Below are 57,671 nucleotides of genomic sequence, written 5' to 3'. Positions count from 1 at the left end.
GGGGCCATGAATCGGTGGTCAGCGAAATCCAGAACAATCTGGGCATCGGCCTGGGTCAGACCACCACAGACGGTCGTTTCACCCTGCTGCCTGTCTGCTGCCTCGGCAACTGCGACAAGGCACCGGCGCTGATGATCGACGACGACACCTTTGGTGATGTGCAGCCTGCTGGCGTCGCCAAACTGCTCGAGGGCTACGTATGACCCTGACATCTTTCGGCCCGGCCAACCTGATCAAGCGTTCGGCCGAGACTCACCCGCTGACCTGGCGTCTGCGTGACGACGGCGAAGCCGTGTGGCTCGACGAATACCAGGCCAAGAACGGTTACGCCGCTGCGCGCAAAGCCTTCGCCGACATGGCTCAGGACGACATTGTCCAGACCGTGAAGGACGCCGGCCTGAAAGGTCGCGGCGGTGCAGGCTTCCCCACTGGCGTGAAGTGGGGCCTGATGCCCAAAGACGAATCCATCGACATCCGCTACCTGCTGTGCAACGCGGATGAAATGGAGCCGAACACCTGGAAAGACCGCATGCTGATGGAGCAACTGCCCCATCTGCTGATCGAAGGCATGCTGATCAGTGCCCGCGCGCTGAAAACCTACCGTGGCTACATCTTCCTGCGCGGCGAATACACCACCGCCGCCAAGCACCTCAACCGTGCCGTGGAAGAAGCCAAGGCAGCAGGCCTGCTGGGCAAGAACATTCTGGGTTCAGGCTTTGATTTCGAACTGTTCGTCCACACCGGTGCCGGGCGTTACATCTGCGGTGAAGAAACCGCACTGATCAACTCCCTCGAAGGCCGCCGCGCCAATCCGCGCTCCAAGCCGCCCTTCCCTGCTGCCGTTGGCGTGTGGGGCAAGCCGACGTGCGTGAATAACGTTGAAACCCTGTGCAACGTGCCGGCGATCATTGCCGACGGCGTTGATTGGTACAAATCGCTGGCCCGCGACGGCAGTGAAGACATGGGCACCAAGCTCATGGGCTTCTCCGGCAAAGTGAAGAACCCGGGGCTGTGGGAATTGCCATTCGGCGTGACCGGTCGCGAACTGTTTGAAGACTACGCTGGCGGCATGCGCGACGGCTTCAAGCTCAAGGCCTGGCAGCCAGGTGGCGCCGGTACCGGTTTCCTCTTGCCGGAACACCTCGACGCGCAGATGTATGCCGGCGGCATTGCCAAAGTGGGTACCCGGATGGGTACCGGCCTGGCGATGGCGGTGGACGACAGCGTCAACATGGTCTCGCTGCTGCGCAACATGGAGCAGTTCTTTGCCCGTGAGTCGTGCGGTTTCTGCACCCCTTGCCGCGATGGCTTGCCATGGAGCGTCAAGCTGCTGATGGCCATCGAAAACGGTGAAGGCCAGCCGGGCGACATCGAGACCTTGCTCGGTCTGGTCGGTTTCCTCGGCCCAGGCAAAACCTTCTGTGCTCACGCACCGGGTGCCGTGGAACCATTGGGCAGCGCGATCAAATACTTCCGTTCAGAGTTCGAAGCCGGTATTGCGCCGAAAAGCGCCACCGTCCCGCCTCTGGCACAGCCGATCGTAGTCGGCGCTTAACGCTTTAAAAAGACGAAGGGTCCGTGCCCTTCGTCTTTCGTCCGATGACGCCTCGCGGGGCTGTTTGGATTCGGACGGATAACAAGATTCCATTAGCCACGCCCGCTGACACCGGGCCAACGAAGACCTTTGAACCATGGCCACTATCCACGTAGACGGCAAAGCGCTCGAAGTCGACGGGGCAGACAACCTGTTACAGGCATGTCTGTCGCTGGGCCTCGACATTCCATATTTCTGCTGGCACCCCGCGCTAGGTAGCGTCGGGGCTTGCCGCCAGTGCGCGGTCAAGCAGTACACCGACGAAAACGACACCCGTGGTCGCATCGTCATGTCCTGCATGACCCCGGCCACCGACAACACCTGGATCTCCATCGAAGATGAAGAATCCAAGGCGTTCCGCGCCAGCGTTGTCGAATGGCTGATGACCAACCACCCGCACGACTGCCCTGTGTGCGAAGAAGGCGGTCACTGCCACCTGCAAGACATGACGGTAATGACCGGCCACAACGAGCGCCGTTACCGCTTCACCAAGCGCACCCACCAAAACCAGCAACTGGGCCCGTTCATTTCCCACGAAATGAACCGCTGCATCGCTTGCTACCGCTGCGTGCGTTTCTACAAGGACTACGCCGGCGGCACCGACCTCGGCGTATTCGGCGCCCACGACAACGTGTACTTCGGTCGCGTTGAAGACGGCACCCTCGAAAGCGAGTTCTCCGGCAACCTCACCGAGGTCTGCCCGACCGGTGTGTTCACCGACAAGACTCACTCCGAGCGCTACAACCGCAAATGGGACATGCAGTTCTCGCCAAGCATCTGCCATGGCTGCTCCAGCGGTTGCAACATTTCCCCGGGCGAGCGCTACGGCGAACTGCGCCGCATCGAAAACCGCTACAACGGTTCGGTGAACCAGTATTTCCTGTGCGACCGTGGCCGTTTCGGTTATGGCTACGTCAACCGCACCGACCGTCCGCGCCAGCCGCTGCTGGCCAACGGCACCAAGCTGAGCCTCGACGCTGCGCTGGACAACGCTGCCGAATTGCTGCGCGGTCGCAACATCGTCGGTATCGGTTCGCCGCGTGCCAGCCTCGAAAGCAACTATGCGTTGCGCGAACTGGTCGGTGCCGAGCACTTCTACAGCGGTATCGAAGCCTCCGAGCTGGAACGCATTCGCCTGGTGCTGCAAGTCCTCAAAGACAGCCCCCTGCCCGTGCCAAACATGCGCGACATCGAAGACCACGACGCCGTGTTCGTCCTCGGTGAAGACCTGACCCAGACCGCCGCCCGTATGGCGTTGTCCCTTCGTCAGTCGGTCAAGGGCAAGGCCGAAGAAATGGCCGATGCCATGCGCGTTCAGCCTTGGCTCGACGCCGCCGTGAAGAACATCGGCCAGCACGCGCTGAACCCGCTGTTCATCGCCAGCCTGGCAGAAACCAAGCTCGACGATATCGCCGAAGAATGCGTTCACGCCGCGCCCGACGATCTGGCGCGCATCGGTTTCGCCGTGGCTCACGCGCTGGATGCCAGTGCCCCGGCCGTTGAAGGTCTGGACACCGAGGCACTCGATCTGGCCAAGCGCATCGCCGACGCCCTGCTCGCCGCCAAACGCCCGCTGATCATCGCCGGTACTTCGCTGGGCTCCAAAGCCCTGATCGAAGCCGCTGCGAACATCGCCAAGGCACTGAAGCTGCGCGAGAAGAACGGTTCCATCAGCCTGATCGTGCCGGAAGCCAACAGCCTCGGCCTGGCCATGCTCGGTGGCGAATCGGTCGACGCCGCGCTGCAAGCCGTGATCGACGGCAAGGCTGACGCGATCGTCGTGCTGGAAAACGATCTGTACACCCGCACCGACAACGCCAAGGTCGATGCCGCGCTGAACGCCGCCAAAGTGCTGATTGTCGCCGACCATCAGAAGACCGCTACCACTGATCGCGCCGACCTGGTGCTGCCAGCGGCGAGCTTCGCCGAAGGCGACGGTACGCTGGTCAGCCAGGAAGGTCGCGCCCAGCGCTTCTTCCAGGTTTTCGATCCGCAATACCTGGACGCGAGCATCCTGGTTCACGAAGGCTGGCGCTGGCTGCACGCCCTGCGCGCGACTCTGCTGAATAAGCCTGTGGACTGGACGCAACTCGACCACGTCACCGCTGCCGTGGCGTCGAGCACCGCGCAACTGGCGCGCATCGTCGATGCCGCACCGTCCGCCGCGTTCCGCATCAAGGGCATGAAACTGGCCCGTGAACCGCTGCGTTACTCCGGTCGCACCGCGATGCGCGCCGACATCAGTGTTCACGAACCACGCACCCCGCAAGACAAAGACACCGCGTTCGCCTTCTCCATGGAAGGTTACTCGGGCTCCGTTGAACCGCATCAGCAAGTGCCGTTTGCCTGGTCGCCGGGCTGGAACTCGCCACAGGCGTGGAACAAGTTCCAGGACGAAGTCGGTGGTCACATCCGCGCTGGCGACCCGGGCACGCGCCTGATCGAAAGCAACGGTGATTCGCTGAACTGGTTCGCTGCTGCGCCGCGTGCGTTCAACCCGGCGCCGGGTACCTGGCAAGCCGTACCGTTCTTCCACCTGTTCGGCAGCGAAGAAAACTCTTCAAAAGCCGCTCCGGTTCAGGAACGCATTCCGGCCGCCTATGTTGCTCTGGCGAAGTCCGAAGCGGATCGCCTGGGCGTCAACGACGGCGCCCTGTTGAGCTTGAACGTGGCCGGTCAGACCCTGCGTCTGCCGCTGCGCATCAATGAAGAACTGGGCGCAGGTCTGGTGGCCTTGCCAGCAGGCATCGCCGGCATTCCACCGGCATTCGCCGGCGTATCCGTCGACGGTCTGCAGGAGGCAGCGCAATGACCTGGTTCACCCCTGAAGTGATCGATGTGATCCTGACGGTCATCAAAGCCATCGTCATCCTGCTGGCCGTCGTGGTCGCCGGTGCGTTGCTCAGCTTTGTCGAACGTCGTTTGCTGGGCTGGTGGCAGGATCGTTACGGTCCGAACCGCGTCGGTCCGTTCGGCATGTTCCAGATCGCCGCCGACATGCTCAAGATGTTCTTCAAGGAAGACTGGACGCCACCGTTTGCCGACAAGGTGATCTTCACCCTGGCACCGGTCGTGGCCATGTCCGCCTTGCTGATCGCCTTCGCGGTCATCCCGATCACCCCGACCTGGGGCGTGGCGGATCTGAACATCGGCCTGCTGTTCTTCTTCGCCATGGCCGGTCTGTCGGTCTACGCAGTGCTGTTCGCCGGCTGGTCGAGCAACAACAAGTTCGCCCTCCTCGGCAGCTTGCGTGCCTCGGCGCAGACCGTGTCCTACGAAGTGTTCATGGGCCTGGCCCTGATGGGCATCGTGGTGCAGGTCGGCTCGTTCAACATGCGCGACATAGTCGAGTACCAGGCGCAGAACCTGTGGTTCATCATTCCGCAGTTCTTCGGCTTCTGTACCTTCTTCATCGCTGGCGTCGCCGTGACTCACCGTCACCCGTTCGACCAGCCGGAAGCGGAACAGGAACTGGCCGACGGTTACCACATCGAATACGCCGGCATGAAATGGGGCATGTTCTTCGTCGGCGAATACATCGGTATCATCCTGATCTCGGCGCTGTTGGTCACGCTGTTCTTCGGCGGCTGGCACGGTCCGTTCGGCATCCTGCCGCAACTGTCCTTCGTCTGGTTCGCATTGAAGACCGCGTTCTTCATCATGCTGTTCATCCTGCTGCGCGCTTCCATTCCGCGTCCGCGTTATGACCAGGTGATGGATTTCAGCTGGAAATTCTGCCTGCCACTGACCCTGATCAATTTGCTGGTGACCGCTGCGGTTGTGTTGATGAACACGCCTGCGGTTGCGGTTCAGTGAGGATTTGACCCATGTTCAAATATATTGGCGACATCGTTAAGGGTACCGGTACCCAGTTGCGCAGCCTGGTCATGGTCTTCGGCCATGGCTTCCGCAAGCGCGACACCCTGCAATACCCGGAAGAGGCGGTCTACCTGCCGCCGCGCTACCGTGGCCGCATCGTTCTGACCCGCGATCCCGACGGCGAAGAGCGTTGCGTGGCTTGCAACCTGTGCGCCGTGGCCTGTCCGGTCGGTTGCATCTCGCTGCAAAAAGCTGAAACCGAGGACGGTCGCTGGTACCCGGACTTCTTCCGCATCAACTTCTCGCGCTGCATTTTCTGCGGTCTCTGCGAGGAAGCCTGCCCGACCACCGCAATCCAGCTCACGCCGGATTTCGAAATGGCCGAGTTCAAACGTCAAGATCTGGTGTACGAGAAAGAAGATCTGCTGATCTCCGGTCCCGGCAAAAATCCTGATTACAACTTCTATCGTGTTGCAGGGATGGCAATTGCCGGGAAGCCGAAAGGCACCGCGCAAAACGAAGCCGAACCGGTCAATGTGAAGAGCTTGCTGCCTTAAGGAAGAACGATGGAATTCGCTTTCTATTTCGCATCGGGTATCGCTGTTGTGTCGACGCTGCGCGTGGTCACCAACACCAACCCTGTGCATGCCCTGCTCTACCTGATCATCTCGTTGATCGCCGTGGCCATGACGTTCTTCTCGCTCGGTGCACCGTTTGCCGGAGTGCTGGAAGTGATCGCCTACGCCGGCGCCATCATGGTGCTGTTCGTGTTCGTGGTGATGATGCTGAACCTGGGCCCGGCCTCGGTGCAGCAGGAACGCACCTGGCTCAAGCCTGGAATCTGGGCCGGGCCGGTGATTCTTGCCGTGCTGCTGCTGGCCGAACTGCTGTATGTGCTGTTCGCTCACCAGAGCGGCCAGGCCATCGGTCACACCACCGTGGATGCGAAAGCCGTGGGCATCAGCCTGTTCGGCCCGTATCTGCTGGTGGTCGAACTCGCCTCGATGCTGCTGCTCGCCGCAGCCGTCACGGCGTTCCACTTGGGCCGCAACGAGGCGAAGGAGTAATTTATGCCTGCTATCCCTCTCGAGCATGGTCTGGCGGTTGCCGGCATCCTGTTCTGCCTCGGCCTTGTCGGCCTGATGGTTCGCCGTAACATTTTGTTCGTGTTGATGAGTCTGGAAGTGATGATGAACGCCTCTGCCCTGGCCTTCGTCGTTGCGGGCGCCCGCTGGGCGCAACCGGATGGACAGATCATGTTCATCCTGGTGATCAGCCTTGCTGCCGCCGAGGCCAGTATTGGTCTGGCGATCCTGCTGCAACTGTATCGCCGCTTCCACACGCTCGATATCGACGCTGCCAGTGAGATGCGCGGATGAACCTAATCTTTCTGACTTTCGTATTCCCTCTGATCGGTTTCCTGCTGCTGTCGTTCTCCCGTGGACGCTGGTCGGAAAACCTCTCGGCGCTGATCGGCGTAGGTTCCATTGGCTTGTCGGCGATTGTCACCGCCTACGTCATCTGGCAATTCAACGTCGCGCCTCCCGAAGGCGGTCATTACACCTTGGTGCTTTGGCAGTGGATGGCGGTGGAAGGCTTCAAGCCTGATTTCGCCCTCTACGTCGACGGCCTGTCGATCACCATGCTCGGCGTGGTGGTGGGCGTAGGTTTCCTGATCCACCTGTTCGCGTCCTGGTACATGCGCGGCGAAGCCGGTTACTCGCGCTTCTTCTCGTACACCAACCTGTTTATCGCCAGCATGCTGTTCCTGGTGCTCGGCGATAACCTGTTGTTCCTGTACTTCGGCTGGGAAGGCGTGGGCCTGTGCTCGTACCTGTTGATCGGTTTCTACTACAGCAACCGCAACAACGGTAACGCCGCACTCAAAGCCTTCATCGTGACCCGGATCGGCGATGTGTTCATGGCCATCGGCCTGTTCATCCTGTTCCAGCAAGTGGGCACGCTGAACATTCAGGAACTGCTGGTGCTGGCGCCGCAGAAATTCCAGGTCGGCGATTTCTGGATTACGCTGGCAACCCTGATGCTGCTGGGTGGTGCGGTCGGAAAATCGGCACAACTGCCGCTGCAAACCTGGCTCGCGGACGCGATGGCCGGCCCGACTCCGGTTTCGGCACTGATCCACGCCGCGACCATGGTGACCGCCGGTGTCTACCTGATCGCCCGTACCCACGGTCTGTTCACCCTGGCGCCGGAAATCCTGCACTTGGTGGGCATCGTTGGCGGTGTGACCCTGGTGCTGGCCGGTTTTGCCGCACTGGTACAAACTGACATCAAACGTATCCTCGCGTACTCGACCATGAGCCAGATCGGCTACATGTTCCTGGCGTTGGGGGTGGGTGCATGGGATGGCGCGATTTTCCACCTGATGACCCACGCCTTCTTCAAGGCCCTGCTGTTCCTTGCATCCGGTGCGGTGATCGTTGCCTGCCACCACGAGCAGAACATCTTCAAGATGGGCGGCCTGTGGAAAAAACTGCCACTGGCCTACGCCAGCTTCATCGTCGGCGGCGCGGCATTGTCTGCCCTGCCACTGGTGACCGCGGGCTTCTACTCCAAGGACGAAATCCTCTGGGAAGCGTTCGCCAGCGGCAACGAAGGTCTGCTGTATGCAGGTCTGGTCGGTGCGTTCATGACGTCGCTGTACACCTTCCGCCTGATCTTCATCGCGTTCCACGGTGAAGCCAAGACCGAAGCCCACGCCGGTCACGGTATCGCTCACTGGCTGCCACTGTCGGTACTCATCGTGCTGTCGACTTTCATCGGCGCCATGATCGTTCCACCGCTGCACGGCGTGCTGCCGCAAAGCGTTGGCCATGCCGGTGGCGAAGCCAAGCACAGTCTGGAAATCGCCTCGGGCGCCATCGCCCTGGCCGGTATCCTGCTGGCGGCCCTGCTGTTCCTCGGCAAGCGTCGCTTCGTCACCGCCATCGCCAACAGCGGCATCGGCCGTTTCCTTTCGGCCTGGTGGTTCGCTGCCTGGGGCTTCGACTGGATCTACGACAAACTGTTCGTCAAGCCGTACCTTGCGATCAGCCACATGCTGCGCAAAGACCCGCTCGACCAGACCATCGGTCTGATCCCGCGTATGGCCAAGGGCGGTCACACTGCCCTGAGCCGCACCGAGACCGGTCAACTGCGTTGGTACGCTGCTTCGATGGCGGCCGGCGCCGTGCTGGTGATCGGCGCCATCGTGCTGGTAGCGGTCTGATATGAACCTTGCGAATTTGCGAAAGGAAACGAGCCCGTCATGATTCTGCCTTGGCTAATCCTGATCCCCTTCATCGGCGGCCTGCTGTGCTGGATGGGTGAGCGCTTCGGCGCTACCCTCCCGCGCTGGATTGCGCTGTTGACCATGACCCTGGAACTCGCACTCGGCCTCTGGCTGTGGGCCCACGGTGACTATTCATTTGCTCCGGCGCCTGGCGCCGATCCGACTTGGGCGCTTGAGTTCAAGCACGTCTGGATCCAGCGCTTCGGCATCAACGTGCACCTGGCCCTCGACGGCCTGTCGCTGTTGATGATCCTGCTGACCGGCCTGCTGGGTATCCTCTCGGTACTCTGCTCGTGGAAAGAAATTCAACGTCACGTTGGCTTCTTCCACTTGAACCTGATGTGGATCCTGGGCGGTGTCGTCGGCGTGTTCCTCGCCCTCGACCTGTTCATGTTCTTCTTCTTCTGGGAAATGATGCTGGTGCCGATGTATTTCCTCATCGCGCTCTGGGGTCACAGCTCTTCGGACGGCAAGAAAACCCGGATCTACGCCGCAACCAAGTTCTTCATCTTCACTCAGGCTTCCGGCCTGATCATGCTGGTGGCGATCCTCGGTCTGGTGCTGGTCAACTTCAACAACACCGGTGTGATTACCTTCAACTACGCCGATCTGTTGAAAACCAAGATGTCGATGACCACCGAGTACATCCTGATGCTCGGTTTCTTCATCGCCTTCGCGGTCAAGCTGCCCGTCGTACCGTTCCATTCCTGGCTGCCTGATGCTCACGCCCAGGCGCCGACCGCAGGTTCTGTCGACCTCGCCGGTATCTTGCTGAAAACTGCTGCGTACGGTCTGCTGCGTTTCGCCCTGCCGCTGTTCCCGAATGCGTCGGCCGAGTTCGCGCCGATCGCCATGACCCTCGGTCTGATCGGGATCTTCTACGGCGCGTTCCTCGCGTTCGCACAAACCGACATCAAGCGTCTGATTGCCTTCTCGTCCGTTTCCCACATGGGCTTCGTACTGATCGGCATCTACTCCGGCAGCCAACTGGCCCTGCAAGGTGCAGTGATCCAGATGCTCGCGCACGGTCTGTCGGCGGCGGCTCTGTTTATCCTCAGCGGTCAGTTGTATGAGCGTCTGCACACGCGGGACATGCGTGAGATGGGCGGTCTGTGGTCGCGCATCGCTTACCTGCCGGCGATCAGCCTGTTTTTCGCAGCCGCTTCGTTGGGCTTGCCAGGCACCGGTAACTTCGTCGGCGAGTTCCTGATCCTGATCGGCACGTTTGCCAGCGCGCCATGGATCACTGCGATTGCCACCTCCGGTCTGGTGTTCGGTTCGGTCTACTCGCTGATCATGATCCACCGCGCTTACTTCGGTCCGGCCAAATCGGACTCGATCCTGCACGGCATGGACGGTCGCGAACTGATCATGGTGCTGGGCCTTGCGGTTCTGCTGATTTACCTCGGCGTTTACCCGCAACCGTTCCTCGACACTTCCGCCGCCACGATGCATGGCGTGCAGCAGTGGCTCGGCACCGCCTTCACTCAACTCGCTTCGGCCCGGTAAGAGCGCTATGGAATTCACGATTCAACACTTTATTGCGCTTGCGCCACTGTTGATCACCAGCCTCACCATTATCGTGGTGATGCTGGCAATCGCCTGGCGCCGCAACCACTCGCAGACCTTCCTGATTTCGGTGGCGGGTCTGAACCTCGCGTTGCTGTCGATCCTCCCGGCTTTGAAAGTCGCACCTCTGGCCGTGACCCCATTGCTGCAGATCGACACTTTTGCCTGCCTTTATATGGCATTGATCCTGGTCGCTACCCTTGCCTGTGTCACCCTCGCCCACGCCTACCTCGGCGACGGCGGTTCGGGTTACCCGGGCAACCGTGAAGAACTGTACCTGCTGATCCTGATGGCCGCCGCCGGTGGTCTGGTTCTGGTCAGCGCGCAGCACCTGGCCGGGTTGTTCATCGGCCTGGAACTGTTATCGGTGCCGGTGTACGGTCTGGTGGCTTATGCCTTCTTCAACAAGCGTTCGCTGGAAGCCGGCATCAAGTACATGGTGTTGTCCGCCGCCGGTTCCGCGTTCCTGTTGTTCGGCATGGCGCTGCTCTACGCTGACGCCGGCACCCTGAGCTTCGTCGGTATCGGTCAGGCTATCGCGGCGACCGGCCTGCCAAGCTCGCTGGCGCAACTGGGCCTGGGCATGATGTTAATCGGTCTGGCGTTCAAGCTGTCGCTGGTGCCGTTCCACTTGTGGACGCCGGACGTGTACGAAGGTGCTCCAGCACCGGTGGCCGCGTTCCTGGCGACCGCTTCGAAAGTCGCCGTGTTTGCAGTGATGGTGCGTCTGTTCCAGATCTCCCCTGCCGCGAGCAGTGGCGTGCTGAGCGACGTACTGTCCGTCATCGCGGTCGCATCGATCCTGTTCGGTAACCTGCTGGCGTTGACTCAGAGCAACCTCAAGCGTCTGCTCGGTTACTCGTCCATCGCCCACTTCGGCTACCTGCTGATCGCGCTGGTAGCGAGCAAGGGCCTGGCCGTGGAAGCCATCGGCGTTTATCTGGTCACCTACGTGATCACCAGCCTTGGTGCGTTCGGCGTGATCACCTTGATGTCCTCGCCTTACAACGGTCGTGACGCAGACGCGCTGTACGAATACCGCGGCCTGTTCTGGCGCCGTCCGTACCTGACCGCCGTCCTGACCGTGATGATGCTGTCTTTGGCCGGTATCCCGCTGACCGCAGGCTTCATCGGCAAGTTCTACATCATCGCCGCCGGTGTCGAATCACACCAATGGTGGCTGGTCGGTTCGCTGGTACTGGGCAGCGCCATCGGCGTCTTCTACTACCTGCGCGTGATGGTCACCCTGTACCTGATTGAACCGAACCTGCGTCGCCACGATGCCCAACTGCACTGGGAACAGAAAGCCGGCGGCGTCATGCTGTTGGCGATCGCCCTGGTTGCGTTCTTCCTGGGTGTTTACCCGCAGCCGTTGCTGACACTGGTTCAGCAGGCAGGTCTGGCGGGCTGATTGCTCGATTTCATCTGGCTACAAATAGAAACGGCACCTTCGGGTGCCGTTTTTGTTTTTGAGTAATCAACAGCAAAAGATCGCAGCCTGCGGCAACTCCTGCACCAATTTTTGTAGGAGCTGCCGCAGGCTGCGATCTTTTGCTTTTCAACGCCCTCCTCTCTTTCGGAATTGTCCTTCAACTCATTTCCCGCGCAGTCCTACAGCTTTTCTGCCAATGGGTTCTACTTTGAAGAGTGAAACAAAAAGGATGCGCTCGATGCCTTGACTGATTCGAATATCGGGATAAAACTATACGCAGGCAACGTACAGAACATGGATGCTCTTTTTATCGAATTACCGATGTTTCAAAAATACCGGGACGATTATCTGGACGATGATCTGTTTCGAAGCTTTCAACTGGAACTGCTGAAAAACCCTGAATCGGGCAATCTCATCGAGGAAACTGGTGGATTGCGCAAAATACGTTTCTGCGACCAACGACGGGGAAAGGGCAAACGCAGCGGCTTACGAGTGATTTATTACTGGTGGTCCGGCTTCAATCAGTTCTGGCTATTCACCGTGTATGGCAAAGACGAGCAAACATATCTGTCAGCCGCTCAGAAAAACCTTTTCAAACAAACCCTGAATAAAGAAATAAACACGAGATCCCACGATGAAACGTGACATATTTTCTGAATTAATGGACGGCCTCGAAGCGCTGGCAGACGAGCGTCAAGGCAAAATTACGCTGCGAACCCATAAGGTTCAGTTACCAAAGCTAATGCCGATCACCGCCGAAGAAGTAGTAGCCATCCGCCAACAACTCAACCTCTCCCGCTCGGTGTTCGCGATGTATCTGCGCACTAATACGCGAACCCTCGAAAACTGGGAACAGGGCCGGGCAACACCCAACGCCCAGGCCACGACACTGATTCGTCTGGTTGAGCGATTTCCACAGACGATCGAGCAACTGGCGGTTCTGAGCTGAGCCGGTTGGCGGGTAACCGCTGTTCAGGATCAAAAGATCGCAGCCTGCGACAGCTCCTACAGTTGCATGCGCTTGTTTGGGATGTTTTGGATGTCTTGGGATCAGTCAATGAAAAACGGCACCTTACGGTGCCGTTGAACCATTAAAAACAATGCCGTTATTTACGCGCCGCCTCCCACGATTTGAGCAATTCGTTGTAACTCACGGTTTCGCCTTTAGGCTTCTCGTTGGCCAGTTTCGGCTTCGGGGCGCCCGGTTGATCGAACCAGTATTGCGCATCGCGTTCCGGGTTCATTTTCGGGGCGCACGTGGCTTGAGCCTTGGAACGTTCGAGACGACTCATGATGGCGTCCTGATCCTTGGCCAGACCATCGAGCGCTTGTTGCGGAGTTTTTTCGCCACTGGCGGCTTCGGCGATGTGCGTCCACCACAGCTGAGCCAGACGCGGATAGTCCGGCACGTTGGTGCCGGTTGGCGTCCATTGCACACGGGCCGGGCTGCGATAGAACTCGACCAGACCACCCAGTTTTGGCGCCAGGTCGGTCATCGCTTGCGAGTTGATGTCCGACTCGCGGATCGGCGTCAGGCCGACGATGGTTTTCTTCAGCGACACGGTTTTCGAGGTCACGAACTGCGCGTAAAGCCACGCTGCCAGTTTCTGTTTCTCAGGCGTGGACTTCATGAACGTCCAGGAACCCACGTCCTGATAACCCAGCTTCATGCCCTCTTCCCAGTAGGGGCCGCGCGGCGAAGGTGCCATGCGCCATTTCGGCGTGCCATCGGCATTCACCACCGGCAAGCCCGGTTTGGTCATGTCGGCGGTGAACGCGGTGTACCAGAAGATTTGCTGGGCGATGTTGCCTTGGGATGGCACCGGGCCGGATTCGGAGAAGGTCATGCCCGCCGCTTCCGGTGGCGCATACGCCTTGAGCCAGTCGACGTATTTCTGCGTGGCAAAAACTGCCGCCGGACCGTTGGTGTCGCCGCCACGCGTCACGCTGGAGCCGACCGGATGGCAGTCTTCAACACGAATGCCCCACTCGTCCACTGGCAGCCCGTTGGGAATGCCTTTGTCGCCACCACCGGCCATGGAGAACCAGGCATCGGTGAAGCGCCAGCCCAGCGACGGGTCCTTCTTGCCGTAATCCATGTGCCCGTAAACGCGTTTGCCGTCGATTTCCTTGACGTCTTCGCTGAAGAATTTGGCGATGTCTTCATAGGCCGACCAGTTCACCGGCACGCCCAATTCGTAGCCGTATTTTTCCTTGAACTTGGCTTTCAGATCGGCGCGCTCGAACCAGTCGGCGCGGAACCAGTAGAGGTTGGCGAACTGCTGGTCAGGCAATTGATAGATCTTGCCGTCGGGTGCCGTGGTAAACGAAATGCCGATGAAATCCTTGATGTCGAGGGTCGGCGAGGTGAAATTCTTGCCTTCATTGGCCATCAGGTCGGTGATCGACTCGGTCTTGCCATAGCGAAAGTGAGTCCCGATCAGGTCGGAGTCGTTGACCCAGCCGTCATAGATACTCTTGTCCGACTGCATCACGGTTTGCAGTTTTTCCACGACATCGCCTTCCTGCAGCAGGTCGTGGGTCAACTTGATCCCGGTGATTTCGCTGAACGCCTTGGCCAGCACCTTGGATTCATATTCATGGGTGGTCAGGGTTTCCGAGACGACCTTGATGTTCATCCCGCGAAACGGCTCGGCGGCCTTGATGAACCACTTCAATTCTTCAAGTTGCTGTTCAGCCGTCAGGGTGGACGGTTTGAATTCGCTGCCGATCCACTTCTTCGCGGCATCTTCGTAGGCATCGGCCCAGGCAGATGCGCTCAAACCGCTGAGTGCCAGCACGGCTGCCAATGAAATGCTATGTCGCAGCTTATTGTTTTTGTCGAACATAGAGACCTCCTGTTTAGGTTGCGGAGCACGATTGCCGAGTGATTCGACTAGCCCCAACGCATGACAGCCAACAGCCACACCAGGGACAACGCGGACGCGACCCAGATGCTCCAGTCGGTGGCGCCGATTACCAGCAAATGCAGGTAGGCGCTGCCGAGAAGACCGATGAACAAGCGATCGCCACGAGTGGTGGCGATCGGCAGAAAACCGCGCCGAAGAATGCTCGGCGAACGCAGCTCCCAGGTGGTCATGCCCACCAGGATCAAGGCTATAACGCTGAAAAATACGGCCGTCGGGACGGTCCAACTCATCCATTCCATCATCAGTTCCTCATACCCGGCCCAGGGCAAAACCCTTGGCCACGTGGTTGCGAACAAACCAGATCACCAGCATGCCCGGCAGGATCGTCAGCACCCCCGCCGCCGCCAGCACGCCCCAATCGATGCCGGAGGCCGACACCGTACGGGTCATGACCGCTGCGATCGGTTTGGCGTTCACCGAGGTCAACGTGCGGGCGAGCAACAGTTCGACCCAGGAAAACATGAAGCAGAAAAAAGCCGTCACACCGATGCCGGAACCGATCAACGGGATGAAGATCTTCACGAAGAACTTGGGGAAACTGTAGCCGTCGATGTAGGCGGTCTCGTCGATTTCCTTCGGCACGCCAGACATGAAGCCTTCCAGAATCCACACCGCCAACGGAACGTTGAACAGGCAATGCGCCAAGGCCACGGCGATATGCGTATCAAACAGACCAATCGATGAATACAGCTGAAAGAACGGCAGCAGGAACACGGCCGGTGGCGCCATGCGGTTGGTCAGCAGCCAGAAGAACAAATGTTTGTCGCCGAGAAAACGGTAACGCGAAAACGCATACGCCGCCGGCAACGCAACACTCAACGAAATGATCGTGTTCAGGCTCACGTAATACAGCGAATTGATGTAACCGGTGTACCAACTCGGATCGGTGAAGATCACCTTGTAGTTCGCCAGTGTGAAATCCTGTGGAAAAAGCGTCAGGCCGCCGAGGATTTCGGTGTTGCTTTTGAAGGACATGTTCAGCAGCCAATAGATCGGCACCAGCAGGAACAGGATGTAGAGCAGCAGCGGAATCAGCTTTCTTTTGCTCATGGCCGGGCCTCAGCGGTTGGCGTCGGAATGCGTCATGGCGGTATAGAACAGCCAGGACACCAACAGGATGATCAGGAAATACACCAGCGAAAACGCGGCCGCTGGCCCCAGGTCGAATTGCCCTACAGCCATCTGCGTCAACGTCTGACTCAGGAACGTCGTCGCATTGCCCGGCCCGCCGCCCGTGAGCACGAACGGTTCGGTGTAAATCATGAAACTGTCCATGAAGCGCAGCATCACCGCGATCAGCAGCACGCTTTTCAGCTTCGGTAATTGGATGTGACGAAACACCGCCCAGGCTGACGCCCGGTCAATTCGCGCGGCCTGGTAATACACGTCCGGAATTGCGCGCAACCCGGAGAAGCACAGCAGCGCTACCAACGAAGTCCAGTGCCAGACGTCCATGATCAGCACGGTGACCCAGGCGTCCATGGTATTGGCCGCATAGTTGTAGTTGATGCCCAGCGCATTGAGGCTCGAACCGAGCAGGCCGATGTCGGCGCGGCCGAAAATCTGCCAGATCGTGCCGACCACGTTCCACGGAATCAGCAGCGGAATCGCCAGCACGATCAGCACCACCGACGACCACCGCCCCTTGGTCGGCATGGTCAGGGCAATGCCGATACCCAGCGGGATTTCGATCAGCAGCACACAGGCCGAATAAATGAACTGACGCAGCAGCGAATCGTGCAGACGCGGATCAAGCAACACCTGTCTGTACCAGTCGGCACCGACGAAATAGCGGCTGGACTGGTCGAATATGTCCTGCACCGAGTAATTGACCACGGTCATCATCGGGATCACCGCACTGAACGCCACCAGCAAAAATACCGGCAACACCAGCCACCAGGCTTTGTTGTTCTGCACCTTGTTCATGGCTGCACCTGTTCATTGTCGGTGGATGTATCGAGCAGAAACTCGTCGGCATAGACCATCAGCCATTGCGACGGAAAACTGATGTAGGCCGTTCCCTGCGGCACCGGTTTGTCCTCGGCCAGGCGCACTTTCAGCGGCGCGCCATCAAGGTCGAGGGTCATGATCTTGTAGGTGCCGAGGTCTTCGACGTGTACGACCCGAGCCTGCATCGCGTCGTCGAACGGCTCGTCCCACACATGAATGAACTCCGGACGGATGCCGACCTTAAGATTTTTCCACTGGCCGTGTTCGATATGGCGCTGCAGGCCGTCGGACAACGGGATGTGCGTTGAAGCGAAACCGACGCCACCCGGCTGCGGCTGCACGTCGATCAGGTTCATCCCCGGACTACCGATGAAATAGCCGACAAAAGTGTGGCTCGGCCGCTCGAACAATTCCCGTGGCGTGCCGAACTGGACGATCTGGCCGCCGTACATCACCGCAATCTTGTCGGCGAAGGTCGAGGCTTCGAGTTGATCGTGGGTGACGTAAACCATGGTGATGTTGAACTGCTCGTGGATCTGCTTGAGCTTGCGCCGCAGTTTCCACTTTAAGTGCGGATCGATCACCGTCAGCGGCTCATCAAACAGAATCGCCGAGACGTCATCGCGCACCAGGCCTCGGCCCATGGAGACTTTCTGTTTTTCGTCGGCAGTGAGGTTGCGGGCTTTTTTGCCCAGCAGGTTTTGCAGGTCGAGTACCTCGGCGATTTCCTGCACCTTGCTGTGCACTTTCGCTTCGGCCATGCCCTGATTTCGCAGGGGAAACGCCAGGTTATCGAACACGGTCATGGTGTCGTACACCACCGGAAACTGAAAAACCTGAGCGATGTTGCGCTTCTCTGGTGTCAGCTCGTTGACCTCTTTGCCGTCGAACAGCACCTTGCCCTGGGACGGGCTGAGCAAGCCGGAAATGATGTTGAGCAAAGTGGATTTGCCGCAACCGGACGGGCCGAGCAACGCAAAGGCACCGCCCTGCTCCCAGATGTGATCCATTTCGCGGATCGCGTAATCCTCCGGGCCGCTCGGCGTGCTGGTGTAACTGTGGGCGAGGTGCTGCAAGCGAATTTCAGCCATCAGGCAACCCTCGCGACACGCTGGCCGGGCGCTTGCACCAAGCGGCCCTGCGCATCGAACACAAACAGTTTATGGGTGGGGATGTAGATGCGAATCGGCGCATCGACGTCGTATTCGTGGACACCGGGCAAGTGCAACACCAGCAGGAAATGCTCGTTGCGCACATGCAGGAAGGTTTCCGAACCGCTGATCTCGGCCACCTCGACCGTCACCGCCAGCTCAAGGTCGTCGTCATTGCTTGGCACCAGGGAAATATGGCTGGGACGCACACCGAAACGGAATTCGCCTTCGCCTACCGGGCGCAGGTCCACGTTCAACGGGAAGTGAACGAAATTGGCGAAGCTGACTTCGTTGCCGGCAATTCGCCCGGGCATCAGATTGATCGGCGGCTCGGAAAACAATTCCGCAGCCAATACGGTCTGTGGCTGGTGATAGACCGAGGTCGACGTGCCGCTTTGAATCACCCGGCCTTCGTGAAGAATCGTCGTGGTGCCGCCCAGCGCCAGGGCTTCGTTGGGTTCCGTGGTGGCATAGATGGCGATGGTGTGGCGCGCCTTGAACAGTTCGCGCATTTCCTGACGCAGTTCTTCGCGCAGTTTGTAGTCGAGGTTGACCAGCGGCTCGTCGAACAGGATCAGCTCGGCGTCCTTGACCAGCGCTCGTGCCATCGCCGTGCGCTGCTGTTGGCCGCCGGACAATTCCAGCGGATAGCGCTGCAAGAATTTCTCGATGCGCAGCATCCGCGCGGTTTCCTGCACCTTGCTGTGGATGATGTCTTTGGACACGCCGGCCTGACGCAGCGGCGAGGCGATGTTCTCGAACACCGTCATGGTCGGGTAGTTGATGAACTGCTGATACACCATCGACACGTTGCGCAAACGCACCGGGCGCTGGGTGACATCGACGCCATTCATCAGAATGCGGCCGGTGTCGGGCTTGTCCAGACCGGCCATCAGGCGCATGAGGCTGGTTTTGCCGGACAGCGTGCGGCCGAGCAAAACGTTGAACGATCCAGCTTCGAACTTCAGGCACGCATCGTCGATCCAGGTCTGGCCCTCGACGGTGCGGCTGACATGCTCCAGGGTGAGTGACATGGCTCGGCCTTTTTTATTGTTGGAGTCAAGCGACCGGAGCACTAGAGCGACATTCGTGCCAGAAAACACAAGCTGTTGATTTGTCGCGAAAATCGCTGAAAACACCGAGAAACGACTTTCAAAGCTGAACACATTTGAACAGTTCAACCGATTGACAATGAACAATAGTGAACAACACTCTACGAACCTGTGAACACGACTCCCCGTGTAGGAGCTGCCGCAGGCTGCGATCTTTTGACGTTGTTTTTAAGCGCAACATCAAAGGATCGCAGCCTGCGGCAGCTCCTACAGGTGGGGTCGCATAAGAATAATAAGAACGTTGTGTGAGAGGCTCACTGCCATGTCCGCACCTGCCCTGCCGCTTTCCCACGAAACCATCGTCCAGAATTCCTGGTCACGTTGCCGAGCGTTCGGTCTTGATCATCAGAGCGCTCCGGCGTTTGATCAGTTGCCGGCGGCGGGCATCACGCAGTTGCTCGACAGCCATCATTCACTGGTGCAGACCACTCACCAGGAAGTGCTGCCGTATTACGAGAACATCCTCAGCAATTCCAACTGCCTGATCATGCTCGCCGACAATCAGGGCCAAGTACTGACATCGTGGGGCACGCAGCGCTTTATCGAACCCGCCCTTGCCCGGGGTTTCCAGCCCGGGGCGAGCTGGATGGAGCGTTCCAGCGGCACCAACGCCATCGGTACGGCCCTGGCCTGCGAGCAAGCGGTACACATCGAGCACGATGAACACTTTCTCAAGGCCAACCGCTTCATGACCGGTTCCGCCGCGCCGATCTTCGATGCCGAACGCAAGGTCATCGCCGTGCTCGATGTGTCCAGCGACAGCTATCTGCCGCCGTCCCACACCCTGGGCATGGTGAAGATGATGAGTCAGACCGTGGAAAACCGACTGATCCTCAACCTGTTCCACGGCCAGCATTTTCAACTGACCTTCAACACCGGGCTGAACAACCTCGACAGCCAATGGGCCGGGTTGTTGATTTTTGATGAGAGCGGCCAAGTGCTGTCAGCCAATCGTCGTGCCGACAATTTGCTCGGCGTGCGCTTGTCACGGGTCAGCATTGAAAGCCTGTTCAAGGTGTCGCTGCTGGAATTGCTCAACCAACCGGAGGGCTTGCCGTTTGCCTTGCAGGCTTCGGGCCGCAATCGTTTTCAGTGCCTGCTGAAGCAACCGAAGCACGTGACGATTCAGCCTCGGGTGTTTACTGAAACGAAACAAACCGACAGTAGAATCATCAGCCTCAATACCCTGCACTTCGGCGATAGCCGCGTAGAAAAAGCCGTACGTCAGGCCGAGCGACTACTGGAGAAAGACATTCCACTGCTGATCCACGGCGAAACCGGGGTTGGCAAAGAGGTCTTCGTCAAAGCCCTGCATCAGGCCAGCTCACGGAGCAAACAGGCGTTCATTGCGGTTAACTGTGCGGCGATCCCCGCTGAACTGGTCGAATCTGAGCTGTTTGGCTACGAGAAAGGCGCATTCACCGGTGCCAATCAGAAAGGCAGTATCGGTCTGATCCGCAAGGCCGACAAAGGCACGCTGTTCCTTGATGAAATCGGCGACATGCCGCTGCCCACTCAAGCGCGGTTGCTGCGCGTCCTACAGGAACGGTGCGTGCAACCGGTGGGCAGCAGCGAATTGTTTGCGGTGGATTTAAGGATTATTTCAGCGACCAATCGCTCGTTGCGCGAGCAGGTGCAGTTGGGACGGTTTCGCGAGGATTTGTACTACCGCATTGGCGGCCTGACCCTGGAGCTGCCGCCGCTGCGTGAACGGACGGATAAAGAGGCGCTGTTTAAACGTCTGTGGGAACAGCATCGCGAGCCTTCGCAATGGGCGGGCCTGAGTCGCGAGGTGCTGGAGTTGTTCAGCCGTCACCCGTGGCCGGGGAATTTGCGTCAGGTGAGTAGCGTAATGCAGGTGGCGCTGGCCATGGCAGAAGAGCAGCCAGTGCGGCCGGAGCATTTGCCGGATGATTTTTTTGTGGATCTGGAAATGGAGCCGGTGGAGACGGCAGCACCGTTGGCACTGGACTTGAATGATATCGAGGCGTTGAACCGCGAATTGAAGGCGGCCGGGGGCAACATTTCGCACCTGGCGCGGCGGTTGGGGGTGAGCCGCAATACGCTTTACAAGCGGTTGCGGCAGATGGGCGGTTGAGTACCCCCCTTTGCCCCTCACCCCAGCCCTCTCCCTCTGGGAGAGGGCTGGGGTGAGGGGCTTTTGGCTTTTGGCCTCAGTCAGCCAGGCGCCAGGTCGTCCCGCCCTTCCCATCTTCCAGCACGACGCCCATGGCGGCGAGCTGGTCGCGGATGCGGTCGGATTCGGCCCAGTCCTTGCCGGCGCGAGCCGCCAGACGCGCCGCAATCAGCGCGTCAACTTCAGCCGCATCGACACGCCCTTCGGCGCCCGCTTGCAGAAAGTCGTCGGCTTCGAGCTGCAACACACCCAACACGCTCGCCAGTTCTTTCAGACGTGCCGCCAGACCCGCCGCCGCATCGAGATCGCTCTCACGCAAACGGTTGATCTCGCGCACCATCTCGAACAACACCGCGCAAGCTTCCGGCGTACCGAAGTCGTCGTTCATCACTGCGGTGAACCGCTCGACAAACGCTTCGCCGCCAGCAGGAGCCACAGTCGGCAGGCCTTTCAACGCATGGTAGAAACGCTCAAGCGCGCCTTTGGCGTCCTTGAGGTTGTCTTCCGAATAGTTGATCGCGCTGCGGTAGTGGCTCGACACCAGCAGGTAACGCACGACTTCCGGGTGGTACTTGTCGAGCACGTCGCGGATGGTAAAGAAGTTGTTCAAGGACTTGGACATCTTCTCGCCATTGATGCGAATCATGCCGCAATGCATCCACGCGTTGGCGTAAGTCTTGCCGGTTGCCGCTTCGCTCTGGGCGATTTCGTTTTCATGGTGCGGGAACTCGAGATCGCTGCCGCCGCCATGAATGTCGAAGGTCTCACCCAGGCAGCAGGTGGACATCACCGAGCATTCGATATGCCAGCCCGGACGACCGTCGCCCCAGGGCGATGCCCAGCTCGGCTCGCCCGGTTTGGCGGCTTTCCACAGCACGAAGTCGAGCGGATCCTGCTTGGATTCGTCGACTTCGATGCGTGCGCCAATGCGCAAGTCTTCGATTTTCTTGCGCGACAGTTTGCCGTAGCCCATGAACTTGCCGACGCGGTAGTACACGTCGCCGTTGCCCGGGGCGTAGGCGTAACCCTTGTCGATCAGGGTCTGGATCATCGCGTGCATGCCCGGAATGTGATCGGTGGCACGCGGTTCCATGTCCGGTTTCTTGATGTTCAGGCGCGCTTCGTCTTCGTGCATCGCCGCGATCATGCGCTCGGTCAAGGCTTCGAACGATTCACCGTTCTCGTTGGCCCGATTGATGATCTTGTCGTCAATGTCGGTGATGTTGCGCACGTAGGTCAGGTCGTAACCGCTGAACCGCAACCAGCGGGTCACCAGGTCGAACGCGACCATGCTGCGGCCGTGGCCGAGGTGGCAGTAGTCGTACACGGTCATTCCGCAGACGTACATGCGCACCTTGTTGCCATCCAGCGGCTTGAAGACTTCTTTGCTCTTGCTGAGCGTGTTGTAGATCGTTAGCACGTTAGTTCCTTGACTCACTCACTGGCCCCACGAATCACGCAGGGTCACGGTACGGTTGAATACCGGCTGACCGGGTTTCGAGTCCTTCAGATCCGCGACGAAGTAGCCTTCGCGCTCGAACTGGAAACGGTCTTCCGGCTGTGCATTGCCGAGCGATGGCTCGGCGCGACAACCGGTCAGCACTTGCAGTGAGTCAGGGTTGATGTTGTCGAGGAAACTGGCGCTGTCTTCCGCCTTCTCCGGGTTAGGCGAGCGGAACAGGCGATCGTACAGACGCACCTCGCACTCGACGCTGGCGGCGGCCGGCACCCAGTGGATCACGCCTTTGACCTTACGGCCTTCAGGGTTCTTGCCCAGGGTGTCAGGGTCGTAGGAACAACGCAGCTCGACGATATTGCCGTCGGCGTCCTTGATCGCTTCGTCGGCACGGATCACGTAGCTGCCGCGCAGACGCACTTCACCGGCCGGTTCCAGGCGCTTGTAGCCTTTTGGCGGCTCCTCCATGAAGTCGTCACGGTCGATGTAGATCTCCCGGGCGAACGGCAGCGCGCGCACGCCCATGTCTTCTTTCGGGTGGCGTGGCAGTTCGAGGTTCTCGACCTGGCCTTCCGGGTAGTTGGTGATCACCACTTTCAGAGGACGCAATACACACATGGCGCGCGGCGCAGTGTGGTCGAGGTCGTCACGGATGCTGAATTCGAGCATGCCGAAGTCAACGACGCCGTCGGAACGGTTGGTACCGACCATTTCGCAGAAGTTGCGGATCGATTTCGGCGTGTAGCCACGGCGACGGAAGCCCGACAGCGTGGACATGCGCGGGTCGTCCCAGCCATTGACGTGCTTTTCGTCAACCAGTTGCTTGAGCTTGCGCTTGCTGGTGATGGTGTAGTTCAGGTTCAGACGGCTGAACTCGTACTGACGCGGGTTCGCCGGCACCGGCAGGTTCTCCAGGAACCACTCGTACAGCGGGCGATGGCTTTCGAACTCAAGGGTGCAGATCGAATGGGTGATGCCTTCGATGGCGTCCGACTGACCGTGGGTGAAGTCGTAGTTCGGGTAGATGCACCACTTGTCGCCGGTCTGGTGGTGATGAGCGTGGCGGATGCGATACATGATCGGGTCGCGCAGGTTCATGTTCGGCGAAGCCATGTCGATCTTCGCCCGCAGCACACGGGCGCCGTCCGGGAATTCACCGGCGCGCATGCGGGCGAACCAGTCGAGGTTCTCTTCAACCGAACGGTCGCGGAACGGGCTGTTCTTGCCCGGCTCGGTCAGGCTGCCACGGTATTCCTTGGCTTGTTCCGGGGTCAGGTCGTCGACGTAGGCCTTGCCGGCCTTGATCAGCTCGACGGCCCAGTCGTGCAACTGGTCGAAATACTGCGAGGCGTAGCGCACTTCGCCAGACCATTCGAAACCCAGCCATTTGACGTCGCTTTCGATGGCGTCGATGTATTCCTGATCTTCCTTGGCCGGGTTGGTGTCGTCGAAACGCAGGTGCGTGACGCCACCGAACTCCTGGGCCAGGCCGAAGTTGACGCAGATCGACTTGGCGTGGCCGATGTGCAGGTAGCCGTTGGGCTCCGGCGGGAAGCGAGTCACGATCTGGGTGTGCTTGCCCGAGTCCAGGTCTGCCTGGATGATCGGCCGCAGGAAGTTGACCGGCACGGCAGGGCCGGACTTGGCATTCGAGGTAGGGTCGACAGTGGGCTTGCTCATAGGATCCTTGACGTACAGGTGCGCGGCCGCAAAGAGGGGCCAGACAAAACAAAGCCGCTATCATAGCTGATGCTGTCAAGGGCCTGACAGAGCAGCCCCGATAAAGGCATGCATTTAATCGCCGGGAAATGAAAAACCGCCTCGAAATTCGCGCCTGTCACGCTAAACTGCGCACCTTGGCCGAAGCAGGCTGAACCGGTTTTCGGGCCAGATGTCCGAAAACCACGAATTCCCTATGAAGAGTACTGACCATGACTCAAGTCAAACTGACCACCAACCATGGCGACATCGTCATCGAACTGAACGCTGAAAAGGCGCCGATCACCGTTGCCAACTTCATCGAGTACGTCAACGCCGGTCACTACACCAACACCGTATTCCACCGCGTCATCGGCAACTTCATGATCCAGGGCGGCGGTTTCGAGCCTGGCATGAAAGAAAAGAAAGACAAGCGTCCAAGCATCCAGAACGAAGCGGACAACGGTCTCTCCAACGACAAATACACCGTTGCCATGGCCCGCACCATGGAGCCGCATTCGGCTTCGGCACAGTTCTTCATCAACGTCGCCGACAACACCTTCCTCAACCACAGCGGCAAGAACGTGCAAGGCTGGGGCTACGCGGTATTCGGTAAAGTGACCGTCGGTACCGACGTTGTCGACAAGATCAAAGGCGTGTCGACCACTTCCAAGGCCGGCCACCAGGACGTACCCGCAGACGACGTGATCATCGAGAAAGCCGAGATCATCGAAGCGTGATATTGCTGATTTCAGACTTGCATCTGGAAGAGGAGCGCCCGGACATCACCCGGGCGTTTCTGGATTTACTTGCTGGACGCGCGCGTTCGGCGAGTGCTCTGTACATCCTCGGCGACTTCTTCGAGGCATGGATCGGCGACGATGCCATGACGCCCTTCCAGCGTTCCATCTGCCAGGCCCTGCGCGTTCTGAGCGACAGCGGCACGGCCATATTCCTGATGCACGGCAATCGCGACTTTCTGCTTGGCCAGGCCTTTTGCAAACAGGCCGGCTGCACACTGCTGAAAGATCCGAGTGTCGTGGAGTTTTACGGCGAGCCGGTGCTGCTGATGCACGGCGACAGCCTTTGCACCCGAGACATCGGGTACATGAAATTGCGCCGTTATCTGCGTAACCCGATCACCCTGTTCATCCTGCGCAACCTGCCCTTGAGCACCCGCCATAAACTGGCGCGCAAACTGCGCAGCGAAAGCCGTGCGCAAACCCGGATGAAAGCCAATGACATCGTTGACGTCACGGCCGAAGAGATTCCGCAGATCATGCAGGCATACGGCGTGAAAACCCTGATTCACGGCCACACCCACCGCCCGGCCATTCACAAATTGCAGATTGGCGATCTGTCGGCCAAGCGGATTGTCTTGGGGGATTGGGATCGTCAGGGCTGGGCGTTGCAGGTGGATGAAAACGGGTTTGCCTTGGCGCCGTTTGATTTTGCCCCGCCGCCACAGCTCCCCGCCCCCAGCGTTTGATCGTTCCCACGCTGGAGGCATTCCCACGCGGAGCGTGGGAATGAGCGTCTAATGACCGCTCGCCGCTGGCCCCGCCTTCGCCGCAAACGGCGGTTTCGCCAGCCACACAATCAGAATCAACCCCATGAACCCCCAGCCCAACAGCGTGAAGTAATCCACGGTGGACAGCATGTATGCCTGACTCGTCAGCACATGATCCAGTTGCGCATACGCCGAATCGCTCGCGCCGCCCAGATTGTTCAGCGCTTCCCGGGTTGCCGGTTCATAGCTGCTGATGCTCTCGCTCATGTACGCATGATGTTGATCCGCCCGGCGAATCCAGATCCATGTGGTCAGCGACGCCGCAAAGCTGCCGCCCAGTGTCCGCAGAAAAGTCGCCAGACCCGCGCCGTCGGCGATCTGGCTGGGTGGCAAATCCGACATCAGGATGCTCAGCGTCGGCATGAAGAACAGCGCCACGCCGATGCCCATGAACAACTGCACCAGCGCGATGTGCTGGAAGTCCACCTCACTGGTGAAGCCGGCCCGCATGAAGCAGCTCAGGCCAATCGCGAGGAACGCCAGACCGGCCAGCAGACGCAGGTCGAACTTGTGCGCGTACTTGCCGACAAACGGCGACAGCAGCACCGGCAGAATGCCGATGGGTGCAACAGCCAGCCCCGCCCAGGTCGCGGTGTAACCCATCTGGGTTTGCAGCCATTGCGGCAGGATCAGGTTGATCCCGAAGAATCCGGCGTAACCCAACACCAGCACCATCGTGCCGATGCGGAAGTTGCGATGGGCGAACAATCGCAGGTTGACCACCGGATGCTTGTCGGTCATTTCCCAAATGATGAACGCCGCCAGCGCGATCACCGAGATCGCCGCGCCGATGATGATGAAGTTCGACTCAAACCAGTCCAGGTCGTTGCCCTTGTCGAGGATCACCTGCAACGCACCAACGCCAATAATCAAGGTGATCAGCCCGACGTAATCCATCGGCTGACGGCTGGTGACCACCGGACGCTTGGCCAATTGCGAGCGCACCACCATCACCGCGAAAATCCCGATGGGCACGTTGATGAAGAAAATCCACGGCCAACTGTAACTGTCGGTGATCCAGCCGCCGAGAATCGGCCCGGCAATCGGCGCGACCACCGTGACCATCGCCAGTAACGCCAAGGCCATGCCCCGTTTGGCCGGCGGATAGACGGCAATCAACAGGGTTTGCGTCATTGGATACAGCGGCCCGGCCACCAGACCTTGCAGCACGCGGAAGCCGATCAGTTCTGGCATCGACGTCGAGATCCCGCAGAGGAACGAGGCCACTACAAACAGGATCGTTGCCCAGAGAAACAGCTTCACTTCGCCGAAGCGGCGGCTGAGCCAACCGGTCAGCGGCAGCGCAATGGCGTTGCTCACGGCAAACGAGGTAATCACCCAAGTGCCCTGCTCCGAACTCACGCCGAGGTTGCCGGAAATAGTCGGCAACGCCACGTTGGCGATGGTGGTGTCGAGCACTTGCATGAAGGTCGCCAGCGACAGGCCGATGGTGCTGAGCAACAGGCTGGGCGGCGTGAAAGAAGCGTTATTGCTCATGGTGAATCCTATGGAATCTAATGGACACCGCAGTCCTGTAGGAGTGAGCCTGCTCGCTCCTACAGGGTGGGTGTCAGCGTTGCGCGGTTTTACTGGCCGCAGCGCTGTTGTCGTGGATCAACTGAGCAATCATCGCGTCGGCTTCGGCCAACTGACGGTCGTAGATGTTGGTGCTGAACGAGGCTTTTTGTGGCGACTGTTGCGCCAGCACCGGACCGCTCTGGTCGTGAAGATTGACCTCGACGTTGGTCGACAGGCCCACACGCAATGGATGTCTGGCCAGTTCCTCGGCGTTGATGTGAATCCGCACCGGCACACGCTGCACGATCTTGATCCAGTTACCGGTGGCGTTCTGCGCGGGTAACAAGGCAAACGCGCTGCCGGTGCCGGCGCCGAGGCTGTCGACGGTGCCGCTGTATTTCACGTCGCTGCCGTAGAGGTCGGCTTCGATGTCCACCGGCTGGCCAATGCGCATGTCACGCAGCTGGGTTTCCTTGAAGTTGGCGTCGATCCACAGTTGATCCAGCGGAATCACCGCCATCAGCGCGGTGCCCGGTTGCACGCGCTGACCCAGTTGCACGGAGCGCTTGGCGACGTAACCGGTGACCGGCGCGATCAGGGTGCTGCGGGCGTTGGTCAGGTAGGCCTGACGCAATTGCGCGGCAGCGGCCATGACGTCCGGGTGTGACGACACCACAGTGTCATCGACCAGCGCGCTGGTGGTTTTCAGTTGCTGCTTGGCGTTGGTCAGAGCGTTTTGCGCCGAGGTCAGGTCATCGCGGGCGTGGGACAGTTCTTCCAGGGAAATCGCGCCACCGGACGCCAGGTTCTTGCGGCGGTTGTAGTTGTCCTGGGCTTTCTGCACTTCGGCCTGCTGGGCGTTGACCTGGGCTTTCATGCCATCGACGTTGCTGTACAAGCCGCGCACCTGACGCACCGTGCGGGCCAGGGTCGCTTGGGCACTTTGCAGACCGACTTCGGCGTCGTTCGGGTCGAAGTTGATCAGCACCTGGCCTTCATGCACAAGGTCGCCATCATCGGCGCCGATGCTGACCACGGTGCCGGTCACCAGCGGCGTGATTTCCACGACGTTGCCGTTGACGTAGGCATCGTCGGTGCTCTCGTTCCAGCGTCCGACGAACTCGTGATAGGCCCAGACGCCGGCACCGGCGAGGACGACCACGACGGCCAGCACCAGCAGCATCACTTTGCGCTTGCGTGGATTGCCGCCGTCTTGCGCGTTTTCCTGAGGATTGCCTTGAGGTTGAGTGTTTTCGGCAGTGGCCATGACAAATACCTTGAATTAATTGTGCGGCGTGGCTGAAGTGGCGTTGGTTGCGGTCAGGGTTTCACCCTGGAAACCGCCACCCAGCGCTTGCATCAGTTGGATCGACAGGTCGATCTGCTCGGCATTCAGGTTGGCCAACTGGCGCTGGGCCTGGAGCAATTGCTGCTCGATGCTGAGCACGTCCAGGTAGTTGCCGATGCCGGAACCGTAACGCTGGACGACGGTGTTGTAAGAGTCCTGAGCAATGTCGGTGGCGTGCTGCTGCGCACCGATCTGCCGACCGATATCGCGCAACTGATTGATTGTGTCGCTGACATCGCCCAAGGCTTTCACCAGGCTTTTGTTGTACTGCGCCACCGCCAGGTCGTAGTCGGCGTCGCGGGAATCAAGGTTGGCGCGCAGGCGTCCGCCATCGAAAACCGGCACCGAAATCGTCGGCGCGATATTGAAGAAACGACTGGCCGAGCCAAACATCGCGTCACCCAACAACGACTCGGCACCGGCGGCAGCGCTAAGGTTCAGGTTCGGATAGAACTGGGTCTTGGCCGACGAGATGTCTTTGCTCGCGGCCTCGACACGCCAGCGTGCCGCGACCAGATCCGGGCGACGACCGAGCAATTCGGCTGGCAATACCGACGGCAACGCCACCGCGCTGGATTGCAGCACTTTCGGACGGGCGATTTCATTGCCGCGATCCGGGCCTTTGCCAAGCAACACGGCGAGGGATATTTTCGCGCTTTGCAGGCGCTTTTCAGCGTCGATCAGGCTGGCTTGAGAGCTGGCTTCGAGGCTTTCGGTCTGCTGAAACTGGTACTGACTGTCGATCCCGGAACTCAGGCGACGCTGGCTCAGATCGAGCATCTGCCGGGTGCGCTTGAGGTCTTCGCTGGCAAGGTCGTAAACGATGTGCGCCTGGCCGAGATCGCTGTAGGCCCGGGCCACATCAGCGGCGAGGGTCAATTGCGCGGCCTGCTGGTCGACTTCCGCTGCGCGGGCCTGACCGAGGGCTGCTTCCCAGGCGTCACGCTGACCGCCCCACAGGTCGAAGTTGTAATTGAACGTGGCGCTGAGGTTGCGCACGGTCGAATAAGCACCGCCCTGCCCCAGCGGATCCTGATCCCGGGCCAGTCGCGAACGGCTGACGCCGGCGCTGGCATCGAGGGTCGGGAAACGTGCAGCGTCGGCGGCATAAGCGGCGGCGCTGGCCTGATGGGCGCGGGCTTCGGCGATTTGCATGTCCGGGCTGTCGCGCAGGGCCTCGCGGATCAAACCGTCAAGTTGCGGATCGCCGAGGCTCGTCCACCAATCGCTTTTCGGCCAGGCGGCGGGCGACAGAGTGACGCCATTGAGGGACTGCCCGGCCTTGAGGGTTTTCGCATCGAGGCTGACGCCTTCTGTGTCGAGGCCTTTGTAACTGGCACAACCGGCGAGGATCATCGCCGACAGCAACAGCGTCAGGCTGCTGCGCAAGGTTTTACTGCTCATTTGTCACCGACCCGCAGCAACGTGATCGAGTCACCGGCTGCCAGTAAAATTTTCTTGAGGATGTGTTCCAGGGTTTTCAACTCGTCCGGTGTGATCGCGCCGGCCAGTTCATTCATTGCGTCGGCGCCGATCTGCGGGAGGCGGTCGGTCAATTGCTGGCCTTGTTCGGTCAGGGTCAGTTGCACCTGACGGCGATCGCCTTCGCTGCGTTGGCGAGCGAGGAAGCCTTTCTGTTCCAGACGGTCGAGCATGCGGGTCATCGAGCCGCTGTCGAGTGACAGGTGCCGGCATAGTTCGGCCGGGGTATCGACGCCGAACTGGGCCATGATGATCAACACTTTGAACTGCGCGGCGGTGATGCCGTGGGGTTCCATGTGGGTGTCGATGATCCGGTCTTTCAATAACGCGGCACGCCCCAAAAGCAGGCCGAGGTGGCAGTTTTTGAATTCGTCTGGAGTGAAATGCATCGTTTACTCACCTAATAACTGCCTAGGCAGTGAATGTGTGACGAGATGTTACTGCCTAGGCAGCGAATGTCAAACAAAATAGTTAGGATGCTTGGTAATTGACTGACAAATGGCCTGCGATCTTTTGATCTGATCGTTCCCACGCTCTGCGCGGGAGTGCAGCCCGGGACGCTCTGCGTTGCGATTCGAGAGCTGGAACGCGGAGCGTCCCCAGAGGCGTTCCCACGCGGAGCATGGGAACGATCACGGTGGGCGGAGGTTAGAAATCCCGCTTGTAGAAGATGTCCAGCGAACTGGCCAAACCGCTGGCCACTTCGACGTAGACCTTTTTGCTCAGCTTGTAGCGCAAGGCAATAGTGCTGGCCGGTTCGAACACGCCAACGCCATAGCGCAGGCTGAGTTTTTCGGAAATGTTACCGCTGGCTACCACGCTGGTGGCGTCGCCGCTGCCTTCCGTGTCGAGCTGGAAGTCTTGAATGCCCAAGTCTTTGGCCAAACCGCTGGTCACCCCGGAACTTCCCATCAACCCCAGGCCCAACGCCGCTTGGGCGAGCATGTTGTTGTCCTCGCCGTTGGTGCTCAGCGGTCGGCCGAGCACCAGATAGGACAACGCCTGCTCCTGGCTCATCGCCGGCTCGGAGAAGATCTGCGTGGTCGGTTGCTCGGCGCTGCCGCTAAGGCGAATACCGGCGATCACGTCGTCGGTCTGGCGAATCGCTTCGATGTCGAGATACGGCTGATCCAGCGGCCCGGCAAACAACAGTCGCGCCCGACGCACCGTCAAACGCTGGCCGTAAGCACGATAGCGGCCGTCGTTGAGCCACAACTCGCCACGGGTGTCCATGTTGTCGCCGATGTGCACCTGGCCTTGCACGTTGGCGGTCAGGCCGAACCCGGCGAAGCTCAATTTGTCCTGGCCGACAATCACATCGATGTCCATTTTCATCGCGATCGGTGGTTTGCCCTCTTCGGTCTGCTGACCGACGATGATTGTGTCATCGGAGACTTTTACCGTTGACGGCGGCAGTTCACGGACGGTGATTTCGCCTTTGGGCACCAGCACTTTACCGGCCACTGCCAGCTCATCACCCGCCATGGAGATTTTCAGATCCGGCGCCATTTCAAGCTTGGCATAAGGCTCGACGCTGACCGGCAACTGCGAGCCCTTTAGCGCCAGATCCACCACCAGCGCCTGCCCCCAGGCCACATTGCCGCTCAGGCTGCCCTTGCCATTCGGGCCGCTTGTCCAGCCGCCGTTCAGTTGCACCGCTTCACCGGCAATCACCGCTTGCAGTTGCAGGTTTTGCAACTCCATCGGCAGCTCCGGCCCGGACACTTCACCGTCGCTGAGTTGCACCGTGCCGTTAACCAATGGCGCCAGCAGCCCACCGGAAATCGTGCCGCTGCCGTTCAGGCGCCCGGTGAGTGTTTCGACCATCGGCACAAACGGCCGCGCCACGGACAGGTCCAGACCGCTGAGGCGGAACGAACCACTGACCGGTTTGCTTGCCGGCAACGGATTGATCTGCGTCTGCACCATCAGCTCGCCGAGTTTGCCGCCGACAAAATTGAGGTCGGTGTCGATGCGTTTGGGCGTGAGTTTGCTGTTCAGGCGCAGGGTCTGATACGGGAAGTCCAGCCACTTATCTTTGTCGCGTATACGCAAAGTGCCGCCACTGGCGTCGATACTGACCTGGCCGTTGGGGCCGCTGGCCGGCATATCCAGTTGCAGATCGGCGTTAAGCCGTCCCCGCCAGGCGAAATCCTTGGGCAGCCATTGCGCGAGGCTTTCGATGGGGAACTGTTTGAGGTGATAACGCAGCTTCGGCTCCGGCATCAGTCGTTGATCTTCGCCACACAAGCTTGCGCCGCCGGACAGCCAGCAATGGGCGCCGAAGTTGATCTTGCCGTCGGCGAGACGTTCAAGCTTCGCCGGACTTTGCAGTTTCCAGTCCTGGCCACCCGCAGAAATCGTGCCGCTGGCCAGGCGCCCGCGCCAGTTGCCCTTGTCCAGATTGCCGTCCAGGCCCAACGCCAGTTTCAGTTTCGGCCCGAGCAGGTCGAGGCTGAGTTTCTGACGCTTGATGTCACCCTGGCCACTGACGGTCAAACTGCCCAGCGCAGTGTCGCCCGCTTGAATATTGCTGCCCTTGAGATCGATTTTTGCCCGTTGCGCGCTGTCGAGGGTGGCGTCGAGGTTCAGGCTTTGCAGGCGATTGTCCTGGAACGCCAGTTGCGAACCTTGCAGGCCGAGCTTGCCTTGCGGCGCCTTCAACGTGCCAGCGACATCGACCCGGCCGTTGAGCTGGCCGCGCAGTTGCGGCCAGAGCTGAGCCAGACGCGGCATTTTGATGTCGATCTGGCCGGCGAGCTTCTGCTGCAAGCTGCCCTTGCCACTGATGCTGTTGTCGCCGAGGCGGATTTGCAGGGCATTGAGGTTCCATTGTTCCCCGACGCCATCGGCCTTGGCTTGCAACACCGCCGGTTGCCCGCGCAGTTTTCCTTTCAGATCGAGGTCGACGTTGAGACTGAGGCGCTCGTTCTTCAGTTCGCCTTTACTGCTCAATGGCCCGGCCAGCGTACCCGGCAGTTCCGCCATCCAGTACGCAGGGTTGAGCGCCGACAATTGCAACGCGGTGTCCCAGGCAATGCCGTCGGCAAACTGCACGTTCACATGACCTTCGGCCTTGCCCTGCCCGGCCTCCAATTTGAATTGCGGCAGAAAGATCTGTTTGAGGTTGCCGCTGAACGGACTGCTCAGGCTGAACGCCCCCGCCGGACCGTCCAGTGCGGCGGCGAAGTTGCCGATGTATTGACCGTCGGTGTAGGAAACTTCGCCGTTGAAGGTGCGCAATGCAACCTGCGGTTCGTCGATGATCGGATAGAGCCGGTGCCACGGAAAATCCTGCCAATGGACATTGGCTTGCGCGGTCAGGCCTTTGCTCCAGTCGACATTACCGGTGAGTTTCAGGCTTTGCTTGTCGTTGGCATTCAGATCGAGACCCGCGATTTGCGCGCCGTTGGCGTCGACCTTGCCTTGCAGCAACAACGCGACCGGGCCTTGTTCAGCAGGCAGCGAAGCGTTGCCAAGCAATTGGTAACCGTTTTTCAGGTCGCCTTCGGCCGTCAGTTGCAGTTGATTGAGTTGCAGGGTGTCCGGCAGATCGGCGCTCGGCTTGAACGCATCCGAGGTGATGCGCACTTTGGCCGGCAGGTTGTCCACCAGCGGTTGCAGTTCGCCGCTCAACTGGCCGTTGAGGTAGCCACGGCTGTCGGCGTGCAGGTTGAGGGTTTTCAACAGGTCGCCATCGACTTTGAGCGCCAGCGTCCACGGGTCGGTTCCCGGTGCTGGCAGGGTCAGTTGACCTTCGATGTTCAACGGCCAGTTGCCGGTCGGTTGCAGCAGCCCGGAGAGGTTCAGGCTCAAGTCATCACGCTGCAATTTAATGCTGTCGATCTGCATACCCTTGGCGGTCCAGTACGCCGCCAGTTGCAGACCCTTGAGTTGTTCGCTGCCATTGAACAGCAGGCTGCCAACCTGCACGTCACCCAGTTCGATGCCCACAGGCAATTGCAGATCCGGCAGTGTGATCGGGCCGCTTTCGGTCACCTCGTCACTCGGCGGAAATTGCAGGATGACCTGATCGGCCTTGAGTTGGTCGATGCACAGCGTCATGCGGGTCAGGCACAGCGGTGACCATTGGAAAACCGGCTTGTTCAGCTCGACCTGGCTGCTGCCCTGCTGCCACAACAAATGATCGGCGCTCCATTGTCCGCCGAGCCGGCCCTGGAAATTTTCCACGGTCAAACCCGGTACAAGTCCAAGCGCCCATCGGCTGCCTGCCTGAGTGCCGAGCACTGCCGCGAGGCTTAAAACAATCAGCAGCACCAGCGCCAACAGCGCCAGAGCCGTTATCTTCAAACCACGCTTCACAGCTCAGGCCCCATGGAAAAGTGCAGCCGGATGCCGCCGTCGTCGTCGAGCGCATGGGCCAGGTCGAGGCGGATCGGCCCCACCGGAGACACCCAGCGCACACCGATACCGACCCCGGTCTTGAGGTTCGGCAGTTCGAGGTTGTTGAAGGAGTTGCCCTGGTCGACGAACGTCGCCACCCGCCATTTTTCGGCGATTGAATATTGATACTCGACGCTGCCAGCGACCATGTAGCGGCCACCGATGCGGTCGCCATCGGAGTTCTCCGGCGACAGGCTCTGATAGTCGTAGCCACGCACGCTCTGATCGCCACCGGCGAAAAACCGCAGCGACGGCGGCACCGACTTGTAACCGTTGGTGGCGCTGCCGCCAACCTGTACGCGACCGAGCAAACGGTGTTTGTCGAACACCGTGGTCAGGCCTTTGACCAGCGCGGTGCCATATAAAAGGTTTGTGTCGGAACCCAGCCCTTCCTTTGCCACTTTGCTTTCGAAGCTCAGGCGATAGCCGTTGTGCGGGTCGATACGGTTGTCGCTTTTCAAGTAGGAATAACTGATACCGGGCATCAACAAGGTGCTGAGGCCGGAGTCATCGCCGAGTTCGTATTCTTCGTGCTGCCATTTCAGCGAGATCACCCGCTGCCAGCCGCTGGGCAACTTGCTATGCCACTCAGGGCCGAAGGTCAGCAGTTTGCTCGACGTGTCGGAGCCATCGATGTCTTCGAATTGATAACCGCCGGCCCAACGCAGTTTGTCGGTCAGCGGCGGATCGAGCGGGATGTCGTAAAACAGCCCGACGTTCTGCCGAGGCGCCGACAATTCGGCTTCCCAGCCATAACTGTGGCCTTGCGGATTGACCCAGTGGCGGGTCCAGTTGGCCTTGACGCGCGGGCCGACGTCGGTGGAGTAACCCAAGCCCAGGCCCATGGTGCGCGGCTTGCGGGTCTCGAGTTTGACCGCGACCGGAATGGTCTGTTCTTTTGCCGCAGTCGGCGCGGCGTCCACACGCACGCCTTCGAAGTATCCGCTCGATTGCAAAGCCTGGTTGAGTTCGGCGATCAGTTCCGAGTCATACGGCTCGCCGGTCTTGAACGGCACCATGCGTTGCAGCAGGTCTTCGTCAAACGGTGTGTCGCCCTCGAAATTGACTTTGCCTAACGCGTAGCGCGGGCCACTTTCGTAAACCAACTCGACGTCGGCGATACCGGCACGTGGGTCGAGCAACAACTTCTGGCTGGTGAAATGCCCACTGAAATAGCCGTAGCGTGAAGCCTGATTCTGGATCAGTCGTTTGGCGTCTTCATAACGACCGTGATTAAGCACCGCGCCGGATTTGAGCACGTCAGCTTTAGGGACACGAAAGGTTTTCTGCGAGGCCGCCGGGCCGTCGACGCGGATGGTCACGTTGCGCAAGCGGATCGGCTCGCCAGGGTCGATCTTCAGCACCAGACGCGGATCCTTGCCGCCTTTCACTTCGGTTTCGATCTGCGGCTGGTAATAACCCAAGGCCTGCGCGGCCTTGCGCGCCTGCTCTTCGGCACCGCGACTGAAGCGCTCAAGGGCTTCTTCGTCACGATCGCCGAGACTGCCGATATAGCCTTCTATATTGGCCTTGAGTTCATCGTTGGACGGTTTGATCCGCACATCCAATTCACTTTGCGCCAGTGCCGCGCAGCTGGTTAACAGCAGGAGCGCGCCACTGGTAAATCTTCCTGGAAACTTCATAGGCGCGGATGCTAACACGAGCTTGGGAGCGTGATAGAGCCTGACCTGCCGGGAAAGTTCGACCGCTATGCCATGGCTGTTTGTAACACCTGCGGGTTGGCGTGAAAAAACACATGCTCGCGCACCGGCCCGACGGCAACCTCGCCGACCTCTTCGTAACCCTGACGCTTGTAGAACTCCAGATAACGCGGGTTGCCGGTGTCGAGCATCACCCCTTGGGAGTTTTCGTCGACCGCGCACCAGTTGTGCACCGCTTGCAACAATTGCTCACCGAAATGCTTGCCCTGAAATTGCGGGTGAACCCCCAGCAGCGGCAAAACATGCACCGCATCGGAGGGTGCGCAGGCAGCCACCGCCGCATGATAGTCGAGGTAGCGGCGGGTGCAGCGAAACCCGGTGCTAAGCACCATGCGCAGCCGCCAGGCCCAGCTCTCGGTGATGCCCAGGCGCCGTTGCGGCGGCGCGATCAGCGCGATGCCGATCAAACGGTCATTGACCAACAGGCCGATGGCCGGCAGATCCTGGAGAAAGTGTTGCTTGACCAATTCCCGCACAGTCGCGCGAACGCGCTGTTCATAACCGGGACGCTCGGACTCGAACAGATAGCTGAAGGTCGGTTCGTGGCGGTAGGCCTGATACAGCAAGGATCTGGCTTCGCGGGAATAGCCGCGATCGAGCATATGAATGTCGGCGATGGCGGTCGAGGTTTCAGGCATGACAGTGATTCTCCCCGGGGCACGGCTCAAATGGCTGCGCTCTTGTTGGTACGAACCTTTGAGTGATGGCGCAGTTCCCCGACAGGTATAGACCAATCTCGAATCTTCATCGACCGGGCGGGCCTCATCGCTGGCAAGCCAGCTCCCACAAGTTTTTGCAGTGGTCACAGATCTGATGCACGACACGATCATTGTGGGAGCTGGCTTGCCAGCGATGGGGCACACAAGACTCACCCGAAATCTGACAGGACAAGGCGAATCGGCTCACCCCACACTGGCCCCGATCCTACATGTCAGCTAGCATCGCCCTTTTGCCAGGACTGCCGACCATGAAGATCGTTTCCTTCAACATCAACGGACTGCGCGCCCGTCCGCATCAGCTGGCAGCGCTGATCGAAAAACATCAGCCGGACGTCATTGGCTTGCAGGAAACCAAGGTACACGACGATCAATTCCCGCTCGAAGAAGTTCGGGCCTTGGGCTATCACGTTTATTTCCACGGCCAGAAGGGCCATTACGGTGTCGCCCTGCTCTCCCGTCAGGAACCGATTGCCCTGCACAAAGGTTTCGCCACCGACGAAGAAGACGCCCAGCGTCGTTTCATCTGGGGCACTTACGCCGACGCCAACGGTGTGCCGGTGACAATCATGAACGGCTACTTCCCACAGGGCGAAAGCCGTGACCATCCGACCAAATTCCCGGCCAAGCAGCGCTTCTACAGCGACCTGCAAACGTTGCTGGAAAGCCAGTTCCACAACGAGCAACCGATCGTGGTGATGGGCGATGTGAACATTTCCCCGGAAGACTGCGACATCGGCATCGGCCCGGACAACATGAAGCGCTGGCTGAAAACCGGCAAATGCAGTTTCCTGCCGGAAGAGCGTGAGTGGATGGCCCGCCTGAAAAACTGGGGGCTGACCGACAGCTATCGCCACCTGAATCCGGACGTGACTGACATCTTCAGTTGGTTCGACTACCGCAGCCGTGGGTTCGAGGACAACCCCAAGCGTGGTTTGCGTATCGACGTGATTCTTGCCTCCCACGGTCTGTTGCCACGAGTCAAGGCAGCGGGCGTTGATTACGAACTGCGCGGCATGGAAAAACCCTCGGATCATGCGCCGATCTGGCTTGAACTGAGCTGAATTCACCTTGTAGGAGTGAACCTGCTCGCGATACCGGTGTGTCAATTTGCGCATCTGTTTCTGGCACACCGCTATCGCGAGCAGGCTCATGCCTACAGTTCGGTCGCTGTCATCTTTCGGTCATGCGTCTGACTTAATCTCCCCGGCAATCCCCTTGGCTGCGATCGGTGCCGGCATGCGCGTGCGTGTTTTGTTCTTTTTTCTTTTCAGCGCATGGCTGCCCTGGGCGGTATCGGCCGACGCTGTGCTGCGCATTCAGGGCTCCAACACCATTGGCGCAGCGCTCGGCCCGGCGCTGGTCGAAGGGCTGATGCAGGAACGGGGCCTGCTGAAAATTCATCGCGAAGCACCCGACAACGCCAACGAACAACGCGTCGTCGGGCAAACCGCAGACGGTCAGCGGATCGCAGTGGACATCGCCGCTCACGGCTCAAGCACCGGTTTCACCGCGCTGAAATCCGCCGAAGCCGATCTCGCTGCCTCTTCCCGGCCGATCAAGGACAGCGAATTGCTCGCCCTGCAATCCCTCGGCGACCTGAAAAGTCCCACCGCCGAACAGGTCATCGCCATCGACGGCCTGGCGATCATTCTTCATCCCGACAACCCCCTGCAACAACTCGACACCGAGCAACTCGCGCGGATTTTCAGCGGCGAGGCCAAGACCTGGGAAAACGTCGGTGGCAGCGGTGGGACGATTCATTTGTATGCGCGGGATGATCAGTCCGGCACATACGACACATTTAAGGAGCTTGTCCTCGCCCAGCGTGGGAAGGTTCTGAGTAGCGCGGCGAAACGCTTTGAATCCAGCGAGCAATTATCCGACGCCGTGAGCAGCGATCCACAAGCCATCGGGTTCATCGGTTTGCCCTACGTTCGCCAGGCTAAGGCAGTGGCAATTGCCGACGGGCAATCCCAAGCGATGTTGCCGCTGAACAGCTTGATCGCCACCGAAGATTATCCGCTGTCGCGGCGGTTGTTCTTTTATCTACCGCCCGACAGCAAGAACCTTTGGGCGAAGGCGTTGGTGGCGTTTGCACAAAGTCCTCAAGGCCAGACGATTGTTGCAAGCAACGGGTTTATCGCCCAGACCATCCAGGCCATCGCGGTGACGCCGAATGCGCTGATGCCGGAGGGTTATCAGTCCCTCAGCCGTCATGCCCAACGTCTGACGGTGAATTTCCGATTCGAAGAAGGCAGCGCCATCCTCGACAACAAGGCCCGCCAGGATTTGGCGCGAGTGCTCGACTATATAAAGCGCCACAACAAGACTGATCGCGAGGTAACGCTGGTGGGGTTCGGCGATGCCAAGGACGATCCGGCACGGGCTGACCTGCTGTCGAAGCTGCGGGCCATGGCGGTGCGACGGGAATTGGTGAAGAACGGCGTGGTGTTGCGCGAAGTGCGCGGCTTCGGCGCACTGATGCCGGTGGCGGCGAACAGCGCCGATGAGGGACGGATCAAAAATCGACGGGTTGAGGTGTGGGTACATTGATTCACCTCAGGATCGTTCCCATGCTCTGCGTGGGAACGATCCCATTGGGTAATCAGCGTTCGCTGCGCAGCATTTCCTTCGGCACATATTTGCCGATTTCGAATTTGCCGATGGCTGCGCGGTGCACTTCGTCCGGACCATCGGCCAGGCGCAGTGTGCGTTGCATGGCGTACATATAAGCCAGCGGGAAATCGTTAGACACCCCTGCCCCGCCATGCATCTGAATCGCCCGGTCGATTACGCGCAACGCCACATTCGGTGCAACAACCTTGATCTGGGCGATTTCGCTTTTCGCCACTTTGTTACCGACGGTATCCATCATGTATGCCGCTTTGAGCGTCAGCAGGCGAGCCATGTCGATTTCCATGCGCGAGTCGGCAATTTTGTCGACGTTACCGCCCAGGCGCGCCAACGGTTTGCCGAATGCGCTGCGGCTTACCGAACGTTTGCACATCAGTTCCAGCGCCCGCTCGGCCATGCCGATCGAACGCATGCAGTGGTGAATCCGGCCCGGGCCGAGGCGACCTTGGGCGATTTCGAATCCGCGTCCTTCGCCCAGCAGTACGTTTTCGTACGGCACTCGCACATTGTCGAACAGCACTTCGGCGTGACCGTGGGGGGCATCGTCGTAACCGAACACCGGCAGTGGACGGACGATCTTCACACCAGGCGTATCCACCGGCACCAGAATCATCGAGTGCTGGGCGTGGCGCGGCGCATCCGGATTGCTCAAGCCCATGAAGATGAGAATTTTGCAACGCGGATCGCAAGCGCCGGACGTCCACCATTTCTTACCGTTGATGACCCATTCGTCGCCATCGCGCTCAGCACGGGCGGCCATGTTGGTGGCATCGGAGGACGCGACGTCCGGCTCGGTCATGGCGAAGGCCGAGCGGATCTCGCCGCGCAGCAGCGGTTCGAGCCAACGCTGTTTCTGTTCTTCATTGGCATAACGCACCAGCACTTCCATGTTGCCGGTGTCCGGTGCCGAGCAATTGAAGGGCTCAGGGCCAAGCAACGAGCGGCCCATGATCTCGGCCAGCGGCGCGTATTCAAGGTTGGTCAGGCCTGCGCCGAGTTTCGATTCGGGCAGAAACAGATTCCACAGGCCTTCGGCTTTCGCCCGGGCTTTCAGCTCTTCCATGATCGCCGTCGGCTGCCAGCGATCGCCTTCGGCAACCTGGCGCTCGAACACGGCTTCGGCCGGGTAAACGTAGGTATCCATGAACGCGGTCACGCGCTCACGCAGTTCTTGCACCTTGGGCGAATAAGCGAAATCCATGGGCAGCTACCTTCTTTTTGGGAGGTTGTTCAGGTCATGAAATGGATGCTAGAGCAGCTACGAAAATTTACCTAGCCTATTCTCAGCGTGTATTAACATTCATCACCGATATATGATCGGCTTATCGTCAAAGCCATTTCGCCCACATAACAAGAGAAAACGCGTCATGAATCTGAGCAAGGTCGACCTCAACCTTTTCATCGTCTTCGACGCGATCTACACCGAGGCGAACCTGACCCGCGCCGGGCAGATCGTCGGCATTACTCAGCCGGCGGTGTCGAACGCGCTGGCGCGGTTGCGCGAGACCTTCAACGATCCGCTGTTCGTGCGCACCGCCCAAGGCATGGTGCCGACGCCGATGGCGCAGAACATCATCGGCCCGGTGCGTAACGCGCTGTCCCTGCTGCGGGTGTCCGTGCAGGAAAGCCGCATCTTCACCCCGTCGCAGGCGGCGAAGACCTACCGCATCAGCATGACCGACCTCACCGAAGCGGTGATCCTGCCGCCACTGTTCCAGCGCCTGCGCCGTTTGGCGCCCACCGTCATCATCGAAAGTTTTCTGTCGAAACGCCGGGAAACCACCAAGGAGCTGGCGGCCGGGCGTCTGGATTTCGCCGTGGATGCGCCGCTCAATACCGACACGCAGGTACGTCACGTCAAACTGATGGAAGACCGTTACGTGTGCGCCATGCGCAAGGGACATCCGCTGGCGGGCAAGGAAAAACTGTCCCTGGATGACTATCTGTCGATGACGCATGTGCATATTTCCAGCCGCCGCAGCGGGTTGGGCCATGTCGATCTGGCGCTGGGGAAAATGGGCATTCAGCGCAAGATCGCTTTGCGTTCGCAGCATTACCAGATGGCGTCCCAGGTGTTACAGCAGACAGACATGGTCATGACCGTGCCGGAACGTTTCGCCCGTCGCAATGAACTGCACGCGTTTTATCTGCCGGTCAACGATGTGCCACCGGTGGAGACCCATTTGTATTGGCACGAGAGCACTGACCAGGATCCGGCCAATCGCTGGATGCGCGAGCAAATCATCGAGTTGTGCCAGCAGGTGACGGCACATGAAAAGAAGATCGACAAACAACAGGCATGAGATCAAAAGTTCGCAATGTGGCGATTTGGAAGCTGGAACCTTTTCGCCTTGACGTAAACGTCAACCTGCCATTAGCTTAGCGCCAAGACTTTTTTCCGAGCGCGCTTATGAGCAGCCAGACTTACAGCATTTCCGATCTCGCCCGCGAGCTGGACATCACCACCCGGGCGATTCGCTTCTATGAAGAGCAAGGCCTGCTCAGCCCCGAGCGTCGTGGCCAGGAACGCATCTATTCGCCACGGGACAAAGTCAGCCTGAAGCTGATCCTGCGCGGCAAGCGCATCGGATTCTCCCTCGCCGAATGCCGCGAACTGATCGAGCTGTATGACCCTTCCAGCGGTAACACCAAGCAACTCAACAGCATGCTGGCGAAAATTACCGAGCGCCGGAAACAGCTTGAGCAGCAGATGCTCGACATCGAACAGATGAAACTGGAACTCGATACCGCCGAAGAGCGTTGTGTGCAGGCGCTGGAGCAGACGCTCAAGAGTCAGCAGGTGGTTTGATTGCTCATACGCTCCTACAGGTTTTTTCCTATTTTCAGATGACAGCAGGTCCAGCCCATGTCCCTCCCTTCCCAAGTACGCCTGATCGAAGTCGGCCCGCGCGATGGCCTGCAAAATGAAGCCCAGCCAATCAGCGTCGCCGATAAGGTGCAACTGGTCGACGCACTGAGCGCCGCCGGCCTGGGCTATATAGAAGTCGGCAGTTTTGTTTCGCCCAAGTGGGTACCGCAAATGGCCGGTTCCGCCGACGTGTTCGCGCAGATCCAGCGCAAACCGGGCGTGACCTACGGTGCGCTGGCGCCGAACCTGCGGGGCTTTGAAGATGCGCTGGCGGCCGGGGTCAAGGAAGTCGCGGTGTTTGCCGCTGCCTCCGAAGCTTTTTCACAACGCAACATCAACTGCTCGATCAGCGAAAGCCTGGCGCGGTTTGCGCCGATCATGGAGGCCGCGAAACAGCATGGCGTTACCGTGCGCGGTTACGTGTCGTGCGTGCTGGGGTGCCCTTATGAAGGTGACGTTGCGCCGGAGCAAGTCGCGAGCGTCGCCCAAGAACTCTATGCGATGGGCTGCTACGAAGTGTCATTGGGCGACACCATCGGCACCGGCACGGCCGGCGCGACCCGGCGGATGTTCGAAGTAGTATCGGCGCAGGTGCCGCGGGACAGGCTCGCCGGGCATTTCCATGACACTTACGGCCAGGCCATGGCCAACATTTACGCCAGTCTGCTCGAAGGCATTGCGGTGTTCGACAGCTCTATCGCCGGCCTGGGCGGCTGCCCATATGCCAAAGGTGCAAGCGGTAACGTTGCGACGGAAGACGTGGTTTACCTACTCAATGGCTTGGGTATCGAGACCGGTATCGACCTGGACGCCTTGATTGGCGCAGGCCGACAGATCAGCGCCGTGCTGGGCCGCCCAAGCGGTTCGCGCGTGGCCAAGGCCCGTAGCGCACAGTGAGCGGACGGGTGTTACCCGCGCGGGGGGCTTGGGGGCAAAAACGAGTAACACGGAAACAAATTGTTTGGTCTCAACCGGCCACCGCGTCCCCCTAAAATCCTAACTCACTGTATTTAAAGGGGTTTAAAAAGTTGGCACGGCTCCTGCTATCTCTATGGCATAACAAGAATAAAAAGCAGCAAACCAATAAAAATAAGACGTAACGACTCTGACATAACAAAAACAACACGGCAGAGACGCAGCTAACAGATTTTTTTGGAGAAGGTGTGCTTTTCAGGGTGCTCTCAGGAGTCACCCGCAACCGGGCAGAGAACAATAAAACTACCCTCAGGTAGCTCCCGAATCGGTTGGATCGTTTGACGAGAAAGCAGATCAGCGCTCAAAAAAATACGTTTGCTCTTGACCCCGAATGGGGGTCGCCAAAAAAAGCGGTAAAGGGCCACGGTTGCCAAAAACAACAACAGACCGACCCTCAATAATAAAAAAGAGCATGCAACGACAAATTAAAGGGGAGCTTCGGCTCCCCTTTGTGCTTTCTGTGATTCCTGTTTTTACGACAATCCCTTGTAGGAGCGAGCCTGCTCACCCCTACAAGGGATGGCGTCAGGCATCAGTGCTGCGCAACTCCTCGATACTGATCTCCCGCATCCGGAATTTCTGAATCTTGCCCGTCACCGTCATCGGAAACTCCTCGACGAACTTAAAGTGACGCGGCGTCTTGAAGTGCGCGATGCGCTCCTTGCACCAGGTTTGCAGCTCCAGCTCGGAAACGCTGTGGCCCGGATGAAACTTGATCCACGCGACAATCTCCTCTCCGTAACGCGAGCACGGAATGCCGATCACCTGCACGTCCGCCACGGCCGGGTGAGTGAAGAAGAACTCCTCAAGCTCACGCGGATAAATATTCTCACCGCCGCGAATAATCATGTCCTTGTTGCGCCCGGCGATGCACACGTAACCGGCCTCGTCCATGCTCGCCAAGTCGCCGGTGTGCATCCAGCCGGCCTCATCGATCGCCTCGGCCGTGCCCTGCGGATTGTTCCAGTAACCGAGCATCACACTGTAACCGCGGGTGCAGAGTTCGCCGATGGTGCCGCGTGGCACCAGATTGCCAGTCTCGTCGATGATCTTGCTTTCCAGTTGCGGCTGAGTGCGACCGACGGTGGTCACGCGCAACTCCAATTCGTCCGACGGGCCGGTCTGCAGCGACACAGGGCTGGTTTCGGTCATGCCGTAAGCGATCTGCACTTCACTCATGTGCATCTCGCTGATGACCCGGCGCATCACCTCAATCGGGCACGTTGCGCCGGCCATAATTCCGGTACGCAGTGTCGACAAATCGAATTCAGCCCGTTGCGGCTGGTCGAGCATGGCGATGAACATGGTCGGCACGCCGTAAAGGCCCGTGGCCTTTTCTTCGGCGACGGTGCTCAAGGTCAGCAGCGGGTCGAACGCGTCGTTGGGGTAAATCATGGTGGTGCCATGGGTGATGCAACCGAGGTTGCCCATGACCATGCCGAAGCAGTGGTACAGCGGCACCGGGATCACCAGGCGATCGTCGGCGGTCAAGCCGAGACTCTCGCCGACCATGTAACCGTTGTTGAGAATGTTGTAGTGACTGAGGGTCGCCCCCTTGGGAAAACCGGTTGTGCCAGAGGTGTACTGGATGTTCACCGGTTGATCGAAATGCAGGCTGTCGCCGCGCTTGCGCAACTGATCTTGCGAAACACTGCCGGCCAGATCCGCGAGTTGCGACCACGGCAGGAAACCCGACGGCGGCTGCGCATCAAGGCTGATCACTCCGCGCAGATCCGGCAAGCGCTCGCTCTGAAGTTGACCGATGGATTGCTCGGCCAACTCGGGCACCAAGCCCTGCAACATGGCGTGGTAATTGGACGTTTTGAATGCTCCGGCGCAGACCAGCCACTGGCACCCGGACTGCTTGAGCACATATTCAAGTTCGGAGCTGCGGTAGGCCGGATTGACGTTGACCAGGATCACCCCAATTTTCGCACTGGCGAACTGGCTGATGCACCACTGCGCGCAGTTCGGCGCCCAGATACCGAGACGGTCGCCGGTTTGCAGACCCAGCGCCAGCAAGGCTCTGGCATGGACGTCGACCGCCTCCGCAAGCTGCCGCCAGGTGTAGCGCAACCGCTGATGACGAACCACCAGCGCCTCGCCGTCCGGGTATTGCGCGGCGGTGCGGTCGAACTTCTGGCCGATCGTCATCGCGAGCAGGGCTTTTTCCTGGGAACCACGGGTATAGCTGCGCTGCGGGCTTGCAGTAGGTTGATCCATGACGACCCCGATTTGTCTTTATTTGTGGGTTGCCGACGGTCACTTGTAGGAGCGAGCCCGCTCGCGATTCTGATGTATCAGTCAATGTTTGCATCGACTGACACCACGCCATCGCGAGCAGGCTCATTCCTACAGGATTGGTCTGCTTTTCTGTCTTGAACGCGCCCTACTCTCGCCTAAGTTGACGTTAACGTAAAGGCCGATTGACAGCCTTCCGCCACAAGTTTACGTTAACGTAAAGCTGAGAGCCGGAACGCCGCCCTCTCCACCCTACAAAAAAGCCAAAAGGTGACGCATGAGCTATCCATCCCTGAATTTTGCCCTCGGCGAAACCATCGACATGCTGCGCGATCAGGTTCAGTCCTTTGTCGCTAAAGAGATCGCGCTACGCGCCGCGCAGATTGACAGCGACAACCTGTTCCCCGCCGACCTGTGGCGCAAGTTCGGTGACATGGGCCTGCTCGGCATCACCGTGCCGGAAGAATACGGCGGTGCCGGCCTGGGTTACCTGGCACACGTGGTGTCGATGGAAGAAATCAGCCGTGGTTCGGCGTCGGTGGCGTTGTCCTACGGCGCCCATTCCAATCTCTGCGTCAACCAGATCAACCGCAACGGCAATCACGAACAGAAAAGCAAATACCTGCCGAAGTTGATCAGCGGCGAACACGTCGGCGCGCTGGCGATGAGCGAACCGAACGCCGGTTCCGATGTGGTATCGATGAAACTGCGCGCCGACAAACGCGGCGACCGCTACGTCCTCAACGGCAGCAAAACCTGGATCACCAACGGCCCCGACGCCAACACCTACGTGATCTACGCCAAGACAGACCTGGAAAAAGGCGCCCACGGCATCACCGCGTTCATTGTCGAGCGCGACTGGAAAGGCTTCAGCCGCAGCAACAAATTCGACAAGCTCGGCATGCGCGGTTCCAACACCTGCGAGCTGTTCTTCGATGACGTCGAAGTGCCAGAAGAAAACATCCTCGGCGTGCTCAACGGCGGCGTGAAAGTGCTGATGAGCGGCCTCGATTACGAACGTGTCGTGCTGTCCGGCGGCCCGACCGGGATCATGCAGTCGTGCATGGATCTGATCGTGCCGTACATCCATGACCGCAAGCAGTTCGGCCAGAGCATCGGTGAATTCCAGCTGATCCAGGGCAAAGTCGCCGACATGTACACCCAACTCAATGCCAGCCGCGCTTATCTATACGCCGTTGCACAAGCGTGCGAGCGCGGTGAAACCACGCGCAAGGACGCTGCCGGCGTCATCCTCTACACCGCCGAGCGCGCCACGCAAATGGCCCTGGATGCGATCCAGATTCTCGGCGGCAACGGTTACATCAACGAATTCCCGGCGGGTCGCCTGTTGCGGGACGCCAAGCTGTACGAAATCGGCGCAGGCACCAGTGAGATCCGTCGCATGCTGATCGGTCGCGAACTGTTTAATGAGACGAAATGAATTTTGTCAGCGGCGAGCTTCAAGCTTCAAGCTGCAAAAGAACTGCGCGCTTGTTTCAGCTTGAAGCTTTCAGCTCGACGCTCGAAGCTGCTACGGAGTAGCCATGATTTTGCATACACAGCTCAATCCGCGTTCAGCGGAGTTCGCCGCCAATAGCGCAGCGATGCTGCAACAGGTCGACGCCCTGCACACCTTGCTCGCCCAAGTGGCGCAGGGTGGCGGCCCGAAAGCCCAGGAACGCCATACCTCGCGGGGCAAGCTGTTGCCGCGCGAGCGCATCAACCGCTTGCTTGATCCAGGTTCGCCGTTTCTTGAAATCAGCCAGCTCGCCGCCCACGCTGTGTATGGCGAAGACGTCCCGGCCGCCGGCGTAATTGCCGGAATCGGCCGCGTCGAAGGCGTGGAATGCATGATCGTCGCCAACGACGCGACGGTTAAGGGTGGTTCGTACTACCCGTTGACGGTGAAAAAACACCTGCGCGCCCAGACCATCGCCCAGCAGAACCGCTTGCCGTGCATTTATCTGGTGGATTCGGGCGGTGCCAATCTGCCGCGTCAGGACGAGGTGTTTCCGGATCGCGAGCACTTCGGCCGGATCTTCTTCAATCAGGCCAACATGAGCGCGATGGGCATTCCGCAAATCGCCGTGGTCATGGGCTCATGCACTGCCGGCGGTGCTTACGTGCCGGCGATGGCCGACGAAGCGATCATGGTGCGCAATCAGGCAACGATTTTCCTCGCCGGTCCGCCACTGGTGAAAGCGGCGACCGGTGAAGTGGTCAGTGCCGAAGACCTTGGCGGGGCCGATGTGCATTGCAAGGTTTCGGGGGTGGCCGACCACTATGCCGAAAGTGATGAACACGCCCTCGCCCTCGCACGCCGCAGCGTCGCCAATCTCAACTGGCGCAAGCTCGGCGAGGTGCAGCAACGCACGCCAATCGCCCCGCTCTATGCCAGCGACGAGCTGTACGGCGTGGTTTCGGCGGACGCCAAGCAGCCGTTCGATGTACGCGAAGTGATTGCGCGATTGGTGGACGGTTCGGTGTTCGATGAGTTCAAGGCGCTGTTCGGTACCACGCTGGTGTGCGGCTTCGCGCATCTGCACGGCTACCCGATCGCGATCCTCGCTAACAACGGCATTCTGTTCGCCGAAGCCGCGCAAAAAGGTGCGCACTTCATCGAACTGGCCTGCCAGCGCGGCATCCCCTTATTGTTTTTGCAGAACATCACCGGGTTCATGGTCGGCCAGAAATACGAGGCCGGCGGCATTGCCAAGCACGGCGCAAAACTGGTGACTGCCGTGGCCTGCGCCAAAGTGCCGAAATTCACGGTGATCATCGGCGGCAGCTTCGGCGCCGGCAACTACGGCATGTGCGGACGCGCCTACGATCCACGATTTCTGTGGATGTGGCCGAACGCGCGGATTGGCGTGATGGGCGCCGAACAAGCGGCCGGGGTGCTGGTGCAGGTCAAGCGCGAGCAGGCTGAACGCAGTGGTCAGGCATTCAGCACTGAGCAGGAAGCCGAGATCAAGCAGCCGATCCTCGACCAGTACGAAGAACAAGGCCACCCCTACTATTCCAGCGCTCGGCTGTGGGACGACGGCGTTATCGACCCGGCGCAGACCCGCGACGTACTGGCGCTGGCGTTGTCCGCATCGCTGAATGCGCCTAACGAACCGAGCCGCTTCGGCGTGTTCCGGATGTGATTTTTTGTGGGAGTGGGTTCACTCGCGATGAGGGTCTGTCAGGTATCGGCGACGTCGACTGACACACCGCGTTCGTGAGCAGGCTCGCTCCTACTGGAGACGGATAAAGATGAGCGATTTCAACACCCTTGAGCTGCAAAACGACCCACGCGGGTTCGCGACGCTGTGGCTCAATCGCGAAGACAAGAACAATGCCTTCAATGCCCAGATGATCCGCGAGCTGATTCTCGCGCTGGACAAAGTTGCCAGCGATGCAAGCCTGCGTTTCCTGCTGGTACGAGGGCGCGGCAAGCATTTCAGCGCTGGCGCCGATCTGGCCTGGATGCAGCAATCGGCCGAGCTCGATTACCACACCAACCTCGACGACGCGCGGGAGCTGGCGGAGTTAATGTACAACCTCGCCAAACTGAAAATCCCGACGCTGGCGGTGGTTCAAGGCGCGGCGTTCGGTGGCGCGCTGGGCCTGATCAGCTGCTGTGACATGGCGATCGGCGCCGATGACGCGCAGTTCTGCCTGTCGGAAGTACGCATCGGCCTCGCACCGGCGGTCATCAGCCCGTTCGTGGTGCAAGCCATCGGCGAACGCGCCGCCCGCCGTTATGCCCTGACCGCTGAACGTTTCGGCGGACAGCGGGCGCGGGAAATCGGCTTATTGTCCGAGAGCTATCCGCAGGCCGAACTTGAGCAGAAAGTCGATCAGTGGATCGACAACCTGCTGCTCAACAGCCCCGCCGCCATGCGCGTCAGCAAGGATTTACTCCGCGAAGTGGGCAACGGCGCGTTGAATCCGGCACTGCGCCGTTACACTGAAAACGCCATCGCACGGATCCGCGTCAGTCCCGAGGGACAGGAAGGCTTGCGCGCCTTTTTGCAAAAACGTCCGCCGAACTGGCAAGCCGCAACCACCACCAAGGAGTCGCGTTGATGAGCGCACCTGTACTCACTACCCTTTTGGTGGCCAACCGTGGCGAAATCGCCTGTCGGGTCATGCGCACCGCCAAGGCCTTGGGCCTGACCACCGTGGCCGTGCACAGCGCCACCGATCGTGATGCGCGACACAGCCGTGAAGCGGACATTCGTGTCGACCTCGGCGGCAGCAAGGCGGCAGACAGCTATTTGCAGATCGACAAACTGATCGCGGCGGCCAAGGCCAGCGGCGCTCAGGCGATTCATCCCGGTTACGGCTTCCTGTCGGAAAACGCCGAATTTGCCCGCGCCATAGAGGCCGCCGGCCTGATTTTTCTCGGCCCGCCCGCCTCGGCCATCGACGCCATGGGCAGCAAGTCCGCTGCAAAGGCGCTGATGGAAACCGCCGGCGTGCCGCTTGTACCTGGCTATCATGGCGAGGCGCAGGATCTGGAGACCTTCCGCGACGCCTGCGAGCGAATCGGCTATCCGGTGCTGCTCAAAGCCACGGCCGGCGGCGGCGGCAAGGGCATGAAGGTGGTCGAAGAGGTCAGCCAACTGGCCGAAGCGCTGGCTTCGGCCCAGCGTGAAGCGCAATCATCGTTCGGCGACTCGCGGATGCTGGTTGAGAAATACCTGCTCAAGCCGCGTCATGTGGAAATCCAGGTGTTTGCTGATCAGCACGGCCACTGCCTGTACCTGAACGAACGGGATTGCTCGATTCAACGCCGGCATCAGAAAGTCGTCGAGGAAGCGCCGGCACCGGGGCTCAGCGCTGAACTGCGCAAGGCCATGGGCGAAGCGGCGGTGCGTTCGGCCCAAGCCATCGGTTACGTCGGTGCGGGCACCGTGGAATTTTTGCTGGATGCGCGCGGTGAATTCTTCTTTATGGAGATGAACACCCGCCTGCAAGTTGAACACCCTGTCACCGAAGCCATCACCGGCCTCGATCTGGTGGCCTGGCAGATTCGTGTGGCCCGTGGTGAAGTATTGCCGATCAGTCAGGATCAGGTGCCGCTGATGGGCCATGCCATCGAAGTGCGGTTGTACGCCGAAGATCCAGCGAATGATTTCCTGCCGGCCACCGGCCATCTGGCGTTGTACCGCGAATCCGCTTCGGGCGCCGGGCGCCGGGTCGACAGCGGTGTCGAGGAAGGTGACGAGATCTCGCCATTCTATGACCCGATGCTCGGCAAACTGATTGCCTGGGGCGAAGATCGTGAACAGGCACGACTGCGGTTGTTGAGCATGCTCGATGAGTTCGCCATCGGTGGTTTGAAAACCAACATCGGTTTTCTGCGCCGGATCATCGGCCATCCGGCGTTTGCTGCTGCGCAACTGGATACCGGGTTTATTCCGCGTTATCAGGAACAATTGCTACCGGCGCCCAGTGCGTTGAGCGACGGATTTTGGGAAACGGCCGCACAAGCCTTCGCGCAAAGCCTGCCTGGCACCGCGCGCATCGACGACCCTGCCTCGCCGTGGGCTTTGCACAGTGGTTTGCGTGCCGGATTGCCACGGGAAATTACGTTGCACTTGAGTTGCGAAGGACAGGATCGCGCGTTAACGCTAAGCAACAGCGGCGCTGCAAAACTGGTCGGCGAACAGTTGGTCGTCGATGACGGCGGCATGCGTCACGTACACCGGGCAATACGACGTGGTGGGAATGTTTATCTGCAATGGGAAGGCGAACTGCGGCGCATTGAGGCGTACGACCCCATCAGCGCGGTGGAAGCCAGTAACAGCCACCAGGGTGGGCTGACTGCACCAATGAACGGCAGCATCGTGCGCGTATTAGTGGAAGCCGGTCAGACGGTCGAGGCCGGCGCGCAACTGGTGGTACTCGAAGCGATGAAGATGGAGCACAGCATCCGTGCGCCCCATGCGGGTGTGATCAAGTCGCTGTTCTGCCAGGAAGGCGAGATGGTGAGCGAAGGCAGCGCCCTGGTGGAGTTGGAAGAGGCCTGAACAAAAGATCGATCCTACGCAAAGTGAGGATCGATCCGATCAGAATCTGGCCATTGCCTGAATAACCACGCCGATGATTCGACAGTCGCTGGTGAACAGCGCTGTCGGCCAATTCGGATTGAGCGGTAACAGGTAACGCTGACCGCCCTCTTCGACTAATTTGCGAAACGTCGCTTCGGTACTCTCCGGCCATTGCGCGATCACCAGTTTGCCGGGTACGGCTTCTACCGCCGGATCCACCAGAATCAACATGCCTTCCGAGATGCTGATGCCGTCAGGTGCGGTCATGGCGTTACCTTCGACTCTCAGCCAGAACGCCGCTCCCCTTGCGTGATAATCACTGAGTTCGAAGCGAGTTTTATCCTGCGCAACGGCGTAGGGCACAGGCTCGCTTTCGTGTACTTGCAACGGCTCGCGCCAATCGCTGATCGGGTAACGAAAGTAAGGGTTGTACTTTTGCGTCAGTGGCATGTCGTCATCGGACACGGTCGGCGGTTCACGGATCACCGTCGCAACCTCAAGAAAATCCATGCCCAGCGCTTTCAAGACGCGGTTCATTTCAGGGACGCCGGGTTGCCGGCGCTTGGTCAGCCAATGGCCGATCCCGCCCTGAGACACTCCCACACGCTCACCAAGCTCGAGTTGGGTGATATCGAGCTCATCCATTTTGGCTTTGACCAATTCAATCCATTTATCCATGCCCGGCACCATACGCGGACGTCTCCGACCGTCAAAACACATATTGTCGTATTTAAATTCTGGTCACAACTACAATAAGTATTATGCTGAGCTCACGGACTTGAATCGATCACGGAGCGACAACACCATGAATATCAGCAGCAAAGATTTACCCGATCTGCAAATAGACACGACGCTCACTTCGCCACAAGGTAGCGCCGCCGCACAACGCGCGCTGGACTATTACTTGAAACCAGCTGTTTCTGAGCCTGAAATCGAAGATCGTTTCTTCGGCGTGAATCGCGACGTCAGCAATGAAGAAGCGCTGGTGCACGCCTCGGATCTGTTGCGCTGCGCCGCCGCCACGGCATTGAAGGCAGCCGACGGCCTGCAAGGGAGCAGCCGAGACTTGGCTTTTTCAGTGATTCACATGGTGGATATGGCGAGAGTGATGGTGGATCACTCGCTGGATGCCGCAACCGTTCAGGGACTGGGCATTCGGACGCAAGGGTAAGAATTTACCAATCGTGCAAATAAAAACATTTGACTTGCAAATGATAATGATTATTATTGCATGCAGCTGGTCGCGAGATCAGTCGATGGGCCAGAGACCTTAGGTCGGTCTTCTGGACTATCTCCTCATCAGGCTAATCACGGTTTTTGACCCGGCTTTTTGCCGGGTCTTTTTTTGCCAGTTTTCTGGCTTATGTCTTCAGGCTAATGAAGTCTTTGGGTGCTGCAAATCCGATGGCGCGGATCATATCAAAAGATTTCCGCCTGGCAATACTTGCCCGACGCCATTGAGGCAAAGTAATGGCAATCAGCACTTGAGAATCAATCGCACAGCCACTAAGCTTCGCCCGCGTCACGGAAGACGCCCCCCGCAATTTCCCCTCGGTTCACCCCTGTCCAGCGTGTAAAGTAACCGCCATAAAAATCATATTCAGGAACCGATTATGACCGCGGCCAAATCTTCGTTCGACATCAGCGCCAATTTCGACAGCGGTAACATTCAAGTCATCGACATCAGCAACCCGCTCAATCCGATTCTGGCGATTCGTCCGGACACCCGCAGCCCGCATTTCCAGTGGTTTCACTTCAAGGCCAGCGGTCTGCATGTCGGTCAGGAACACTGGTTTCGCCTGAACAACGCCAGCCAATCTTCCTACAATAAAGCCTGGACCGGTTATCAGGCCGTGGCGTCCTACGACCACGTCAATTGGTTCCGCGTCCCGACCATTTTCGAAGGCGACTGCCTGCGCTTCAGCCTGGAAGCCACGCAAACCCACGCCTGGTTTGCCTACTTCGAACCGTATAGCCGCGGCCGTCATGGCTGGTTGATCGAACAGGCGCTGACCAAGGCCGGTACCGAATTGCTGGCCACCGGTAAAAGTGTCGAAGGCCGCGACATTCAGTTGCTACGCAAAGGCAGCGGCGCCGAGGGCCAGCGCAAAGTGTGGATGATCGCTCAGCAGCACCCGGGGGAGCACATGGCCGAGTGGTTCATGGAGGGGGTGATCGAACGACTGGAAAAACACGACGACCCGGTGTTGAACAAACTGCTGGCCGGCGCCGATCTGTACCTGGTGCCCAACATGAATCCGGACGGCGCGTTCCACGGGCATCTACGCACCAACGCCATGGGCCAGGATTTGAACCGCGCTTGGCAGAGCGCCAGTCAGGACGTCAGCCCAGAAGTCCTTTTCGTCCAGCAGCAGATGGAAAAGTACGGCGTCGATCTGTTCCTCGACGTACACGGCGATGAAGAAATCCCTCACGTGTTTACCGCTGCGTGCGAAGGCAACCCGGGGTATACGCCGCGCATCGAGAAACTCGAAGAACACTTTCGCAGCCATCTGAAGCACACAACCAAGGATTTCCAGACCCGATACGGTTACGTCCGCGATCTGCCGGGCCAGGCCAACATGACCCTGGCCTGCAACAGCGTCGGCCAGAAATACGATTGCCTGGCACTGACCCTGGAGATGCCTTTCAAGGATCACGACGACGCACCGAATCCGCACACCGGATGGTCGGGGAAGCGCTCCAAACAGCTCGGCAAAGACGTATTGACGACCATCGCCGACATGGTCGACACCCTGCGCTGACCACCCCGCGCTTAAACAAAAAGGTCGCAGAACAACTGCGACCTTTTTTGTTGCGACGAAATGAGCGCGTTAGCCTCGACCCCTCCCCCGCAACATGCTGTCGAGCACCTCATCGCGACGCACCCAACCATGGAACAGCGCGGCCGCCAGGTGCAACAGCACCGTCAGAAACAGCAAATACGCCAGATACCCGTGAGCCTTGCGCAGAAACGCGAACACCTGCGCATCAGCCGGCACAATCGATGGCAATTGCAGCGAACTGCTCAGCATCACCGGATCCCCCGCCGCACTGATCATCGCCCACCCCAACAATGGCAGCACCAACATCAAGGCATACAACAACACGTGCGAGGCCTTGGCCGCCAACACCTGCCAACCCGGCAGATCCGCCGGAAGTGGCGGTTGACGCGTGGAAAATCGCACCACCAGCCGCACAATCACCAGCAACAAAATGGCGATGCCCAATGGTTTGTGCAGATTGATCAGCCATTCGTGCCGTGCCGACACCGAGGCAACCATGCCCGCGCCGATGAACAGCATGGCAATGATCATTAAAGCCATTAACCAGTGCAGCAGCCGCGCCAAAGGGGCGAAATGAGACGGTTGGGCGCTCATGGGCGAGCCTCCTGTTGGGCGGCGGGCAATTGGCTGACCTCGCTGGTGCGACGCAAGTAAGAATCGGCGTAACCGGCCGAACGAGCCGCGAGCAATGGATCATCGGAGCCTTCGATACCGGCCGGCAACACCAGCGGATCGTAGTTGATGTCACGGCACTCACCGCTCAGTTGCGGTTCAATTTTCTCCAGCACCAGTGTTCCGGCATTCAGGATCTTCCGACCTTCGGGCCATGGCTTGCTCGCGTCGTTCACCGGATCATCAGCTGTGGCCAACGTAATGTTCAGCCGCCAGCGCAAAGGCCCCGCCTCCAGCCGCCGGGTCAGATCCTTTTCAAGGAAATCCGCCCCTTCCGGCGCCAGGGCACCCGCTGCATCCTCAGCCAGCGGCGTGACGCTCCAGCGCACCGCCTGCTTTTGCCCGTTGGCGCCCACCAGATAAAACGCATTGATACTGTTATAGGTTTCAGTGGCGTAGCTGGCGGAAGGCTTGGCGGTCTTCACCCACGTCAAGAACGGTACGGCCTCCGGATGCGCGGCAAAAAACGCCGGCACTTTGCTCGGGTCGGGTTTGCCGGTGGCCGGATCGGGTACCTGGGCTTGCTGCAACTGATAGAACGCCTCGGGCGTACCCACCGGAAACACCGGCATGCTGTTCATTCCGGTGCGCCACTGCTGGCCATTGGCTTGAGTGAAACGCAGCGCCAGGCTGCGGATCGGTACGGCCGAATCCGGCGCATAGGGATTGCCCGCCGGCAGCGCGAAACGCCCGACCACCGGCGTTCGCGAATCCTTGAACACCTGAGCCGTGGAATAGGATCGGGCTTCACCGCTGTTCTCGAAATGGCCGATCACGCAGACGCCCTTGGCATGGTTGCGTCGGAAACCGGGATGCACGCCGTTGTTTTTTTCCAAGACATCGACCAGTGCCTTGGGCGTCAGACGCTGTGGGTCAAAGGTGCCGTTAACGTAAGCAAATGCGCCAGCCAATGCTGCGACCACGACGGCGATGCCGCCGAGGCGCAACGTCAGGCTCGCAGCACTCAGGGGCGGACGTTGCGGCCCCCCGGGCGGTGAAGTGCGATCAACCATGAACAACTCCGGGGCCATCGGCCACAAGTAGAAAGAGTCAGCAAGACGCACGCCGCGATGGTTTATTCCCGCGTCCGGTATTTATTTTTCCGAACGTGGAATAACCTCGGCTCCCGGGCGTCTTCCTAGTCCATAGCGTAGTGACTAGCTGAACTTCATGAGCGATATCGACGAACAACTCAGAGAAATCATCCCCAGGATGCGGCGGTTTGCCGTGTCGTTGACGCGTAACACCAGCAGCGCCGACGACCTCGTGCAATCGAGCCTGGAGCGGGCATTGTCCGGTTGGGGCGACAAACGCGCTGACGGCGACCTGCGCGCCTGGCTGTTTTCGATTCTTTATCGACAGTTTCTCGACGCTCATCGCCGCTCGCGCCGTTATGCGCGGCTGCTCGAGTTTTTCACCGGCCGCGACGAAGCCGAACCGTCGGCGGAACGTACCGTCATCGCTCAGGCAACCCTGCAAACCTTCGACCGGCTGCCCACCGAGCAACGCGCCCTCCTCTTGTGGGTGTCCGTCGAAGGCCTGACTTATAAAGAGGTCGCCGAGATTCTCGGCGTACCCACCGGCACCGTGATGTCGCGCCTGTCCCGCGCCCGCCAGGCCTTGCGCCAGCTCAGCGACGGCGAAATCAGCAGCCCTTCCTTACGGATACTCAAATGATTAGCATCCCTCCCAACGAGCGTGACCTGCACGCTTACGTCGATCACCAACTCAGCGATGCAGACCGGCGCCTGCTGGAAGCCTGGCTGGCCAATCATCCGGACGAAGCGGCGCAAGTGCGCGCCTGGCAGCAGGACGCTCAACATTTACGCGCCGCGCTTGGTTCGGCATTGCAGCAACCGGCCAACGCCGATCTCGATCCGACAGCCATTCGCCAACGCCTCAAACGCCAATCACGGCGGCACCTGGCCAGTGCGGCGGTATTGCTGATCGCCGTCAGCGTCGGCGGTTTCAGCGGCTGGCAGGCACGAGAAATGACCCTGACTCGCAACGTTCTGCCAATGACCGATGCCTTGCAGGCTTACCGGTTGATCGCCGAGCAAGGCATTTTGCCTGCGGACTACAAAGTCACCGATGAGGCCGACATGCAACGCTGGCTCGACCGTTACTTCACCCAGGCCAATCGCCTGCCGGATCTCGCCATGGCCGGGTTCCAACCGGTCAGCGCGCGGCTGCTCAGCACCGAAGAAGGCCCGGCGGCGATGGTGATTTATGAAGACGTTGGCGGGCACAAGATCAGTTTCTACGTGCGCCCGCCCGGGCCGAAAAACACCTTCCTGCCACGGGGCAGCCGCAGCGACGGTGACTTGCAGGCCGAATACTGGTCAGGCAGCGGCTACAACTATGCGATGGTCAGCCCGGCGGACACGCCGACGGCGCGGTTGCTCAGGCAAACCACACAGTTCTGATCATTGACGCGCTTGTAGCAGCTGCCGAAGGCTGCGATCTTTTGATCCTGACTGGTTACACTACGGCGTCGCGCTCGGGAGGAGCCGGCCCGAGATGAGGAGTGACCCCGACAGTGCCCGCC

Annotated in this window: 48 protein-coding genes (1 of these 48 running past the window's edge); 28 read left to right on the top strand and 20 right to left on the bottom strand. The window is 59.5% G+C overall.

The features are described from left to right. The 12 genes from nuoE to GIW69_RS15915 all read left to right on the top strand — a co-directional run. A protein-coding gene (nuoE, locus tag GIW69_RS15970) for an NADH-quinone oxidoreductase subunit NuoE (protein ID WP_007920186.1) crosses the window boundary here: on the top strand, positions 1–203 show its 3' portion. It extends 295 nt beyond the left edge of the window; 203 of the gene's 498 nt are visible here — the last part of the coding sequence; the start codon falls outside the window, past its left edge; the stop codon is at positions 201–203. Then, on the top strand, positions 200–1,555 hold the full coding sequence (gene nuoF, locus GIW69_RS15965) for an NADH-quinone oxidoreductase subunit NuoF (RefSeq protein WP_236483686.1): 1,356 nt from the start codon (positions 200–202) through the stop codon (positions 1,553–1,555). The genes nuoE and nuoF overlap by 4 nt, the downstream gene beginning before the upstream one ends. Positions 1,556–1,691: 136 nt before the next feature. Continuing rightward, positions 1,692–4,406 carry an NADH-quinone oxidoreductase subunit NuoG gene (gene nuoG / locus GIW69_RS15960; protein ID WP_236483685.1) on the top strand — a complete coding sequence of 905 codons (2,715 nt, stop codon included), beginning with the start codon at positions 1,692–1,694 and terminating at the stop codon, positions 4,404–4,406. After that, on the top strand, positions 4,403–5,410 hold the full coding sequence (nuoH, locus tag GIW69_RS15955; RefSeq protein ID WP_236483683.1) for an NADH-quinone oxidoreductase subunit NuoH: 1,008 nt from the start codon (positions 4,403–4,405) through the stop codon (positions 5,408–5,410). Before nuoG ends, nuoH begins: the two co-directional genes overlap by 4 nt. An 11-nt stretch (positions 5,411–5,421) precedes the next feature. After that, on the top strand, positions 5,422–5,970 hold the full coding sequence (gene nuoI, locus GIW69_RS15950; RefSeq protein ID WP_236483681.1) for an NADH-quinone oxidoreductase subunit NuoI: 549 nt from the start codon (positions 5,422–5,424) through the stop codon (positions 5,968–5,970). 9 nt (positions 5,971–5,979) lie between these two features. After that, complete coding sequence (gene nuoJ, locus GIW69_RS15945; protein WP_236483679.1) at positions 5,980–6,480, top strand: NADH-quinone oxidoreductase subunit J; 501 nt, start codon at positions 5,980–5,982, stop codon at positions 6,478–6,480. Between the two features lie 3 nt (positions 6,481–6,483). After that, positions 6,484–6,792 carry an NADH-quinone oxidoreductase subunit NuoK gene (gene nuoK, locus GIW69_RS15940; RefSeq protein ID WP_236483677.1) on the top strand — a complete coding sequence of 103 codons (309 nt, stop codon included), beginning with the start codon at positions 6,484–6,486 and terminating at the stop codon, positions 6,790–6,792. Next, positions 6,789–8,642, top strand: coding sequence for an NADH-quinone oxidoreductase subunit L (nuoL, locus tag GIW69_RS15935; RefSeq protein ID WP_236483675.1), 1,854 nt, complete (start codon positions 6,789–6,791; stop codon positions 8,640–8,642). Before nuoK ends, nuoL begins: the two co-directional genes overlap by 4 nt. Before the next feature lie 39 nt (positions 8,643–8,681). Then, on the top strand, positions 8,682–10,214 hold the full coding sequence (gene nuoM, locus GIW69_RS15930) for an NADH-quinone oxidoreductase subunit M (protein ID WP_212809471.1): 1,533 nt from the start codon (positions 8,682–8,684) through the stop codon (positions 10,212–10,214). Positions 10,215–10,221: 7 nt separating this feature from the next. After that, the gene (gene nuoN / locus GIW69_RS15925; RefSeq protein ID WP_236483673.1) at positions 10,222–11,685 is read left to right on the top strand and encodes an NADH-quinone oxidoreductase subunit NuoN; all 1,464 of its coding nucleotides are present in this window, start codon (positions 10,222–10,224) and stop codon (positions 11,683–11,685) included. 315 nt (positions 11,686–12,000) lie between these two features. Next, complete coding sequence (locus GIW69_RS15920; protein ID WP_236483754.1) at positions 12,001–12,351, top strand: toxin; 351 nt, start codon at positions 12,001–12,003, stop codon at positions 12,349–12,351. Beyond that, the gene (locus GIW69_RS15915) at positions 12,341–12,655 is read left to right on the top strand and encodes a helix-turn-helix domain-containing protein (protein ID WP_236483671.1); all 315 of its coding nucleotides are present in this window, start codon (positions 12,341–12,343) and stop codon (positions 12,653–12,655) included. Before GIW69_RS15920 ends, GIW69_RS15915 begins: the two co-directional genes overlap by 11 nt. Positions 12,656–12,812: 157 nt before the next feature. On the opposite strand, the gene GIW69_RS15910 is transcribed toward GIW69_RS15915, so the two are convergent. From GIW69_RS15910 to GIW69_RS15885, 6 genes are read right to left on the bottom strand one after another with little or no spacing between them, the layout of a single operon-like run. Continuing rightward, on the bottom strand, positions 12,813–14,555 hold the full coding sequence (locus GIW69_RS15910; protein ID WP_236483669.1) for an ABC transporter substrate-binding protein: 1,743 nt from the start codon (positions 14,553–14,555) through the stop codon (positions 12,813–12,815). A gap of 47 nt (positions 14,556–14,602) precedes the next feature. After that, positions 14,603–14,875 carry a DUF2160 domain-containing protein gene (locus GIW69_RS15905; RefSeq protein ID WP_236483667.1) on the bottom strand — a complete coding sequence of 91 codons (273 nt, stop codon included), beginning with the start codon at positions 14,873–14,875 and terminating at the stop codon, positions 14,603–14,605. A gap of 10 nt (positions 14,876–14,885) precedes the next feature. After that, complete coding sequence (locus GIW69_RS15900; protein ID WP_127798748.1) at positions 14,886–15,686, bottom strand: carbohydrate ABC transporter permease; 801 nt, start codon at positions 15,684–15,686, stop codon at positions 14,886–14,888. A gap of 9 nt (positions 15,687–15,695) precedes the next feature. Further along, positions 15,696–16,562 carry a carbohydrate ABC transporter permease gene (locus GIW69_RS15895; RefSeq protein ID WP_236483665.1) on the bottom strand — a complete coding sequence of 289 codons (867 nt, stop codon included), beginning with the start codon at positions 16,560–16,562 and terminating at the stop codon, positions 15,696–15,698. Beyond that, positions 16,559–17,677: an ABC transporter ATP-binding protein gene (locus GIW69_RS15890; RefSeq protein WP_236483663.1), complete on the bottom strand. Its 1,119-nt coding sequence runs from the start codon at positions 17,675–17,677 to the stop codon at positions 16,559–16,561. The genes GIW69_RS15895 and GIW69_RS15890 overlap by 4 nt, the downstream gene beginning before the upstream one ends. Continuing rightward, entirely contained in the window at positions 17,677–18,771 is a 1,095-nt protein-coding gene (locus tag GIW69_RS15885; protein ID WP_236483662.1) for an ABC transporter ATP-binding protein, read from the bottom strand. The genes GIW69_RS15890 and GIW69_RS15885 overlap by 1 nt, the downstream gene beginning before the upstream one ends. Positions 18,772–19,111: 340 nt before the next feature. Here GIW69_RS15885 and GIW69_RS15880 point away from each other — a divergent pair, with 340 nt between their 5' ends. Beyond that, positions 19,112–20,947: a sigma-54-dependent Fis family transcriptional regulator gene (locus GIW69_RS15880; protein ID WP_236483661.1), complete on the top strand. Its 1,836-nt coding sequence runs from the start codon at positions 19,112–19,114 to the stop codon at positions 20,945–20,947. A gap of 76 nt (positions 20,948–21,023) precedes the next feature. Here the strand turns inward: GIW69_RS15880 and cysS are convergent, their stop codons facing one another. Together cysS and GIW69_RS15870 are read right to left on the bottom strand one after the other, a co-directional pair. Beyond that, positions 21,024–22,406 carry a cysteine--tRNA ligase gene (gene cysS, locus GIW69_RS15875; protein WP_236483659.1) on the bottom strand — a complete coding sequence of 461 codons (1,383 nt, stop codon included), beginning with the start codon at positions 22,404–22,406 and terminating at the stop codon, positions 21,024–21,026. 18 nt (positions 22,407–22,424) lie between these two features. Next, positions 22,425–24,122, bottom strand: coding sequence for a glutamine--tRNA ligase/YqeY domain fusion protein (locus tag GIW69_RS15870; protein ID WP_236483657.1), 1,698 nt, complete (start codon positions 24,120–24,122; stop codon positions 22,425–22,427). Positions 24,123–24,373: 251 nt separating this feature from the next. Between GIW69_RS15870 and GIW69_RS15865 the strand changes: the two genes are divergently transcribed. After that, positions 24,374–24,880, top strand: a complete 507-nt coding sequence (locus tag GIW69_RS15865; protein WP_236483655.1) for a peptidylprolyl isomerase — start codon at positions 24,374–24,376, stop codon at positions 24,878–24,880. Then, positions 24,877–25,629 (top strand): UDP-2,3-diacylglucosamine diphosphatase, encoded by a 753-nt coding sequence (gene lpxH, locus GIW69_RS15860; protein ID WP_236483653.1) that lies wholly within the window; start codon positions 24,877–24,879, stop codon positions 25,627–25,629. Before GIW69_RS15865 ends, lpxH begins: the two co-directional genes overlap by 4 nt. Before the next feature lie 48 nt (positions 25,630–25,677). Here the strand turns inward: lpxH and GIW69_RS15855 are convergent, their stop codons facing one another. The 7 genes from GIW69_RS15855 to GIW69_RS15825 all read right to left on the bottom strand — a co-directional run bounded on the left by GIW69_RS15855 (position 25,678) and on the right by GIW69_RS15825 (position 36,821). Then, a complete protein-coding gene (locus GIW69_RS15855; protein ID WP_236483651.1) occupies positions 25,678–27,207 on the bottom strand; it encodes a DHA2 family efflux MFS transporter permease subunit in 1,530 nt (509 codons plus the stop codon). Between the two features lie 73 nt (positions 27,208–27,280). Beyond that, a complete protein-coding gene (locus tag GIW69_RS15850; protein WP_236483650.1) occupies positions 27,281–28,495 on the bottom strand; it encodes an HlyD/EmrA/EmrK family protein in 1,215 nt (404 codons plus the stop codon). Positions 28,496–28,510: 15 nt separating this feature from the next. After that, complete coding sequence (locus GIW69_RS15845) at positions 28,511–29,980, bottom strand: efflux transporter outer membrane subunit (protein WP_236483648.1); 1,470 nt, start codon at positions 29,978–29,980, stop codon at positions 28,511–28,513. Then, positions 29,977–30,447, bottom strand: coding sequence for a MarR family transcriptional regulator (locus GIW69_RS15840; RefSeq protein WP_236483646.1), 471 nt, complete (start codon positions 30,445–30,447; stop codon positions 29,977–29,979). The genes GIW69_RS15845 and GIW69_RS15840 overlap by 4 nt, the downstream gene beginning before the upstream one ends. Before the next feature lie 259 nt (positions 30,448–30,706). Beyond that, on the bottom strand, positions 30,707–34,381 hold the full coding sequence (locus tag GIW69_RS15835) for a translocation/assembly module TamB domain-containing protein (protein ID WP_236483644.1): 3,675 nt from the start codon (positions 34,379–34,381) through the stop codon (positions 30,707–30,709). Continuing rightward, positions 34,378–36,105 (bottom strand): autotransporter assembly complex protein TamA, encoded by a 1,728-nt coding sequence (locus GIW69_RS15830; protein ID WP_236483643.1) that lies wholly within the window; start codon positions 36,103–36,105, stop codon positions 34,378–34,380. The genes GIW69_RS15835 and GIW69_RS15830 overlap by 4 nt, the downstream gene beginning before the upstream one ends. Before the next feature lie 65 nt (positions 36,106–36,170). Then, positions 36,171–36,821: a GNAT family N-acetyltransferase gene (locus GIW69_RS15825; protein ID WP_236483641.1), complete on the bottom strand. Its 651-nt coding sequence runs from the start codon at positions 36,819–36,821 to the stop codon at positions 36,171–36,173. 329 nt (positions 36,822–37,150) lie between these two features. Here GIW69_RS15825 and xthA point away from each other — a divergent pair, with 329 nt between their 5' ends. Both xthA and GIW69_RS15815 read left to right on the top strand, forming a co-directional pair. Beyond that, entirely contained in the window at positions 37,151–37,963 is an 813-nt protein-coding gene (xthA, locus tag GIW69_RS15820) for an exodeoxyribonuclease III (RefSeq protein WP_236483639.1), read from the top strand. 175 nt (positions 37,964–38,138) lie between these two features. Next, entirely contained in the window at positions 38,139–39,455 is a 1,317-nt protein-coding gene (locus GIW69_RS15815) for a substrate-binding domain-containing protein (RefSeq protein WP_236483752.1), read from the top strand. 52 nt (positions 39,456–39,507) lie between these two features. Here the strand turns inward: GIW69_RS15815 and GIW69_RS15810 are convergent, their stop codons facing one another. After that, complete coding sequence (locus GIW69_RS15810; RefSeq protein WP_236483638.1) at positions 39,508–40,737, bottom strand: acyl-CoA dehydrogenase; 1,230 nt, start codon at positions 40,735–40,737, stop codon at positions 39,508–39,510. A gap of 166 nt (positions 40,738–40,903) precedes the next feature. Between GIW69_RS15810 and GIW69_RS15805 the strand changes: the two genes are divergently transcribed. The 3 genes from GIW69_RS15805 to GIW69_RS15795 all read left to right on the top strand — a co-directional run bounded on the left by GIW69_RS15805 (position 40,904) and on the right by GIW69_RS15795 (position 43,302). Then, a complete protein-coding gene (locus tag GIW69_RS15805; protein ID WP_236483635.1) occupies positions 40,904–41,839 on the top strand; it encodes a LysR family transcriptional regulator in 936 nt (311 codons plus the stop codon). A gap of 107 nt (positions 41,840–41,946) precedes the next feature. After that, on the top strand, positions 41,947–42,345 hold the full coding sequence (locus tag GIW69_RS15800; RefSeq protein ID WP_236483634.1) for a MerR family transcriptional regulator: 399 nt from the start codon (positions 41,947–41,949) through the stop codon (positions 42,343–42,345). A gap of 57 nt (positions 42,346–42,402) precedes the next feature. Beyond that, positions 42,403–43,302, top strand: a complete 900-nt coding sequence (locus GIW69_RS15795; protein WP_236483632.1) for a hydroxymethylglutaryl-CoA lyase — start codon at positions 42,403–42,405, stop codon at positions 43,300–43,302. Between the two features lie 603 nt (positions 43,303–43,905). Here the strand turns inward: GIW69_RS15795 and GIW69_RS15790 are convergent. Beyond that, positions 43,906–45,603 carry an AMP-binding protein gene (locus tag GIW69_RS15790; protein ID WP_236483630.1) on the bottom strand — a complete coding sequence of 566 codons (1,698 nt, stop codon included), beginning with the start codon at positions 45,601–45,603 and terminating at the stop codon, positions 43,906–43,908. 295 nt (positions 45,604–45,898) lie between these two features. On the opposite strand from GIW69_RS15790, the gene GIW69_RS15785 reads away from it, so the two are divergent. From GIW69_RS15785 to GIW69_RS15770, 4 genes are all read left to right on the top strand, one after another. Next, a complete protein-coding gene (locus GIW69_RS15785; RefSeq protein WP_236483628.1) occupies positions 45,899–47,062 on the top strand; it encodes an isovaleryl-CoA dehydrogenase in 1,164 nt (387 codons plus the stop codon). Positions 47,063–47,165: 103 nt separating this feature from the next. Beyond that, positions 47,166–48,770 (top strand): carboxyl transferase domain-containing protein, encoded by a 1,605-nt coding sequence (locus GIW69_RS15780; RefSeq protein WP_236483626.1) that lies wholly within the window; start codon positions 47,166–47,168, stop codon positions 48,768–48,770. A 109-nt stretch (positions 48,771–48,879) separates the two neighbouring features. Further along, a complete protein-coding gene (locus GIW69_RS15775; protein ID WP_236483624.1) occupies positions 48,880–49,695 on the top strand; it encodes a gamma-carboxygeranoyl-CoA hydratase in 816 nt (271 codons plus the stop codon). Continuing rightward, on the top strand, positions 49,695–51,644 hold the full coding sequence (locus tag GIW69_RS15770) for an acetyl-CoA carboxylase biotin carboxylase subunit (RefSeq protein ID WP_236483622.1): 1,950 nt from the start codon (positions 49,695–49,697) through the stop codon (positions 51,642–51,644). Before GIW69_RS15775 ends, GIW69_RS15770 begins: the two co-directional genes overlap by 1 nt. Positions 51,645–51,683: 39 nt before the next feature. Here GIW69_RS15770 and GIW69_RS15765 read toward each other — a convergent pair whose 3' ends face one another. Next, complete coding sequence (locus tag GIW69_RS15765) at positions 51,684–52,343, bottom strand: XRE family transcriptional regulator (protein ID WP_236483620.1); 660 nt, start codon at positions 52,341–52,343, stop codon at positions 51,684–51,686. A 127-nt stretch (positions 52,344–52,470) separates the two neighbouring features. Here GIW69_RS15765 and GIW69_RS15760 point away from each other — a divergent pair, with 127 nt between their 5' ends. Next, the gene (locus tag GIW69_RS15760; RefSeq protein ID WP_236483619.1) at positions 52,471–52,836 is read left to right on the top strand and encodes a DUF6124 family protein; all 366 of its coding nucleotides are present in this window, start codon (positions 52,471–52,473) and stop codon (positions 52,834–52,836) included. A gap of 442 nt (positions 52,837–53,278) precedes the next feature. Further along, a complete protein-coding gene (locus GIW69_RS15755) occupies positions 53,279–54,430 on the top strand; it encodes a M14 family metallopeptidase (RefSeq protein WP_236483617.1) in 1,152 nt (383 codons plus the stop codon). Positions 54,431–54,499: 69 nt separating this feature from the next. On the opposite strand, the gene GIW69_RS15750 is transcribed toward GIW69_RS15755, so the two are convergent. Both GIW69_RS15750 and GIW69_RS15745 read right to left on the bottom strand, forming a co-directional pair. After that, positions 54,500–55,045 (bottom strand): cytochrome b/b6 domain-containing protein, encoded by a 546-nt coding sequence (locus GIW69_RS15750; RefSeq protein WP_236483616.1) that lies wholly within the window; start codon positions 55,043–55,045, stop codon positions 54,500–54,502. Further along, positions 55,042–56,136: a catalase family peroxidase gene (locus tag GIW69_RS15745; protein WP_236483614.1), complete on the bottom strand. Its 1,095-nt coding sequence runs from the start codon at positions 56,134–56,136 to the stop codon at positions 55,042–55,044. Before GIW69_RS15745 ends, GIW69_RS15750 begins: the two co-directional genes overlap by 4 nt. A 157-nt stretch (positions 56,137–56,293) precedes the next feature. On the opposite strand from GIW69_RS15745, the gene GIW69_RS15740 reads away from it, so the two are divergent. Together GIW69_RS15740 and GIW69_RS15735 are read left to right on the top strand one after the other, a co-directional pair. After that, on the top strand, positions 56,294–56,800 hold the full coding sequence (locus GIW69_RS15740) for a sigma-70 family RNA polymerase sigma factor (protein ID WP_236483613.1): 507 nt from the start codon (positions 56,294–56,296) through the stop codon (positions 56,798–56,800). Next, a complete protein-coding gene (locus tag GIW69_RS15735; RefSeq protein ID WP_236483612.1) occupies positions 56,797–57,549 on the top strand; it encodes an anti-sigma factor family protein in 753 nt (250 codons plus the stop codon). Before GIW69_RS15740 ends, GIW69_RS15735 begins: the two co-directional genes overlap by 4 nt. Positions 57,550–57,671: the final 122 nt, after the last annotated feature.

Origin of the sequence: Pseudomonas syringae, assembly GCF_021605415.1 — a bacterium.
Classification (GTDB): domain Bacteria; phylum Pseudomonadota; class Gammaproteobacteria; order Pseudomonadales; family Pseudomonadaceae; genus Aquipseudomonas; species Aquipseudomonas syringae_S.
The sequence above is the reverse complement of the archived record's forward strand: the minus strand, read 5'-3'. Positions and strand labels throughout refer to the sequence as shown.

Excerpts from the sequence above, each read along its gene's own strand:
- GIW69_RS15830 (WP_236483643.1), bottom strand. The coding sequence starts at position 36,105 with ATGAAGTTTCCAGGAAGATTTACCAGTGGCGCGCTCCTGCTGTTAACC.
- GIW69_RS15765 (WP_236483620.1), bottom strand. The coding sequence starts at position 52,343 with ATGGATAAATGGATTGAATTGGTCAAAGCCAAAATGGATGAGCTCGAT.
- GIW69_RS15895 (WP_236483665.1), bottom strand. The coding sequence starts at position 16,562 with ATGAACAAGGTGCAGAACAACAAAGCCTGGTGGCTGGTGTTGCCGGTA.
- nuoF (WP_236483686.1), top strand. The coding sequence starts at position 200 with ATGACCCTGACATCTTTCGGCCCGGCCAACCTGATCAAGCGTTCGGCC.
- GIW69_RS15840 (WP_236483646.1), bottom strand. The coding sequence starts at position 30,447 with ATGCATTTCACTCCAGACGAATTCAAAAACTGCCACCTCGGCCTGCTT.
- GIW69_RS15795 (WP_236483632.1), top strand. The coding sequence starts at position 42,403 with ATGTCCCTCCCTTCCCAAGTACGCCTGATCGAAGTCGGCCCGCGCGAT.
- GIW69_RS15825 (WP_236483641.1), bottom strand. The coding sequence starts at position 36,821 with ATGCCTGAAACCTCGACCGCCATCGCCGACATTCATATGCTCGATCGC.
- GIW69_RS15845 (WP_236483648.1), bottom strand. The coding sequence starts at position 29,980 with ATGAGCAGTAAAACCTTGCGCAGCAGCCTGACGCTGTTGCTGTCGGCG.
- GIW69_RS15800 (WP_236483634.1), top strand. The coding sequence starts at position 41,947 with ATGAGCAGCCAGACTTACAGCATTTCCGATCTCGCCCGCGAGCTGGAC.
- nuoN (WP_236483673.1), top strand. The coding sequence starts at position 10,222 with ATGGAATTCACGATTCAACACTTTATTGCGCTTGCGCCACTGTTGATC.
- GIW69_RS15915 (WP_236483671.1), top strand. The coding sequence starts at position 12,341 with ATGAAACGTGACATATTTTCTGAATTAATGGACGGCCTCGAAGCGCTG.
- GIW69_RS15870 (WP_236483657.1), bottom strand. The coding sequence starts at position 24,122 with ATGAGCAAGCCCACTGTCGACCCTACCTCGAATGCCAAGTCCGGCCCT.
- GIW69_RS15900 (WP_127798748.1), bottom strand. The coding sequence starts at position 15,686 with ATGAGCAAAAGAAAGCTGATTCCGCTGCTGCTCTACATCCTGTTCCTG.
- GIW69_RS15755 (WP_236483617.1), top strand. The coding sequence starts at position 53,279 with ATGACCGCGGCCAAATCTTCGTTCGACATCAGCGCCAATTTCGACAGC.
- GIW69_RS15815 (WP_236483752.1), top strand. The coding sequence starts at position 38,139 with ATGCGCGTGCGTGTTTTGTTCTTTTTTCTTTTCAGCGCATGGCTGCCC.
- nuoM (WP_212809471.1), top strand. The coding sequence starts at position 8,682 with ATGATTCTGCCTTGGCTAATCCTGATCCCCTTCATCGGCGGCCTGCTG.
- GIW69_RS15780 (WP_236483626.1), top strand. The coding sequence starts at position 47,166 with ATGATTTTGCATACACAGCTCAATCCGCGTTCAGCGGAGTTCGCCGCC.
- nuoH (WP_236483683.1), top strand. The coding sequence starts at position 4,403 with ATGACCTGGTTCACCCCTGAAGTGATCGATGTGATCCTGACGGTCATC.
- GIW69_RS15740 (WP_236483613.1), top strand. The coding sequence starts at position 56,294 with ATGAGCGATATCGACGAACAACTCAGAGAAATCATCCCCAGGATGCGG.
- GIW69_RS15855 (WP_236483651.1), bottom strand. The coding sequence starts at position 27,207 with ATGAGCAATAACGCTTCTTTCACGCCGCCCAGCCTGTTGCTCAGCACC.
- nuoJ (WP_236483679.1), top strand. The coding sequence starts at position 5,980 with ATGGAATTCGCTTTCTATTTCGCATCGGGTATCGCTGTTGTGTCGACG.
- GIW69_RS15865 (WP_236483655.1), top strand. The coding sequence starts at position 24,374 with ATGACTCAAGTCAAACTGACCACCAACCATGGCGACATCGTCATCGAA.
- GIW69_RS15745 (WP_236483614.1), bottom strand. The coding sequence starts at position 56,136 with ATGGTTGATCGCACTTCACCGCCCGGGGGGCCGCAACGTCCGCCCCTG.
- GIW69_RS15890 (WP_236483663.1), bottom strand. The coding sequence starts at position 17,677 with ATGGCTGAAATTCGCTTGCAGCACCTCGCCCACAGTTACACCAGCACG.
- GIW69_RS15750 (WP_236483616.1), bottom strand. The coding sequence starts at position 55,045 with ATGAGCGCCCAACCGTCTCATTTCGCCCCTTTGGCGCGGCTGCTGCAC.
- GIW69_RS15880 (WP_236483661.1), top strand. The coding sequence starts at position 19,112 with ATGTCCGCACCTGCCCTGCCGCTTTCCCACGAAACCATCGTCCAGAAT.
- GIW69_RS15905 (WP_236483667.1), bottom strand. The coding sequence starts at position 14,875 with ATGGAATGGATGAGTTGGACCGTCCCGACGGCCGTATTTTTCAGCGTT.
- nuoL (WP_236483675.1), top strand. The coding sequence starts at position 6,789 with ATGAACCTAATCTTTCTGACTTTCGTATTCCCTCTGATCGGTTTCCTG.
- nuoI (WP_236483681.1), top strand. The coding sequence starts at position 5,422 with ATGTTCAAATATATTGGCGACATCGTTAAGGGTACCGGTACCCAGTTG.
- GIW69_RS15850 (WP_236483650.1), bottom strand. The coding sequence starts at position 28,495 with ATGGCCACTGCCGAAAACACTCAACCTCAAGGCAATCCTCAGGAAAAC.
- GIW69_RS15775 (WP_236483624.1), top strand. The coding sequence starts at position 48,880 with ATGAGCGATTTCAACACCCTTGAGCTGCAAAACGACCCACGCGGGTTC.
- GIW69_RS15770 (WP_236483622.1), top strand. The coding sequence starts at position 49,695 with ATGAGCGCACCTGTACTCACTACCCTTTTGGTGGCCAACCGTGGCGAA.
- GIW69_RS15910 (WP_236483669.1), bottom strand. The coding sequence starts at position 14,555 with ATGTTCGACAAAAACAATAAGCTGCGACATAGCATTTCATTGGCAGCC.
- GIW69_RS15810 (WP_236483638.1), bottom strand. The coding sequence starts at position 40,737 with ATGGATTTCGCTTATTCGCCCAAGGTGCAAGAACTGCGTGAGCGCGTG.
- GIW69_RS15805 (WP_236483635.1), top strand. The coding sequence starts at position 40,904 with ATGAATCTGAGCAAGGTCGACCTCAACCTTTTCATCGTCTTCGACGCG.
- GIW69_RS15790 (WP_236483630.1), bottom strand. The coding sequence starts at position 45,603 with ATGGATCAACCTACTGCAAGCCCGCAGCGCAGCTATACCCGTGGTTCC.
- xthA (WP_236483639.1), top strand. The coding sequence starts at position 37,151 with ATGAAGATCGTTTCCTTCAACATCAACGGACTGCGCGCCCGTCCGCAT.
- nuoK (WP_236483677.1), top strand. The coding sequence starts at position 6,484 with ATGCCTGCTATCCCTCTCGAGCATGGTCTGGCGGTTGCCGGCATCCTG.
- GIW69_RS15920 (WP_236483754.1), top strand. The coding sequence starts at position 12,001 with ATGGATGCTCTTTTTATCGAATTACCGATGTTTCAAAAATACCGGGAC.
- GIW69_RS15785 (WP_236483628.1), top strand. The coding sequence starts at position 45,899 with ATGAGCTATCCATCCCTGAATTTTGCCCTCGGCGAAACCATCGACATG.
- GIW69_RS15735 (WP_236483612.1), top strand. The coding sequence starts at position 56,797 with ATGATTAGCATCCCTCCCAACGAGCGTGACCTGCACGCTTACGTCGAT.
- nuoG (WP_236483685.1), top strand. The coding sequence starts at position 1,692 with ATGGCCACTATCCACGTAGACGGCAAAGCGCTCGAAGTCGACGGGGCA.
- GIW69_RS15760 (WP_236483619.1), top strand. The coding sequence starts at position 52,471 with ATGAATATCAGCAGCAAAGATTTACCCGATCTGCAAATAGACACGACG.
- GIW69_RS15885 (WP_236483662.1), bottom strand. The coding sequence starts at position 18,771 with ATGTCACTCACCCTGGAGCATGTCAGCCGCACCGTCGAGGGCCAGACC.